The following is a 57091-nucleotide window of genomic DNA, read 5'->3' as shown; positions in this document are numbered from 1 at the left end:
CAGCAGAATCTGTTCGGCATGCATCACCGTATCCAGGCGATGGGCAATCACCAGCACGCTGCGGCCTTCGGCGAAGCGCGCCAGCGCCTTCTGCAAGGCCACCTCGCCCTCGGCATCCACGGCTGCGGTGGGCTCGTCGAGCACCAGCAGCGGCGGGTCGATCAGCACGGCGCGGGCGATGCTCAGGCGCTGTCGCTCGCCGCCCGAAAGCACCGCGTCATCGTCGATCACCGCGTCATAGCCGCGTGGCAATTGCAGGATGCGCTGGTGAATGTTCGCCACCTGCGCCGCGGCTTCGATGTCGGCCTGGCTGGCGTCGGGACGGCCGAGGGCGATGTTGTCGCGGATGCTGGCGCGCAGCAGGCGGACGTCCTGCAGAACGAAACCGATGTGGCCATACAGGGTGGCGCTGTCGATGTGCCGCAAGTCGACGCCGCCAAGGGTGATGCGGCCCTGACTGGGGTCGTGAAAGCGCAGCAGCAGGCGCGCCAGGGTCGACTTGCCCGAGCCGGACGGGCCGACCACCGCAGTGGTGGTGCCGGGGGTGAGGGTGAAGTCGATGCCGCTCAAGATCGGCTGTTGCACGTCATAGGCAAAGCCCAGGCCTTCGACGCGCAGCTCGTTGTCGCGTGGATACTGTGCGCGCACAGGTTGCGCCAGCACCGGCGTGTGCAACAGTTCCAGCACGCGCTGGGCTGCGGCTACCGCGTTGTGCAGATCGTGGGTGATGGCGTGCAGCAGTAACAAGGGGGCGCACAGCCCGGGGGTGACCAGCACGAACGGCAGTACCTGCAGCGGCGTCATCCAGCCCAGGGCGACCATCAGCACCGCGCCGATCAGCACCACACCGAGCACGGTTGCCGGCGCGATCAGCGCATTGGCCTTGGCCATCGCCACTACCAGAGGCCGGGTGAACTGGTCGAAGGCGTGCGCAAAGCCACTGACGGCGCGCTGGTAGCGCGGGTCGTGGCGATTGCCGAAGGCCTTGAGCACCGGCATGCCGTTGACGAATTCGACCACCGCGTTGTCCAGCTCGCCCATGCGTTCGCCCAGTGCGCCCATGTGCTGCGCGCTGGCGCTCATGGCCCGGCGCAGAAACAGCACAAAACCTGGGAAGGGCAGCAATGCCAGTAGCGCCAGGCGCCAGTCCATCAGCAGCAGGTAGCCGACCGCCGCGACCACGGCGCCCAGCACGCGCCCCAAGGTGGTGAAAAAATGCGCGACCAGGCTGTGCAGGGTGCCGATGTCATCCTGCAAAGCGCGCTTGACCGCGCTGGAGCTGCGCCCACCGAACCAGCCCAGCGGCACCTGCATCAGGTGCCGGGCCAGGGCCAGGCGCAGTTGCCCGGTGATGCGGTTGTCGGCCAGATGCGCCAGCAGTTCGGCCAGCACGCTGAACACGCCGCCGGCGAACAGGCAGGCGACACTGACGCCGATGATTGCGCCGCTGCTCCAGGGGCTGGCCTGCTCACTCAGCAGGTTGGCGCCAAGCTCTGCGACACCTGCCAGCGGCACCAGGCTCAGCACTGCACCCAGCGCCGCCAGCAGGGCGGCGACGATCAGTTGCCCGCGGATCGGCGCGAGCAGGGTGGAGAGGGGCCGGGAAGGGTGATCGGGGGCGTGGGCGTGGGTCATGGCGGCGGCTTCGAACGACCTCGGATTAATTAGTTGCATGACTATAAACTAATTTGCGAAATCCATACAAGACAGCTACAAGTCCACCTTCAACCGTGTCAGGAGTGCTTCATGGAATCGCCGCAACGCAGCGCAGGACGCGGGCGTCCCCGCACCATCACCCGCGAGCGCATCGCCGACGTCAGCGTTGAAATCGGCCTGGCCAACGTCACCGTGGTGGGCGTGGCTGCCGCGTTGGGGGTGAGCCACATGGCGCTGTACAAGCATGTCGCCAGCCTCGAGGCGCTCAAGACCCTGGCCGCCGAGGAAATCTTCCAGCGCTGGCAGATCCCCAAGGCCGGCGCATGTGGCGATGGCGAAGGCTTGCAGGCCTACCTCAGCGCGTTCGCAGGCTCGGTCGCCGCCTTCGTCAAGGCCCACCCCGGGGTGACGCCTTACGTCATCCGCCGTCTGGCCGCCACGGCGCCGATGATCGACAAGATCATCGCCCACCAGCAGCACATCGCCGAGGCCTACGGCCTGAGCCTGGAGCGCGCCCGCTGGGTGCTGGCCACGGTGGCCTTCCACGCCTTCGCCGCTGCCGACACGGTGTACTCGGTCGCCGCCTGCGAGCCCTTGCCAGGGGTCGACAGCCCGGAGCAACTGGCCGAGATGGAGGCCGAACTCGACCAGGGCTTGCAGGCGCTGGTCGTCGGTGTGCTCACCGTGGTTGACCACGACCAGGTCAACACGCAGCGTCGCGGGCCACTGCATGAGCCTGTTTGATGGCCTGTTCGGCGGCCGCTTCCAGCCGCCAGCGCCCGATGAGCCGCTGATCAGCGATGCCCAGGCGCAGTGTGGGCTGGCCACCGAGGCGCAGATCGGCCTGAGCCTCAGGTCTTTCTAAGCACGCCAGCGCGTGCGCCGCGCCCGATGAGCGGCGCACGTATCTACCCGCGTCGTGGGCTGTCGTGAATGCCTGCCACGGCGTCGCGGGCAGGACACGCCAGGACGGTATGGGAACGCGCAGCGGGTTGCCTGGGGCCGGATAATGCCGCCGCCTGTACCGCGGCCGATCAGGCCCGGGCAGGCAACCGAGTGAACGCCAGAACAACAACAAACCTGCCCATACCCACACGGGGGCCACTCCATGGCAACACCTGCCCAGTCCGAGCCGTTGGCGCTCGGCGTCACCGATCCGTCGAAAACCGAAGAAGCCCGTCAGGATCGTCATCTTGAAGGCACCCTCGACTGGGTCGTCTTCGGCATCACCAGCGTGTGCGCGGTCGCGTTCATCGCCTGGGGCTTCATCAACCAGGCCAGCCTCGCCGCCAGCGCGTCCAGCGCGCAGTCGTGGGTGATCGTCAACTTCGGCTGGTTCTTCGTGCTGACCTCGTCGATCTTCGTGGTCTTCGTGCTGTGGCTGGCGGCCAGCCGCTATGGGCGCATCCCGCTCGGCCGCGATGGCGAAGCGCCGGAATTTCGCACGGTGTCGTGGGTGGCGATGATGTTCAGCGCCGGCATGGGCATCGGCCTGATGTTCTTCGGCGTCGCCGAGCCGCTGTCGCACTACGTCAGCCCGCCACCGGGCAGCGCTGCGCCGCAGACCAGCGAAGCCATGCAGGTGGCAATGGCCACCACCTTGTTCCACTGGACCCTGCACCCCTGGGCGATGTACGCCATCGTCGGCCTGGTGATCGCCTACGGCACCTTCCGCCGTGGCCGTTCGCAACTGATTTCCACCGCCTTCCGGCCACTGATCGGCCGACACGCCAATGGCCCGCTGGGGCGCCTGATCGACATGATGGCGATTTTCGCCACGCTGTTCGGCTCGGCCGCCTCGCTGGGCTTGGGCGCGCTGCAGATCGCCGGTGGCCTTGAGTACAACGGCTGGATCGAACAGCCGAGCAAGCTGTTCTACATCGGCATCATCACCTTGCTGACCATCGCCTTCATCGCCTCGGCGGTCTCGGGCATCGGCAAAGGCATTCAATGGCTGTCCAACACCAATATGGTGCTTGCTCTGGCTCTGGCGCTGTTCGTCTTTTTGGTCGGGCCGACCTTGCTCATGCTCAACCTGCTGCCGACCTCGCTCGGCGTCTACCTCAAGCACCTGCCGGACATGATGGCCCGCACCAGTGCCAGCGGCGGCGAGCCGATGGACAACTGGCTGGCCGGCTGGACCGTGTTCTACTGGGCCTGGTGGATTTCCTGGACACCCTTCGTCGGCATGTTCATCGCCCGTATCAGCCGCGGCCGCAGCATTCGCCAGTTCGTCAGTGGCGTGCTGCTGGTGCCGAGCCTGGTCAGCCTGGTGTGGTTCACCATCTTCGGCGGCGCCAGCATCGACGCCTTGCAGCAGGGCGCCTTCACCCTGGTCGACGGCGCGGTGAACAGCAACCACGCCCTGTACCAGTTGCTCGACAGCTACCCGTGGGCTTCGGCCACCTCGGTGCTGGTGATGATTCTGGTGGGGATCTTCTTCGTCTCCGGCGCCGATGCCGCGTCGCTGGTGATGGGCACGCTGTCCGAGCACGGCACCACCGAACCGTCGCGGGCCACGGTGATCTTCTGGGGTGCACTGACCGGCACGGTGGCGGCGATCATGCTGGCCATCGGTGACCCGAGCAATCCTGGCGAGGCGCTGACCGGCCTGCAGAACCTGACCATCGTCGTCTCGCTGCCGTTCGTCATCGTCATGGTGCTGCTGTGCCTGGCGCTGTACCGCGACCTGCGCAAGGACCCGATGATGCTGCGCCACGTACGCGCCGGCGAGCTGATCGAAAAAGCCGTGCTGTATGGTGCGGTCAAGCATGGCGAGGAGTTCTACATCGTCGTGCAGGAGACAAAGCCCGCCAAGGCCGAGCGTGACGCCCAGCCGCACGAGGCCGAGGTGACGGGGCGCTGACCCAGGCCCGCCTTCACCCAGTCCGCGGCGCCAGGCCACAGCGCCGCGGACAAGACTTCCACGGGAAAAATCCGGATAATCGCCGCCACTCACGTTATGACGGTACCCGGTAAGCGCCCATGGAAATCAAAGTCAATTTTCTCGACAACCTGCGCCTTGAGGCCAAGTTCGACGACTTCACAGTGATCGCCGACCAGCCGATCCGCTACAAGGGCGACGGCTCGGCTCCCGGTCCGTTCGATTACTTCCTGGCCTCTTCGGCGCTGTGCGCGGCGTACTTCGTCAAGCTCTACTGCCAGACCCGCAACATTCCCACCGACAACATCCGTCTGTCGCAAAACAACATCGTCGACCCGGAAAACCGTTACCAGCAGGTGTTCAAGATCCAGGTCGAGCTGCCCGCCGACATCTCCGACAAAGACCGCCAGGGCATCCTGCGTTCGATCGACCGCTGCACCGTGAAGAAGGTGGTGCAGACCGGCCCCGAGTTCATCATCGAAGAGGTGGAAAACCTCGATGCCAGCGCCCAGGCGCTGCTGATGCCCGGTGCCCAGGGCGACAGCCGCACGCTGATCGCCGGCAAGGACCTGCCGCTGGAGCAGACCATCGCCAACATGTCGGCGATTCTCGAAGGTCTGGGCATGAAGATCGAGATCGCTTCGTGGCGCAACATCGTGCCCAACGTCTGGTCGCTGCACCTGCGCGATGCCCAGTCGCCGATGTGCTTCACCAACGGCAAGGGCGCCACCAAGGAAGCCGCGCTGGCCTCGGCGCTGGGCGAGTTCATCGAGCGACTGAACTGCAACTTCTTCTACAACGACCAGTTCTGGGGTGAAGAACTGGCCAACGCGCCGTTCGTGCATTACCCCGACGAGCGTTGGTTCCAGGCCGGTGCCGACGACAGCCTGCCCGAGGAGATCCTCGATGAGCACTGCCGCGCCATTTTCGATCCCGAGCACGAACTGCGTGCCTCGAACCTGATCGACACCAACTCCGGCAACGAAGCCCGCGGCGTGTGCTCGCTGCCGTTCGTGCGCCAGTCCGACGGCGAGGTGGTGTATTTCCCCTCCAACCTGATCGAAAACCTTTACCTGAGTAACGGCATGAGCGCCGGCAACACCTTGGCCGAGGCTCAGGTGCAGTGCCTGTCGGAGATCTTCGAGCGGGCGGTGAAGAAGCAGATTCTCGAAGAAGAACTGTGCCTGCCCGACGTGCCGGCCAGCGTGCTGGCCAAGTACCCGAGCATTCAGGCCGGTATCGAGGCGCTGGAAGCTCAGGGCTTCCCGGTGCTGGTCAAGGACGCCTCGCTCGGTGGGCAGTTCCCGGTCATGTGCGTGACCTTGATGAACCCGCGTACCGGCGGTGTATTCGCCTCCTTCGGCGCGCACCCAAGCCTTGAGGTGGCGCTGGAACGCAGCCTCACCGAACTGCTCCAGGGCCGCAGCTTCGAGGGCCTCAACGACCTGCCGGCGCCGACCTTCGACAGCCATGCGCTGACCGAGCCGAACAACTTCGTCGAGCACTTCATCGATTCCAGCGGCGTGGTGTCGTGGCGCTTCTTCGGTGCCAGGCCAGACCACGACTTCGTCGAGTGGGATTTCTCTGCCTCCGGCGAGCAGGCTACCGCCGCAGAGGCCGCCACCTTGCTGGCGATTCTCGAAGACCTCGGCCATGAGGTGTACATGGCGGTGTACACCCATCTGGGCGCCACCGCCTGCCGCATCCTGGTGCCGGGCTATTCGGAGATCTACCCGGTCGACGACCTGATCTGGGACAACACCAACAAGGCGCTGTACTTCCGCGAAGACATCCTCAACCTGCACCGCCTCGACAACCGCGCGCTCAAGGCGCTGCTGTCGCGCCTGGACAATAGCGAGCTGGACGAATACACCGAGATCAAGACGCTGATCGGTATCGAATTCGACGACAACACCGCCTGGGGCCAGCTCACCGTGATGGAGCTCAAGCTGCTGATCTGCGTGGCGCTCAAGCAGTGGGACGCGGCCAAGGAGTGGGTGGAGATGTTCCTGCAATACAACGACAACACCGTCGAACGTGGGCTGTTCTACCAGGCGCTGAACGTGGTGCTGGAAATCCAGCTGGACAGTGACCTGCACCTTGAGGACTACCAGGCCAACCTGCAACGCATGTTCGGTGAGGCGCGCATGCAGGCCGTGCTCGGTTCGATGGACGGCACGGTACGTTTCTACGGCTTGACCCCGACCAGCCTCAAACTCGAAGGCCTCGACCGCCACCTGCGCCTGCTCGACAGCTACAAGAAACTCCACGCCGCCCGTGCGCGCATGGCCCCGGCGCAGGGCTGAGACACAGGCCATGCGCGCCATCGAGCTGGTCTTGCGCTGTCACGCCGGCACCGAGGCGCAGCGTCTGGGCTACTTCGACCGGGTCGATGAGCCGCTGTGCCAGCCGCCGGCGATCGACCCAGCGCTGGCGGGCTGGCGCTGTTTACTGGCCCCGGAGTTGCGCGTGCGGCAGACCGCTGAAGGCCTGGGGCTCAGTGGCGAGGTAGTCGACGCTTTGCGCGATTGTGATCTCGGCGCATGGCAAGGCCTGTCGCTCAAGGCCTTGCAACGCGATGCTGGCGCTGCTTTGCAGCACTGGCTCGACGACCCGCTCGCCGCCCCCCACGGCGGCGAGTCGCTGCATCAGTTGCAACTGCGCGTTGGCCACTGGCTGGAGCATGGCCTCGGCCCCGGCCGCTGGCTGGCAATCACCCATCCCCACGTGATGCGCGCCGCCGCGCGGCACGTGCTCGACCTGTCGTTCCCTGCAAGCCAACGGCTCGATATCCGGCCGCTTGGAGCGCTGCATTTGAGTTGGTATGGGCGGTGGCGGGTGAGGGTGGTTGGGTAGGGGCGGGGTTGCGGGCCACTCCGGTCGTCACCCAGATCGATCACTCCTGAAAAAGGCGGGTCAACTACCTACCTCAGGTCGAACCGGGTGCTGGAATGGACTCTCTTCAGGGCAAAGGTCTGCCGCCGCGCAGTCAGGTGGTCCGGCAACTGATCGTGATGTTTGCAGTGCTGCTGGTACTGACCCTGACCATCGCCCTGGGCTCGCTATGGCGCATTGCCGCCGGGCTCGATCAGCGAGAAATCACGCAAAGCCGCTTCCATGCCAAGTCTGCGCTCGATCAACTGCACGCTCGCGAGCGCAGCTATGTGCTGGGCCACGGCTTCTGGCAAGCCGCCTACGACCACCTCAACGGCCCGGATGCGGCAGCCTGGGCGTTCGAACAGGACAACATCGGCCCGACCTTGTCGACCCAGGACGGCTACCACGCCGTGTATGTGCTGGAGCCGAACGCCAGCCGCTACGCCATGCTCGCCGGGCAGTTGAGCGAGCAGGGGCTGGCGGCGCACAGCGACAGTGCTGCGCGTATTCTTGTTCAGGGGCGCCAGGCAGGGCAGCGCGGTGAGGCGACTTCCGGCTACCTGTTGTTCGATGGCCAGCCTGCGCTGTTCGCTGCATCGCTGATTCGCCCGCCAGCACTGGCCCATCATCTGCCGGCACCGACCTCGGTACTGGTGTTCATTCGTCTGCTGGATGCGTCGGTGCTCGATGGCCTGGGGCGCAGCGCCGGGTTGACTGGCTTTGCCACCGCCACACTCGCCGCTGCCGATGACCAGCCCGATCAGCTACCGCTCGAAGGAAGCGGGCACGTGCTGACCTGGCGCACCCCGCAGCCCGGCGCCGAGCTGCTGCGCAGCGTGCTGCCGCCGCTGGCGCTGGCGGCGTTGATCATGGCGTTGATTCTGTCGATCAGCGCCCGCTATGCGATGCGCGCCAGCGCCAGCATCGACCGCAGCCAGCAGAAGATGCTGGCCTCACAGGCCGCCTTGCAGAGCAGCGAGGCGCGCTTCAAGGCGGTGGCCGAAGCCGCCTCTGACTGGATCTGGGAGACCGACGCCGAGCTGCACCTGACCTACCTCTCGGCACGCTTCGCCGAACTGACGCGGCACCGTGTGGAGGACTGGCTGGGGCGGCCGATCACCGCCTTGCTCGATTGCGACACCGGCGATGTGCGCCGCTGGCTGCAGGGCCTGGCTATTTCGCAGGCCGCGGGCAGCCTGCGCTGCCAGTATCACGACCGTCTGGAGCAGCGGCGGATCTGCCGCATCGCGGCGCGCGCCATCAGCGCGGACGGCCGCTGCCAAGGCTTTCGCGGTACCTGCAGCGACATCACCGATGAAGTAGCCGCCCATGCGCAGATCCAGCACCTGTCGCGGCACGATGCCCTCACCGGATTGCCCAATCGCAACCAGCTGATGCGCTTTCTCGAGCAGGACGGCAAAGGCAGCGGGCAGGTGCCGCTGGCGGTGCTGATGCTTGACCTGGACAACTTCAAGCCGGTCAACGACCGCCTCGGACACGCAGGCGGCGACGCGCTGCTGATCGAGCTGGCCGCGCGCCTGAGCCGGAGTGTGCGTGAATGCGACCTGGTGGCGCGTCTGGACGGCGACGAGTTCGTCCTGGTGCTGGTGCGACCTGGCGCGCGCAGCGAGCTGGAGCGCTTCTGTGAGCGGGTGATCAGCGCGCTGCAAGCACCGATCGACTTCGAAGGCCACCGCTTGCAGGTGGGGGTGAGCATCGGCATTGCCCTTTCGAGCCAGTACCCCGGCAGCCCCGCCGAGTTGATCCGCTGCGCAGACGTTGCGCTGTATCAGGCCAAGCGCGATGGCAAGCACACCTGGCGTTTCTTCTCGGCGGAAATGAACAGCGTCCTGACCGAGCGCCGCGTGCTCGAGCGCGACCTGCGCCAAGGCATCGGGCGCGGCGAACTGGTGCTGCATTTTCAGCCTCGCTACAAGGTCGACGGCCTGAGCATCGCTTCAGTCGAGGCGCTGGTGCGCTGGCAGCACCCCGAACAGGGCCTGCTGATGCCGGATCGGTTCATCGCTCTGGCCGAAGAATCCGACCTGATCGTGCTGCTGGGCAACTGGGTGCTGGCCCAGGCCTGTACCTGCGCGCTGCAATGGCCACTGCCGGTGACTGTCTCGGTGAACATGTCGCCGGCGCAGTTCAGCCGCAGCGACGTGGTCAGCGACGTGCGTCAGGCGCTGACCCACTCAGGCTTGCCGGCGCAGCGCCTGGAGCTGGAAATTACCGAGAACGTGATGCTCAACGACATCGAAGGCGCCCTGCAAACCATGAACGCGCTCAAGGAGCTGGGCGTACGCCTGAACATGGACGACTTCGGCACCGGCTATTCATCCCTGGGCTATCTGCGCACCTATCCGTTCGACAGCATCAAGATCGACAAGCGCTTCATTCAGTCACTGGCAAGCAGTGCCAGCGACCGCTGTGTGGTGCAAGCGATCATCAACCTGGGCCGGGCGATGAACATGACCGTGACCGCCGAAGGGGTGGAAACCGCCGAACAGCTGGCGGTGCTACGTGCCGACCAGTGCCATGAGGTGCAGGGTTACCTGCTCAGCCGGCCGCTGCCCGATCAGCGCCTGGTGCAATTGATGAGCGCAACGCCGCGCCAGCCGGCCTCGTGACCGGCTGCATCAGGACTGGTTGCTGCGTTCCACCTGCAACACGCTGCGCGCGGTACAGCACTGGCAGCGGATACTCACCTGTTGCGCCTCGACACGTGCCTGCACGGCACTGGAGCCGCAGTGGCTGCAATGCAGGCTGGCGGTGCTGATCTGCGCCGGTTCCAGGGGCTGGGGCAGGGCGTTGAGGTAGTCACTCAACGGCCGCTCGACGCCGCCGTCGTGATGGCCGAGCAACAGGCCATGCAGCACGCGACTGTAGGCCGAACGCGGTGCGCTGGCGCTGTGCCGCGAAGCCTCGAGCGGCCACTGCTCGTCGATGGCTCGCTGGCCCAGCGCCCAGAGCTTGCCGGGCAAGGTCTGCGCTGCATGCTGGGTGTTGACGTTGCAGCGTTCGGCGAACTGCACGGCGCTGCGCAGGGCGCTGTTGGCCAGGTACCAGACGCTGCACACTGGCAGGCGTTGCAGCAGTTGCGCAGCCAGTTCCCGGCTGCGCTCGACACCCCGCAGGCTCAGCCCGTGTTCGCTGCAGCGTTGTTCCAGGTGGCCAAGCACTTCCTCGACCGCCAACCGGCGCACCAGTGTGCTCAACTCGCGCTGCCATTGCGGTGCAGGGCCTCGGGCCAATTCCTGGTGCAGGCGTTGGTACACCTCGGTCAGCCGGGCTCGGCGCTGGCCGTCGAGGGTGATGTTGCCGATCCAGCGCACCCGCTCGAGCCTCGGCATGGCGGGGTTCAGGCTGAAGGCTTCGAGGTCGGAGTCAGGATCGAGCAGCAGCAGTTGCTGCTGGCGCAGGTCGTCGAACAACGCCCCGTCCATGCTTTGGCTCGGGCTCAGGCGCGGGCCGCAAGCGCTCGGCTCGACGGCTTCGATACGGTCACTGCGCGCGCTGCCGCGGGCTTCGATGATGGCCATCAGCGCCAGCTTCTGCGCAAGGCCCAGGCGCTCGTAGGGTATCGCTGGCTGGCCTTGCAGGCCCCAGTAGGCGTCGATCTCGCCACGCAGTTCGCTTTCCTGATGCTGCCTGGCCTCGACCCGACTGGCGGCGCAGGGCGCGCAGATGCAGTAGCGTTGCAGGCGGTTGTAGGCGGGGAAATAGTGCCGGTGCGGGCAGCTCAGGCAGAACGCTTCGTTGATGCTGTGCTCAGGTTCAGCCTTGCCGCGCCGCCGGATATGCAGCGGTTGCAGGCACCAGGGGCACTGCAAGTCGTCACAGGCTTTGGGCGGGAAAGCCTTGATCAGGCTATTGGGCCGCAGCACCACGGCGTAGCGCTCGAGCAGCGGGGCGATGCGTGCTCCGGTCAGGTACTCCTGGTACAGCGCTTCGATCTGCTCGGCACTGAGGTGGCCGAGTTTCTCCTGGTAGTCCGTCAATTCTGATTCTCCCTGTGTCAACTTGCCGCAGACGTGTGCGTCGAATGATGGGAGTGCGTAGGCAAAGGAGAAAGGGTTGGAACGAGGGACTTTTCCCAGTGAGCTGTAGGGGTTTTCCTAAACGTGGAGTCAAGCGCAAGGGCCGCTGGGGACGTTCGCTGTGCGGCGCTGATCGGCGTGCGCCGGGGCGATGTGCAGATGGCTGGGCGGGGCAGGGCTGGACATGACAAGGGGCTGCCCAGGCAGCCCCTTGTGCTTACAGCGCTAGGGTCGATCGACCTCAGCGCGCGGCGCGCTCATGCAGGGATCAGACCTGGGCATCCCAGGCGCGGTCGCCATGCTCGTCCTTGACCCGCGTCGGCAGGCCCATGACGTCCAGCGCCTTGAGGAACGGCTCGGCCGGCAGTTCTTCGACGTTGACCATGCGTTGCACGTCCCACTCGCCACGGGCGACCAGCAGCGCAGCGGCTACGGGCGGTACGCCGGCAGTGTAGGAAATGCCCTGGCTTTCGGTTTCGGCGAAGGCATCTTCGTGGTCGGCCACGTTATAGATGAACACTTCACGCGGCTCGCCGTCCTTGGTGCCTTTGACCAGGTCGCCGATGCAGGTCTTGCCGGTGTAGCCGGGAGCCAGCGAGGCCGGGTCGGGCAGCACCGCCTTGACCACTTTCAGGGGCACCACATCCAGGCCTTCAGCCGTACGTACCGGCTGCTCGGAGAGCAGGCCGAGGTTGTTGAGCACGGTGAAGACATTGATGTAGTGCTCGCCGAAGCTCATCCAGAAGCGCACGTTGGGCACGTCGAGGTTCTTCGACAGCGAGTGCACTTCGTCGTGGCCGGTCAGGTACAGGTTCTGTGCGCCGACCACTGGCAGGTCGTCGGTGCGCTTGACTTCGAACATGCGGTTGCTGGTCCACTGGGCGTTCTGCCAGCTCCAGACTTGCCCGGTGAATTCGCGGAAGTTGATTTCCGGATCGAAGTTGGTGGCGAAGTACTTGCCGTGGGAGCCGGCATTGACGTCGAGGATGTCGATCGAATCAATGCGGTCGAAGTATTGCTGCTGCGCGAGTTTCGCGTAGCTGTTGACCACACCCGGGTCGAAACCGACGCCGAGAATGGCCGTGATGTTCTTTTTCTGGCACTCGTCGGTGTGTTTCCACTCGTAGTTGCCATACCAGGGCGGCGTTTCGCAGATTTTGCCTGGCTCTTCGTGAATCGCGGTGTCCAGGTAGGCGACACCGGTATCGATGCAGGCACGCAGCACCGACATGTTGAGGAACGCGGAACCGACGTTGATGACGATCTGCGATTCGGTTTCGCGGATCAACGCCTTGGTCGCTTCGACATCGAGCGCATTGAGCGAGAAGGCCTGGATGTCTGCGGGCACCTTGAGGCTGCCCTTGGCCTTGACGCTGTCGATGATGGCCTGGCATTTGGAGATGTTCCGTGACGCAATCGCAATACGACCCAGCTCGTCGTTATGCTGTGCGCACTTGTGGGCCACCACCTTGGCGACACCTCCTGCACCAATGATAAGAACGTTCTTCTTCAATTTAGCTGTTGCTCCTTACTAAACGCCGTCTTACGACAGGCTGGAAACGTAGTCGTCGAAACCGAACTCGCGGACCACTTCGACACTGCCATCGAGCTGCTTGACCACGATGGCGGGCATTTTCAGACCATTGAACCAATTCTTCTTGACCATGGTGTAACCGGCCGCGTCGACGAACGACAGGCGATCACCGATGGCCAGCGGCTTGTCGAACTGATACTCACCGAAGATATCCCCGGCCAGGCACGACTTGCCGCAGATCATGTAACTATGCTCACCCTGGCTCGGCGCCAGCTTGGCGTTGAGGCGGTAGATCAGCAGGTCGAGCATGTGCGCCTCGATGGAGCTGTCGACCACCGCCAGGTGCTTGCCGTTGTACAGGGTGTCGAGCACGGTGACTTCCAGCGACGCGCTCTGGGTGATGGCCGCTTCGCCGGGCTCAAGGTACACCTGGACGCCGTAGGTTTGGGCGAACTGCTTGAGGCGCTGGCAGAAGGCATCGACATCGTAGCCTTCGCCGGTGAAGTGGATGCCGCCGCCGAGGCTGACCCACTGCACCTTGTGCAGCAGATGGCCGAAGCGCTGCTCGATATGGCTGAGCATCTGGTCGAACAGGTTGAAGTCACCGTTCTCGCAGTTGTTGTGGAACATGAAGCCTGAGATGTCGTCGATGACGGTAGCGATTTTCTCAGGGTCCCACTCACCGAGGCGGCTGAACGGACGGGCCGGGTCGGCCAGCAGGTAGTCCGAGCTGCTTACCTGCGGGTTGACGCGCAGGCCGCGGGTCTTGCCGGCCGACTGCTCGGCGTAGCGCTGCAGCTGGCCGATGGAGTTGAAGATGATCTTGTCGCAGTTGGCGAGCATCTCTTCGACTTCATCGTCGGCCCAGGCGACGCTGTAGGCGTGGGTTTCGCCGGCGAATTTCTGCCGACCGAGCTTGAGCTCGTAGAGCGAGGACGAGGTGGTGCCGTCCATGTATTGCTGCATCAGGTCGAATACCGACCAGGTGGCGAAGCACTTGAGCGCCAGCAGCGCCTTGGCGCCCGACTGCTCGCGCACATAGGCGATCTTCTGCATGTTGCTGAGCAGCTTGGTCTTGTCGATGAGGTAATACGGCGTCTTGATCATCTGAAGGCCTCCGGCCAGGCCGGCCAAAAAAAAGACACGCATTGTGCCTTCACTTGCCGCCGACCGAAAGGGCACGCGGCGCTTTTCGTCAGGCCAGTGCCGGGGGTGAGGCAGGGCTTTGACCGGGCAGAGTATTTCAGCCGATTGTGACGTCATGGTGGCAGGGGCGGTTGTGTGCCGTTTGAGCGCTTGATCACGACGCCAGCCAGGCTTTCGTACATCGATCGATCAGGCGCCACAGACCCCACCTACCTCGAAAGCGACGCGATCAAACCGTAGCCCGGACCAGTCCTACAACCGCCCCTGCAACGGATACTCCACCGCCAGACGCAACTGGTCACTGTCCAGCTCCGCCTGGGCGGTATTGCCGCGGTGGCTGTTGTAGCGCAGCGAGAACGTGGTGCCCTTGGCCTGGCCGGACTGCACCACGTAGCGCGCTTCCATGTCGCGTTCCCAGTGCTTGCCGCCGGTGCCGTAGCCCAGGTAGGCGTAGCCGCCGTTGCGGTCGACGTGGCTGCCGTCGATGTCGAAGCCGCGCACGTACAACGCGCTGAGGTTCAGGCCCGGTACCCCGTAGCCGGCCATGTCGAGGTCGTAGCGCACTTGCCAGGATTTCTCGTTGGGGGCATTGAAGTCGGACAGTTGCACCGCGTTGGCAATGTAGATGGCGCCGCGGCTCACGTAGTCGAACGGGGTATCGCCATGCACCTGTTGCCAACCGAGGCTGAAACCGTGCGGGCCGTGGTCGTAGCGCCCGACCAGGCTCCAGGTGGTGTTGTCGATCTGCCCCGACAGCGCCTTGCCGGTGTCGGTGGTGCGGTACAGGTTCAGGTCCAGGCTCAGGCTTCGCTGATCGTCCAGGGCGTGGCTGAGGGTGCTGCCCAGGTACTGCTGGTTCCAGGTGTCTTCATAGCGCGAGGTGTACAGGCTGGCGCTGAACTGCGCGCTGGGGTTCCACACCGCGCCGGCCAGATCTACAGCCTTGCCCTGGCGCGCATCGGAGTAGTTCACCGCGAATCCGCGGTTGTGGCTCGATGCGTTGCGGTCGGCGTTCTCGGTGAAGTGCCCGGCCACCAGGCGCAGGTGTTCGAACTCCTTGCTGTCGAGGAACCAGCCGGTGAAGGTTTCGGGCAGCAAGCGGCTGTCGGAGGCGCTGAACACCGGAGTCTTGATGCGCTGTTCGCCGAAGGACAACACGGTGTTCGAGCTGCGCAGCTTGAGCGCGGCGCCGGCACGGCCGTAGTCGCGCTTGGGATGGCCGTCGTTGTCCAGGCTGAGCAGGCGCGCCTTGCCGGCGCGACCGCCGCCGCTGTCCAGCTGCACGCCCAGGTAGCCATGGGCATCGACGCCCACGCCCACCGTGCCCTGGGTGAAACCCGAGCTTAAACTGCCCATCAGTCCGTAGCCCCATTCGGCGGCCTGGTCGCTGCGCGCCTCGCGTGGTTTGTAGGCGTTGCGGGCGCTGCCGTTGCGTCCACCATGGCGGTAGTCGCGGCGGTCATAGACGCTGCGGTTGAGCACGCTCCAGCGGCTGTCTTCGATGAAACCGTTGCTCTCGGACTGCGCTGATTCGGCCAGCGTCAGTGGTGCAACGCCCAATAGCGGCAACAGCACCGCACTGCGGACCACGTGTTTCATTGCCCGGCCTCCAGCTTGCTCAGCTGCGCTTGCAGGCGGCTCTTGGCCCGCGCCGGGAGGTTGTCCGGCAGGGCCGCCGGCGAGGCGCCGCGCTCGCCGACTTCGATCAGCATGACCATGCCCATGGCCAGGTGCGGGATGCACTGAATGCCATACAGGCCGGGTACTTCGAAAGTCTGTTCGGCAGGCTGGTTGAGCTTGCTCTTGAACCCTTCGGCACCCGCTGGCAACAGCCCGGGGAGTGTGGCGGCGTTGTGGCTGGCATGGGTGGGCACGAAGCGCACCGTGTCGCCTGGGGCGATGCGCAGGTGGTCGGGCTCGTAGACCATGGCGCCCTCGGCGCCGCGGTTGAGCATTTTCACTTCGAACACCTCGGCGGCAGCCACAGGCGTCAGCAACAGGCCGGCGAGCAGCACGGCGACGGGGGACAACGACATAACGGAACGTCCTGGTTCAGGGGGCGCGCACGCGCAGTACGCGGGCGCCGTCATAGGGATCGGTGAGGTAGTGGGCGTGCACACCGAAGGTGCTCAGCAGGCGCGCCGGGGTCAGCACCTCCAGCGGCGCGCCGAGGGCCACTAGGCGACCGCTTTCGAGCACCGCCAGGCGGTCGCAGGTCAGCGCCTGGTTGAGATCGTGCAGCGCCACCAGAGTGGTCACCGGCAGCGCCTGCACGCAGTGCAGCAGGCTCAGTTGGTGCTGGATGTCGAGGTGGTTGGTCGGCTCATCGAGCAGCAGCACCTGCGGGCGCTGGGCCAGGGCGCGGGCGATGTGCACGCGCTGGCGCTCGCCGCCAGACAACTCGCCCCACAGGCGCTGTTGCAAGTGCAGCGCATCGACGTCGCGCAGGGCTTGCTCGACGATGGCGCGGTCTTGGCCTGCGAACGGCGCCAGGGCCGACAGCCAGGGCGTGCGGCCCAGGGCGACCGCGTCATACACGCGGATCGCCTCATGGGTATCGGCCTGCTGTTCGACCAGCGCCAGACGTTGCGCCACGCGCCGGCGCGGCAGGCTGTCGAGCGGCTCGCCGAACAACTGCACGGCGCCGCTGCTGGGGGCACGCAGACCGGCCAGCAGCTTGAGCAGGGTGGATTTGCCCGAGCCATTGGGGCCGACGATGCCCAGGGTTTCGCCGGCCAGCACCTGCAAGTCGATGCCCTCCAGCAGCTGGTGGCCGCGCACGCGCAGGCCCAGATCGAGGCAGCGCAGCGGCGCCAGTTGCACGTCGCTGAGGTTGCTCATCGTGCCCCCCGACGGCTGATCAGAATCAGCGCGAATACCGGCGCGCCGATCAGCGCGGTGACCACGCCCACCGGAATCACCTGGCCGCTGATGAGGGTGCGCGACAACACATCGGCGCTGATCAGGAACAACGCCCCGCCCAGCGCACTGGCCGGCAGCAGGCGGCTGTGACCCGGGCCCAGCAGCAGACGCAGGGCGTGTGGAATCACCAGGCCGACGAAACCTATGGCACCGACGATCGACACCATCACCGCGGTGACCAGCGCCGCGCAGCTGATCAGCAGCAACTGCGTGCGGCGTACCGGCACCCCCAGCGAGGCCGCCGAATCGGCACCGAAGGTGAAGGCATCGAGGCTGCGCCGGTGCCACAGGCAGATCGCCAGGCCCAGCAGCGCCACCGGCAGCGCCAGGCTGACCGATGGCCAGCGCACGCCACTGAGATTGCCCAGCAGCCAGAACAGAATGCCCCGCGCCTGCTCGGCGGTGGCCGATTTGGTGATCAGAAAAGCGGTGATGGCATTGAACAGCTGCGAGCCGGCGATACCGGCCAGAATCACCTGGGCATTGTTGTGCGACGGTCCCGCCGCGCGGGCCAGCAGCAGCACCAGGGCGAAGGCGAACAGCGCCCCGATGAAGGCGCCCGCCGACAGCGACAGCGCCGCCCCGCCAATGCCCAGCAAGCCGACCGCCACCGCGCCGGTCGAGGCGCCGGCGGAAAGGCCCAGCAGGTAAGGCTCGGCCAGTGCGTTACGCAGCAGCGCCTGCAAAATCACCCCGCAGGTCGCAAGGCCCGCGCCGCACGCTGCGGCCACCAGCGTGCGCGGCAGACGGTAGTTCCAGACGATGCCGGCGTCGATCGGGTCGAGCGGGTAACCGGCCTGCCACAGCTGATTGGCCAGCACCTGATACACAAGCTCCAGAGCAATCGGCGTTTCGCCGATCGCGACTCCGGCCAGCAGCGCCGCCAGCAGGGCCAACAGCGCCAGCGCCACGGCCGGCAACAGGCGCACACTCACTGGGCGGGCTTACCGCTGGCGAAGGCGCTGGACAGCGTCTCCAGGCCCCGGAACAGGCGAATACCGGCCTGCATGGCCTCGGCGTCGAGGATGATGATGCGCCCAGCCTTGACCGCGTCGAGGTTCTTCGCCACCGGATCGCTGCGCAGAAATTCCAGCTTCTTCTGGTAGTCGTCGGCGGGGAAGCGGCGGCGGTCCATGCGCGCGATGATCAGCCAGGTCGGGTTGGCCTTGGCCAGGGTTTCCCAACCCACGGTCGGCCATTCTTCGTTGGATTGCACCACGTTGCGCACGCCCAGGGTCTGCAGCATGAAGTCGGCCACACCCTGGCGCCCGGCCACATAGGGGTCGATGTCCAGATCGGCGCTGGAGAACCAGAACAGCGCGGTGGTGGCCGACAGGTCCTTGCCCGCCAGGCGCTGCTTGGCCTGGGCCAGGCGTGCTTGCAGGTCGGCATTGAGGGCGGCGCCGCGGTCCTGCACGTCGAAGATCTCGGCCAGCTGGCTGACGCTCTTGTAGATGCTCTCGACCTGGAACTGCTGGGTGCGTGTGCCATCGGCGCCGGTGAGGTTGTCCTTGCCTTCGCAGTCCGAAGGCAGCAGGTAGGTGAGAATGTTCAGCTCATGGAACTGCTCGCGGGTGCCGACCACGCCCTGCGCGCCGACCATCCACTCGAACTGCGCGGTGACCAGTTGCGGGCGTTTGCCGACCACGGCCTCGAAGCTTGGGTCGTTGTCGGCCAGGCGCTCGACCTTGTCGTTGAGGGTCTTGAACTCGGGCAGTACGTCGTTGAACCACAGCGAGGTGCCGGCCAGCTTGTCGCCCAGGCCCAGCGCGTAGAGGATTTCCGTGCCGGCCTGGCCGATGGTCACCGCGCGCTGCGGGGCGTGGGCGAAGCTCAGCGGCTGGCCGCAGTTGTCGATATTGACCGGGTAGTGGGTGGCGGCTGCCTGGGCCAGGCCAGACAAACCCAGGCCCGCGAGCAGGGCGGCGAAACGTAGCATTGGGCGATCTCCTATCGAATGCAGCGGCGGGGGCTGCGGCACGGACAGGCATCGTCATGGCCGCTTGCGCAAAGGCAGGCGGCGCCACCCTGGAAAGGGTGCAGATGGCCGTCCCGGACACCCCGCCGGTCGGTAAATGTGTGCCGGCAGGTCTCCTGACTGGTGCGTCATGGCCCGGCTCCAGCCTTCCCGGGCACACGCCCAGTGGCATCGATGGAGCAGGCTCGGCACCTACAGTTGCGGGGGCAGTTCCGTTTGGCTCAGCCGTTGGCGAGCCACGGATTCCCTATTAATTCCTGGGTGGAAACCGGCGGCCGGCATGGTAGACCATCGGCCGCTGGCAGGGAACGGCTTTCACAGGTATTTGAGCCAGGCGATGTCGCGGCGGCGCGCCTTGAGCCGGGCGAAGGCACGCACCGGCGGGTACAGCGCCACGCTCAGCAGCACCGCGCACAGCCACACCGCGCCCATGCCGTCGAAGCCGAAGTAGTCGCCCTGGTTCAGGCCAAAGATCGCCACGCACAGTACATAGGCCACCTTCAGTACGTACAGGTGCAACAGGTAGAAGAACATCGGCGCTGCGCCTAGCACCGCCAGCACGCCGACCCAGCGCGCCTGCCCGGCGCGCTCGAAGCCGCGCAGCAGCAAAAGACCGCAGCCCAGGGTCAGGCACAGGAACAGCAGCGACGGCGGATACTTGGTGATGTTTAACAGGCTCATCAGCGTCTGCACCAGGCTTGGGTAGCTGCTCCACGGCGCCTCGCCGTAGCCGTTGACCAGGCGCAGTCCGACGAACCCTAGCAGCGCCACGGCCGCAGCCAGCGACAGACGCCGCTGGCGCGCTTGAGGGTTGGCGCTACGGGCGAACCACGGGCCCATGGCATAGCCCAGAGCGATCACCCCGATCCACGGCAGCAGCGGGTAGGAAGTGCGCAGGCGCATATGTTCGGAGACGTCGAGCCAGCCACGGTCGTGGAGGATCGCCCATGGCACGTGCATCAGCGAATCCGCGCCGAAGTGCAGGCCGTCGAGCAGGTTGTGCCCGGCGATAATCAGCACACCCAAGGCGATCAGCGCGGCGCGCGGCAGCCATACCAGCGCGGCGAGGGCGATCATGCTCAGGCCGATGGCCCAGATCACTTGCAGGTAGATCACGCTGGGCGGCAACTGGAAGGTCCAGGCGAAGTTGACCACGGTGAATTCCAGCAGCACCAGGAACAACCCGCGTTTGAACAGGAATGCCGAGACTGCCTGGCGGCTCTGCTGTTTTTCGCCATACAGCCAGGCCGAGAGGCCGGTGAGCAGGACGAACACCGGCGCACACAGGTGCGCCAGGGTCCGGCTGAAGAACAGCACAGGCTCGGTGCTGGCCACGGCCATGGGGTCACCGACCTGGTGATGCAGGAAGAAGGTCTCGCGAACGTGGTCGAGCAACATGAACAGAATCACCAGGCCGCGCAGAGCATCGATGCTCTGCAGGCGCTGGGTGAGCAGGGTAGGGGTGGCATTGGCACTTGTCATGGGTGATCGCAGGCAAGGGGTTGATGGCAAATGAAATGTTATCCTATATCGTTTGCTACACCAGCCACTACGCTTTTTTCGCCTGAGTGAAGAATTGTCCTACACAGGTCAAGCCTCACGACCCTGGTCATGCTAGGGTCGAGCACAGACTGCGCAACGCCTGGCCAGCGCTGAAACGGCGCGGAACGCCACAGCGCCTGAGCGACTCCAAGCCCCATCACCACGAGCCGAATCGAACACCATGTTGACCAACCTCGCCGTTTTTCTCATCACCCTGGCCGCCATGGAAGGGGTCGCCTGGCTGGCGCACAAGTACCTGATGCATGGCATTGGCTGGGGCTGGCACCGCTCGCACCATGAGCCGCGCCATGGCCTGTTCGAGAAGAACGACCTGTACGCGGTGGTGTTTGCCGTGCTGGCGATCATTCTGATCGCGTTGGGTACCGCTGGCTGGGCGCCGTTGCAGTGGATCGGCGCGGGGATGACGGCCTACGGCCTGCTGTACTTCATCGCCCACGACGGCTTGGTGCACCGACGCTGGCCGTTCCGTTTCGTGCCGCGCAGTGGCTACCTCAAGCGCTTGTACCAGGCGCACCTGATGCACCACGCGGTGCACGGGCGCGAAGGCTGCGTGTCGTTCGGTTTCCTGTATGCGCCATCGGTCGAGCGCCTCAAGGCGCAGTTGCGCGCCCATCATCAGGGCCCGTTGCGGGCGACGACGAAGGCCGCGTCCACAGCCGCGGATCACGCTGCGGATAGCGCCGCAGGCGCCGATTCAGGCTCGTCCACAGCCCCGCACTGAGGGCTGCGAGTTTTTCCCCCTTGCCGGTCGAGGTGCGCGTGTCCCAGGCCTGCGGCCCGGCGGCACGCACCTTGATGCCAATGCGCCGATACACCGCGCCGGCGCTGGCCACCGCCCACGCCGATCGCCAGGGCAAGGCCGCCAGCCCGGCCTCGGCGCTGGCGTAGTAGGGCTCGGCGTGATCCACCAGGCGCCGGGCCATCTGCGCCACTGCCGCGCGGTGCTGAGGTTGCGCGAGGGTGGCGGGAGTCAGGCCGAATTCATCCAGCCATTGCCGCGGCAGGTAGCAGCGCCCCACCTTGGCGTCGTCGATGATGTCGCGGGCGATGTTGGTCAGTTGCATGGCCAGGCCCAGGTCGCAGGCGCGGTGCAGCACCTGCGGCTGTTGGGTGCCCATGATGCGCGCCATCATCAACCCGACCACCCCGGCGACGTGGTAGCAGTACTGCAGGGTGTCTTCAAGGGTCTGGTACTGGCGCTCGTCGACATCCATGGCAAAGCCCTCGAGCAGATCGAGCGCCTCCTGGCGGTGGATGCCGTGGCGCTGCTGCACATCCTGCAAGGCGGCGAAGGCCGGCTCCTGGGCGGGGGCGCCGAGGTAGGCATCGTGGGTCTGCGCACGCAGCTCGGCCAGGCGCTGCCGGGCTTCGGCCGGGGTCAGCGGCACCGCATCATGGCCGGCCTGCTGGCCGTCGATGACGTCGTCGCAGTGCCGGCACCAGGCATACAGCAGCACCGCGCTGCGGCGGGTGTGCGGGTCGAACAGCCGCGAAGCGCTGGCAAAGCTCTTCGAACCCACGGCGATGCTGTTCAGGGCGTGCGCCAGCAACGGGTCGGCGGCAGGTGCATTCATGCGTGCAGGTCCTCGAGCATCAGCCCGGCGGTGGCCTTGGCCGAAGCGATCACCCCCGGCACGCCCGCACCGGGGTGGGTGCCGGCGCCGACCAGGTACAGGTTGTTGACCTGCTGATCACGGTTGTGCGGGCGGAACCAGGCGCTTTGCGTCAGCACCGGTTCGAGCGAGAACGCCGAACCCAGGTGAGCATTGAGCTGATCGCGGAAATCCACCGGGGTGAAGCTGCGGCAGGTCACCAGATCGTCGCGCAGGCCGGGCATGTAACGCTGTTCCAGGTAACGGAGAATGCGCTCGCGGTAGCGCGGCTCTTCGACTTCCCAATCGGTGTCGGCGTTGCCCAGGTGCGGCACCGGCGCCAGCACGTAATGGCTCGAACAGCCGGGCGGTGCCAGGCTCGGGTCGGTGGCGCAAGGGGTGTGCAGGTACAGCGAAAAATCATCCGGCAGGCGCGGGCCGTTGAAGATTTCCTTGATCAGCGGCTGATAGCGCGCGCCGAAGCACACGGTGTGGTGCTGCAACTGCGGCTGTTCGCGCTTGAGGCCGAAATGCACGACGAACAGCGAGTTGCTGAAGCGCTTGCCCTTGAGCCGCTCGCCTTCGCGCTGGCCGCGTGGATGCTGGCCGAGCAGCTCGCCATAGGTGTGCACCACATCGGCGTTGGAGGCCACCACGTCGGCCGGCCAGCGCTGGCCGTCAGCGGTGCGCGCGGCGACGATGCGATCGCCTTCGGTGTCCAGTGCGGTGACATCGGCATTCAATACCAGGCGCCCGCCGAGGTCTTCGAACAGCTTGGCCAGGCCCTGCACCAGGGCGCCGGTGCCGCCGCGCGGGAACCACACCCCCCATTGCCGTTCCAGGGCGTGGATCAAGGTGTAGATCGACGAGGTCGAGAACGGGTTGCCGCCCACCAGCAGGGCATGGAACGAGAACGCCTGGCGCAGCTTTTCGTTGCGCACGAACTTCGCCACCATGCCGTAGACGCTGCGCCAGGCTTGCAGACGGGCCAGTTGCGGGCCGGCCTGGAGCATGTCCTTGAACGACAGGAACGGCACTGCGCCAAGCTTGATATAGCCCTCGGCTAGCACGGCCTTGGAATACTGCAGAAAGCGCCGGTAGCCTTCGACGTCGGCCGGCTCCATGGCGTGGATCTGCCGTTCCAGTTCGGCCTGGTCGTTGCCGTAGTCGAAGAACGTGCCGTCTTCCCAGCACAGCCGGTAGAACGGCGCCACCGGCAGCAGTTCGACGTAGTCGCGCATCGGCTTGCCGGCCGCCTCGAACAGCGCTTCGATGGCCGAAGGGTCGGTGATGACCGTCGGGCCTGCGTCGAAGGTGAAGCCCTGATCCTTGTACACATAGGCGCGGCCACCGGGCAGGTCGCGGCGCTCGAGCAGGGTGGTGGCGACGCCGGCGGCTTGCAGGCGAATGGCCACGGCCAGGCCACCGAGGCCAGCGCCGATGACGACGGCGGTTTTACCAGGGGTCATGAATGTTCCTCGAAATGACGGGGGGAGTGACGCAGCGCAGCGCGCAACGCCTGACCAACAGGCACCGGCGGCTTGCCGGTGAGAATCCGAACACGGTCACCCAGGCTGCTGCGCCCGGCGTAGAAGCGGGCGATCAGCGGCTCGGGCAGCCGATAGAAACGTTGCATGACCTGCCAGCGCTGCCCGGCATCACCGGCCAGGAACAGCATGCGATTGAGCAGGCGATAGAAGCCTTGCTGCTGCCAGCGCTGGCGCTGGTAGGCGGCAAATGCCGGGGCCAGGTGCGCGTGGTCCAGTTGCGTCTGGGCCGCCAGCCAGTCGGCCAGGCGCACGGCTTCAGGCAGCGAGTAACCGGTGGTGCAGTGGAACAGGTTGCCGCGCAGGCCAGCCTGCACTGCGTTGCCTTGCGCGGCCTGCCAGGCGGGAAAATCGCCGGCCAGGGTGATCGGCAGCACGCCGCGCTCTTCACGCAGCACGCGTTGCACCTGCCAACCGTGCTGGCACAGGTACTGGGCGATGTGCTCGCGCAGTTGCTCGGTGCTTGGGGGTGAGTGTTCGACGTAGTGGGTGTCTTCGATGAGCAAGGTGTCGGCGCTGAACGGCAGCATATAGACGAAGCGGTAGCCGTCGCCTTGCGCCACCCGCGCATCCATCACGATAGGCGCCGCCAGGCCATGGGGCTGGCGCAGTTGCAGCTCCTGGCCAAGAAACGCCTGCTGACCGAGCACCATGTGTTGGCTGGGTTGGGCGCCGCGGCCATCGATCACCGTGGCGGCGCTCAGGCGCAGGCCACTGTCGAGCTGCACGGCGTGCGGGTCGAGCTGCACGATGCGGCTGTTGCAGCGCAGCGCTTGGCCAAGGTCGTTGCCCACGACCTCGGCGAAACGTTCACTGCTGATGCTCGCGTAGCCACTGCCCAGGCGCCGCGACAGGCCGGGGAAATGCACCTGATAGCTCGGCCAGCGATGGCTGACCAGCGGCGCCAGCCAGCGCTGTTGCGACGCGCTCAGGTCGGCATCGTGGAACGACCAGGTATGGTTGCCGCCCAAGCGCTCGGCACGCTCCAGGCACAGCACGCGCAGCTCGGGGCGTACCTGGCGCAGGCGCCAGGCGATCAGGCCGTTGGCCAGGCCGCCACCGGCAAGAATCAGGTCAAAGTCGTTCAAGGTCATGACTCACTGGCAGGCGGTCGCTGGCGACCGCAGATTCGATAAGCTCGGCGGCGCGCTGTGCCCCACCGGCCTGGCCCAAGGCCTGGTCAAGCGTGCCTGCCCCTGCGCAGGGGCCAGCCAGCAACGGGCGTAGCGCTGCTGCGATGCGCCGGCTGCTGGCCCAGCGCGGCAACACTGCACCGAGCTGATGATAGGCCACGCGCGCGGCCACCCCGGGCTGGTCGAAGGCAATCGGCAGCACCAGCAGCGGGGTGTGCGCAGCCACGGCGTCGAGCACCGTGTTCAGGCCGCCATGGCTGATCACCACCTGCGCCGCCTGCACCGCCCACTGCTGCGGGGCGAAGTCGGTCACCCAAGTGGCGCCGTTGTTGCGCAATTGCGCTTGCTGATCGGCATCCAGGGCGCCGCAGTGGGCCAGCAGCAACTGCACGTTCAGGGTGCGGCAGGCACGCACGATGCGCATGAACAGGCCGAAACGGTGGCCCTGTAAGGTGCCCAGGCTTGCGAACACCAAGGGCCGTTGATCGCTCAATACCCACTCGGCACCCGCCGCAGTGCTGCGCCGCCAGGGGCCAGTGGCATGGCAGTACGCGGGTAAGTGCTGACGTGGAAAATCGAAGGCCGCAAGCGTCTGGCTGATCTGCGCCAACGGCGACAGGCAGCCGTGCAAGCCTTGCCGGCCTGGTAGCTGGTGACGCTGACAGACCTCATCGATGACCTGCTGCAACGGCGTCATCAGCCAGTCGTGCACCTGCTCGGTGCCGCGGTACAGGCGCAGGTCGTGTCCGGGGCCGAACGGCATCACCGGCAGCGGCAGGCCCGCCTCGCGGTTGACCGGCAGCGCGCAGGCCATGGAAATACGCGGCAGGCCGAGGGCTTCGCCGATCAGGCTGCCGGCCACCTCCATCTGATCGCACAGCACGGCGTCGACCTTGGCCGCACGCAGGGCATCGGGCAGTTCCCGGCAGAGCATGGCGCTGGTTTCGGCCAACTGCCGGATCAGCCGGCGCAGGCGCAGCGGCCCATGCGGCCGCGCCGCCAGGTGCAAGGCCTGCTGCAGGCTGCCGGGCGGATGGCTGCTGGCGCCGAGCGCGCAAAAGCCGATGCGCGGATCGTCCAGCCACTGCCGCGCATCGGCCTGATGAAAGAACGTCACCTGATGACCGCGCTCCAGCAACTGCCCGGCCACCGCTTGCAGCGCCTGGTAGTGACTGGGGTAGGGTGGCGCGATGACGGCGAAGTGGCTCATCCGTGGGTCGCTTGCAGGCGCGCACTGCGCAGGGCATCGAGGTTGCGCGAAGCGGTGCAGAAGCAGGCGATGCGCAGTTGCCGAAGCAGCACATCGAAATGCGCCAGCACCGCTTCGGTCGACTGCAACGCGGCGGGCAGCACGCTGGCGGCCTGGCCGACCAGTTGCGCACCGAGGCGAATGGCCTTGGCCGCCTGTACCCCGTCGGCAATTCCGCCCGAGGCGATCAGTGCCGTGCCGGGCAGGGCGCGGCGCACGCTGAGCAGGCATTGGGCGGTGGGCATGCCCCAGTCGGCGAAGGCCATGGCCACGGCGCGGTCGCCCGGCTCACTGGCGCGCTCGCCTTCGACCGCCGCCCAACTGGTGCCACCGCTGCCTGCGACATCGATCACCTGCACCCCGGCATTGGCCAGGCTCATGGCCACCGACGCGCTGATGCCGGCACCGACCTCCTTGGCGATCACTGGCACCGGCAGGCGTTGGCATAGCTGTTCGATGCGCGCCAGCACGCCGCGCCAGTCGCGGTCGCCTTCGGGCTGAACGGCTTCCTGCAAGGGGTTGAGGTGCACGATCAGCGCGTCGGCCTGCAAACTGTCGACCGCGCGCTGGGCCAGGTCGAAGCCGTCGGCTTCCAGCAACTGCACGGCGCCCAGATTAGCCAGCAACGGCACATCGGGGGCCAGGCGGCGCAGCGTGGTGGTCAGGCCTTGGTCGGCACCCTCGCGCAGGCTGACCCGTTGCGATCCCACGCCCATGGCGATGCCCAACTGCTGCGCGGCCTCGGCCAGGTGGTAGTTGATGCGTTCGGCACGCGCCGCACCACCGGTCATCGAGCTGATCAGCAGCGGCGCACGCAGTGCGATGCCGAGAAACGAAGTGCTCAGATCGATCCGATCGAGACTAAGCTCGGGGAGGGCGCAGTGCTCGAACTGCACCGCTGCCCAGCCATCGTGGTGACCGACAGTGGCGCGTTGCGGATCGAGCACGATGTCCAGATGGTCGTCCTTGCGTTGGCTTAGCGTGTTTTTCTTCATGCCGGGTTCCATGAGCCGGTGAATCATTTGTCTGCAACTGTGGTCAGTGCATGAGGATAGTTGTACAACATGCATCCCTTTGTACAGCTAAGCTCTGAGTTATTGCATCAGGCAACGGCGTGTTCCAGTCGTTCCTTGCTCCACCGGTAAAGCTGCACCACAACAATGATGAGGCCAGGATGACGATCACAGCACCCACGCCGCTGCCCGCCGATGGCGACGTTGCGCACCCCCTAGAGCCGTTGCGCGAAGCCTTCGAGGCGCGCCTCGAGGCCGTGCTGCCGGTGGCCGGCAACGCCCGTGAACTGGTCACCGCGGCCATGCGCGACTGCACCCTGGCCCCGGGCAAACGCTTGCGTCCGATGCTGCTGATGCTCATCGCCGAAGGGCTGGGAGCGCCGCGTGCGGCCAGCCTCGACCTTGCCTGCGCAGTGGAACTGGTGCATGCCGCCTCGCTGGTGCTGGACGACCTGCCGTGCATGGACAACGCCCAGTTGCGCCGTGGCCGCGCCACCGTGCACCTGGCCTTTGGTGAAGACGTTGCGGTGCTAGCCGCCGTGGCCTTGCTCAGCCATGCTTTTGGCCTGGTGGCGGTGATCGATGGCGTGCGCCCCGAGGTGCGCAACCGTCTGGTGGCGACCCTGGCCCAGGCCATCGGTGTGCAGGGCCTGGTCAAGGGCCAGTTGCAAGACCTGCGTGAAGGCGGTAGCGCCCGCAGTGCCGGTGAGATCGCCCAGACCAACCAGCTCAAGACCGGCGTGCTGTTCGCCGCGATCATCGACATGGCCTGCGACCTCGGCGATGCCCCTGCCAGCGTGCGCAGCCCTTTGCAGGCTTTCGCCGTCGAGCTTGGGCATGCCTTCCAGTTGCGTGACGATCTGCGTGACCGCGACCCGGACAGCGGCAAGGATCAGGGCAAGGACGACGGCAAGTCGACCCTGGTTGCATTGTGTGGCGAAACCCAAGTCAAGCGCCGACTGCAAGGCCACGTGGCCGCCGCCCAGGCCCAGCTCGACCAGGCCTTCCACGGCGAACAGAACATCAGCCTGCTGCTGCACCGCCTGTTCGCCTGCTGACCCCGCCAGGCCCTAACGGGCGCCGTTCAGGCGCCTGTAATCCTCATTCTCGCTTGCCGATCTGCTTGCCCTGCTGGCGCGCCACCTCCGGCGCCTGGCCGTCGCGCTGCTTGCCGTGGCGGGCCTGGCCCACCAACTGTGGAATCAGCATGCCCTCGGGCAGATGGCGCCAGAATCGCCCGGGCATGTGCTGGCGCAGCACATCGGGGTTGAGCCGCGCCGGATTGAAGATGTGCCGATAGTAGGTGCGCCACAGCTCGGCGCCGGGGTCGTCGGCATGCTGCGCCCATTGCTGCCACTGCGCCGGGCACTGGCGCTGGTAGTCCATCTGTTCGCCATCGAAGCGCACGCCATCGCGCGGCGTGGCGATCAACCAGCGCTGGCGACCGAGACGTTCGGCGAAATGGCCGCTGGCGCTGGCCAGAATGTCGTGGGCCGGGTCGTGCCAGGCCACCAGATCGAGCTGCAATTGCTCGGCCAATGGCGCCGGCAACGGCACGAAGCGGGCGAAGGCATGCAGGTGATGGGCTTCGCGGCGCACCTGTTTGATGCGCCGCTGCAATTCGCTGCCCAGGCGATCACCGGCCATCATCGCCGTGCGGTCGCCATGGGCCACCCGCCAGAGCACTTCATAAAGCAAGTTCCAGCGCTGCTCGCCGTGGTAGCGCGCGGCCTGTTCGAGCTGTTCGAGCAAGGCCGCGGGCACCTTGCCCTGGAACGGCCCGGGCGCCTCGGGCAACGGCGCCGGTATGGCCAGCAGGTCATCGGTGGGGCCTTGTGCCCAAGTCACCTGGGCCGGGTCGATGCCATGGCTGAGCAGCCTGCGCGCTTGAGCGCGCCAGGTGCCGAACAGGTCATCGCAATCGAGCGCGATCATCCCCACAAGCCCATCTGCACCGGCGCCTGCGGCTCACGCAGTCGCGCCCGCAGCATGCCGCTGCGCTGCTCGGCGTCGGCTGGGCGATAGTCGCTGGTGACGATGAACGGCCGCGCCTTGTCGAGCACGCAGCGCAGCTGGATCAGGTCGTCGTAGCGAATGCGTCGTTCGCGACGCAATGCCACCAGGCGCTGCACACTGCGCAGGCCGATGCCGGGAATCCGCGCCATCAGCGTCGGTTCCGCGCGGTTGAGGTCCATCGGGAAGACCTCGCGATTCTCCAGCGCCCAGGCGAGCTTGGGGTCGATATCCAACGCAAGGCTTGTGGACTTCTTGAACAGCTCGCCGGCGTTGTAGCCGTAGCCACGCAACAGAAAATCTGCCTGATACAGGCGGTGTTCGCGCAGCAAGGGGGGAGCGGCCAGAGGCACGCTATTGGGGCTGTCGGGAATTGGGCTGAACGCTGAGTAGTACACCCGCTTGAGGCCAAAGCCCTGGTATAGCGATTCGGCATTACGCAATAGCGTGCTGTCGTCGGTGGCGTCGGCGCCGACGATCACCTGGGTGCTTTGCCCGGCGGGCGTGAAGCGCGGCGCCCTGGGCTGATCGGCCACCGCCTGCTGGCCGCGATGAATCACGCCCATGGCCTGGCGAATGGTGCTGCCCTGTTTCTCGGGGGCCAGGCGTTGCAGGCTTTCATCGGTGGGCAGCTCGATGTTGACGCTCAGCCGGTCAGCCAGACGCCCGGCTTCTTCGATCAGCATCGGGTCGGCATCGGGAATGGTCTTGAGATGAATGTAGCCACGGAAGTTGTGTTCTTCGCGCAGCAGCCGCGCCACGCGAATCAATTGCTCCATGGTGTAGTCGGCCGAACGGATGATGCCGGAACTCAGAAACAGCCCGCTGATGCAGTTGCGCCGGTAGAAGTCCAGGGTCAGGCGCACTACCTCTTCAGGGCTGAAGCGTGCGCGTGGCACGTTGCTCGAGCGGCGGTTGACGCAGTACTGGCAGTCATACAGGCAGAAGTTGGTGAGCAGAATCTTCAGCAGCGACACACAGCGCCCATCGGGGGTGTAACTGTGGCAGATGCCCATGCCATTGGTCGCGCCCAGGCCGTCGCGCCCGCGTGAGCTGCGCTTAGGCGCACCGCTGCTGGCGCAGGATGCGTCGTACTTGGCGGCATCGGCGAGGATGCCCAGCTTGGCGATCAACTCCATCGGACTACTCTCTGTACTGAATATTCATACAGTATTGGCAGAATGCCCCACTGGCAAGTGCTGGTGGTCGGACGAGCTGATTCGTCTGTTCCATGGGTACGCAGGCCAGTAGTAGATGCCGCTGGGGTAATAGCCCAGCACTACGCTGGGGAACTACTGCCTGCCTGCGGGCCTCAACAGCACACGTCGCGGGTCGGCGGGCGTTCGCTCGCCCAGGCTTGCGCGCCATTGCCAGGAGGTTGTGGCGGCTGTCATGCATGGGTTGCATGCAGGCAGCGGCGCGTGAATGGGGTTAAACATGGTAGATCGGGACGCTGTCGTTCCCGAGGGAGAAAACATGAAGGTCAGGAACATCAGGCATGGCGCGCTGGCAGGGCTAGCGTTGGCGATCGCCGCAGGCAATGCCCAGGCGGCCGAAACCAAGCAGGTGGATGTGCTGCTGATCGGTGGCGGCATCATGAGTTCGACCCTGGCGGTGTGGCTCAACGAGCTGCAGCCAGACTGGTCGATGGAGATGGTCGAGCGCCTGGACAAGGTCGCCGAGGAAAGCTCCAACGGCTGGAACAACGCCGGCACCGGTCACTCGGCCCTGGCCGAGCTGAACTACACCCCGGAAAAAGACGGCAAGATCGACATCACCAAGGCGGTGGAGATCAACGAGTCGTTCCAGATCACCCGGCAATTTCTCGCCTGGCAGGTCAAGCAGGGCGTGCTGAAGAACCCGCGCTCGTTCATCAACTCGACGCCGCACATGAGCTTCGTCTGGGGCGATGACAACATTCGCTTCCTCAAGAAGCGCTATGAGGCGTTGCAGGCCAGCCCGCTGTTCCGCCCGATGCAATATTCCGAAGACCACGCGCAGATCGCCAAGTGGGTGCCGCTGATGATGGAAGGGCGTGACCCGAACCAGAAGCTGGCCGTGACCTGGACGCCGATCGGCACCGACGTCAACTTCGGCGAAATCACCCGCCAGTACGTCAGCTACCTGCAAAGCCGACCGAACTTCGACCTCAAGGTCTCCACCGAGGTGCAGGACATCTCACGCAACGACGACGGCACCTGGCGGGTGGAGTACAAGAACCTCAAGGACGGCAGCAAGGGCGCGACCGATACCAAGTTCCTGTTCATCGGCGCCGGTGGCAAGGCGTTGACCCTGCTGCAGAAATCCGGCATCCCGGAAGCCAAGGACTACGCCGGCTTCCCGGTCGGTGGCTCGTTCCTGGTTACCGACAAACAGGACATCGCCATGCAGCACATGGCCAAGGCCTACGGCATCGCTGCCTCCGGCGCGCCGCCCATGTCGGTGCCGCACCTCGACACCCGGGTGCTGGACGGCAAGCGGGTGATCCTGTTCGGCCCCTTCGCCACCTTCTCGACCAAGTTCCTCAAGGAAGGCTCGCTGCTCGATCTGTTCGGCAGCATGTCGCTGCACAACACCTGGCCGATGGTGCGCGTCGGGGTGCGTGAGTTCGACCTGGTCAAGTACCTGGTCAGCCAGGTGATGCAGTCTGACGATGACCGCTTCAATGCCCTGCAAACCTACTTCCCGCATGCCAAGAAAGAAGACTGGCGCCTGTGGCAGGCCGGGCAGCGCGTGCAGATCATCAAGAAAGACCCAGAGCTGGGCGGCGTACTAAAGCTCGGTACCGAAGTGGTGGCATCTAAGGACGGCAGCATTGCCGGCCTGCTCGGCGCCTCGCCAGGTGCCTCGACCGCGCCGCCGATCATGCTCGACGTGCTGCAGCGGGTGTTCAAGGAGCGTCTCGCTTCGCCTGAATGGCAGGGCAAGGTCAAGCAGATCGTGCCGTCCTATGGCACCCACCTCAACGACGACCCGGTCAAGGTCCAGGAGGAGTGGGAATACACCAGCGAGGTTCTACAACTGACCCCGCCGCCGCAGATCGACAAGCGTCAGGACCCGGCCAATCCCGAGCACATCGACCCGCTCAAGCAGAAGAATGTCGATGCCGATGCCGACCTGAATCTGTAACCGTCACCGCCCGCTCTCACTCTGTGGGGGCGGGCTCACCCGCCAACGCCCTTCTTGCAAGTGACTCAACCCTCAGAAAAAGCTGCGCTGGGCCTTCAGCGTGACCATGCTGTCGCAGGTGTTGTTGATGCCTGAATAGGCATCGCAGCCGCTGCCCGAGAGGTTGGAGTTGCTCCAGGTGAGGTTGAGGTCGACACCCCGCCAGGGGCGCGAGAACTTCAGCGACCAGTCACTGAAGCCATCGACCCGGCTGCCGTCACCGATGGTGTAGGGCGTGCTGAACTGATGGTGGGCGACTTTCACGCTGAGATCGACACCGAACAGCGGCAGCCGCCCGAGGTTGGCGAACAGCGTGCCGGTGCGGTTGCTCGGTTTGTCATTGAACGCCCCGCCGATCCGCCGACCCAGCAACGACAGACCGCCATACAGGGCGTAGCTATTGTTCGCCGCCAGGGTCGGGTAGCTGTAGTGAATCACTCCCACCTCATAACCCAGATCACCGCTCAGCGGTTGCTTGTAGCCGAAGTAGTTGTCGAGCTTGAGGGTCGAGGACTTGGTCAGGCCCATGCTCGGTGCGTACTGGCCGAAGTACAGGCCATTGGCGTGGCTCAGGTCGACGCCGCCATGGAAGGTGCCCACCGCGCTCGGCGAGATCAGCCCTTCGGCCATGCTGCGGGTCGGGGTGGTGGCGAGCTTGAAATCGAAGTCGCCCAGTTCGCGCTGGATTTGCTGGGCCTGCACCAGCGGGCTCAGCAGCAAGGCTGCGCCGAGCAGCCAGAAAGGCCGTAAAACGATCATCGGGGAAGCGGCTCCTTTGCGGGAGTGGCCTAGGATAACGGCCCATCGGCGATAGGCAAACCCTTGAGCTTGAGCGGTCGGCGATTTTTGGACGAAATGCGGGGGAGGAGGTCGCGCTGGTGTTGGAGTCGGCGCTCAGCGTTGATCCGGCGGGATTGGGACTGCTGCGCAGTCCATGGGCCGCAGGGCGGCCCGTGGTCAACGCTGCGGATCAGTCGATACGCGGGTGCTGCTGCGCCAGGGTGGCGCGCTTGGCTTCGAGCTCGGCGATCTGCTCGTCGATGTCCTCGATCTTCTGCTCGATGGTGTCGTGGTGCTCTTGCAGCAGCTCGCGGGCTTCCTCGATGTCCGAGGCGGCCGGTGCAGCGCCACGCAGCGGCTTGTTGGCGGTTTCCTTCATGGTCACGGCGGTGATGAAGCCGATCACGGCGATGGTCATCAGGTAGTAGGCCGGCATGAACAGGTTGTTGGTGGTTTCCACCAGCCAGGCGGCGACGGTTGGGGTGACACCGGCGATCAGCACCGAGATGTTGAAGGCACTGGCCAAGGCGCTGTAGCGAATGTGCGTCGGGAACATGGCCGGCAAGGTCGAGGCCATTACGCCGATGAAGAAGTTCAGCAGGATGGCCAGCATCAGCAAACCGGCAAAGATCAGCCCGGTGCTGCCGCTGGTGATCATGTGGAAGGCCGGAATGGCCAGCACGAACAGGCCGATGCTGCCGGTCAGAATGAACGGACGACGGCCAAACTTATCGCTGAGGAAACCGATCACCGGCTGCACGAAGAGCATGCCGACCATGATCGCGATGATGATCAGCACCCCATTGCTTTCGCTGTATTGCAGGTTGTGGGTGAGGTAGCTGGGCATGTAGGTGAGCAGCATGTAGTAGGTGACGTTGGTCGCGATGACCACACCGATACAGGTCAGCAGGCTACGCCAGTGCTTGGTGGCGATCTCTTTGAACGACACTTTCGGGCCAGATGCCAGGCCGTCACGGTCGCCCTGTTCCAGGCTCTCGACATGCTGCTGGAAAGCCGGGGTTTCTTCGGCGGCATGTCGCAGGTACAGGCCGATCACACCCAGTGGCAGGGCCAGCAGGAACGGCAGGCGCCAGCCCCATTCGAAGAACTGCTCTTCGGTCACCACGCTCTGGATCAGCACCACCAGGCCTGCGCCCATCACGAAGCCGGCAATCGAACCAAAGTCCAGCCAGCTACCCAGGAAGCCGCGGCGGCGGTCCGGAGCGTACTCGGCGACGAAGATCGAGGCGCCGGTGTATTCGCCGCCGACCGAGAAGCCCTGGGCCATCTTCGCCAGCAACAGCAGGATCGGCGCCCAGATGCCTATCGATTCATACGAGGGGATGATGCCGATGGCGAAGGTGCTCAGCGACATGATGATGATGGTCGCGGCCAGCACTTTCTGTCGTCCGAGGCGGTCGCCGATGGCGCCGAATACCACCCCGCCCAGCGGGCGCAGCAGGAACGGCACGGAGAAGGTGGCCAGCGCTGCGATCATCTGCACGCTGGGGTCGGCGTTGGGGAAGAACACCTTGCCGAGGACGAAGGCGACGAAGCCATAGACGCCGAAGTCGAACCATTCCATGGCGTTGCCCAGCGCCGCGGCGGAGATGGCTTTGCGCATCTTCACATCGTCGACGATGGTGATGTCCTTGAGCCCGATCGGGCTGACCTTCTTCTTGCGTGATTTCATACCGTTCTCTTCCTTTTACGTGCCGGGCTCGATCGAGCAGCGACTACCAGATGTGCTGGCCAGAGGCCCGGGTCTAAGGGGTGAGATACAATTGGACACTAAATAATTCAGCGGTTTGTCGATTTTTTTCCACGCCAGGCGCGCAGCACCGCTCGCCCGAGCAAGTTATTCCCCGCTGTGAGAGGATGGGCGTCCATCCAGACATGGCCGCCCGGACAGGCCCCTATAAGCAGAGCTGATGAAGACGCCAAAACGAATTGAACCGCTGATCGAGGACGGCCTGGTCGACGAGGTCCTGCGCCCGTTGATGAGTGGAAAGGAAGCTGCCGTGTATGTCGTGCGCTGCGGCAATCAGGTGCGCTGCGCCAAGGTCTACAAGGAGGCCAGCAAACGCAGCTTCCGCCAGGCCGCGCAGTATCAGGAAGGCCGCAAGGTGCGCAACAGTCGCCAGGCCAGGGCCATGAGCAATGGCTCCAAGTACGGCCGCCGCGAGGCCGAGCAAGCCTGGCAGAACGCTGAAGTGGCGGCGCTGTTCCGCCTGGCCAGTGCCGGGGTCCGGGTGCCCAAGCCCTACGACTTTCTCGATGGCGTGTTGCTCATGGAGCTGGTGGTCGATGGCAACGGCGACGCCGCGCCACGGCTCAACGACGTTCATCTTGAGGCCGACCAGGCCCGTGACTATCACGCCTTCGTCATCCAGCAGATCGTGCTGATGCTCTGCGCAGGCCTGGTCCACGGCGACCTGTCCGAGTTCAACGTGCTGCTGGGGCCCGATGGCCCGGTGATCATCGACTTGCCGCAGGCGGTGGATGCTGCCGGCAACAACCATGCCTTCAGCATGCTCGAGCGTGATGTCGGCAATATGCGTGATTACTTCGCCCAGTTCGCCCCGGAGCTCAAGGCCACGCGCTACGCCCGCGAGATGTGGGCGTTGTACCAGGCCGGCGAGTTGCGTCCTGATTCTGCGCTGACCGGGCAGTTCGCCGATGACGACCACGACGCCGATGTAGACGGGGTGCTGCGCGAAATCGACGCTGCCCGCGCCGACGACGCGCGGCGCCGCGCCGCCCGCGAAGAAGCCGAAAACGGCCCGAGCAAGGGCGAAGAGCCGCCACCACCGTGGTTGCAGTGACCGCGCAGGCGCACAGGTTGGCCCGCGCCCTGCGATAAAGATGGAACCCGCTTGCCAGGCGCATTGCCAACTGTCTCGTGAATGCATTTTTTGATCGCGAACAGGAGGCACGCATGCCCAGTGCAGATGGCAAGATCCGCTACGGCGTAGTCGGCGGGGGCTCGATTTCCCAGGGGGCGTTCATGCCCGGCGTCGCTCAGACCGACAACTCGGTGATGACCGCGTTGGTCACCGGTGATCCGCAAAAAGCCGACCAGCTCGCCCAGCGCTACGGCCTCAAGGCCTATGCCTACGAGCAGTTCGACGAGCTGCTGGCGGCCGATGTGGTCGATGCGCTGTATGTGGCGACGCCCAACTTCCGCCACCGCGAGTTCGTCGTGCCGGCGCTCGAAGCCGGCATCCACGTGCTGTTGGAAAAACCCATGGCCAGCACCGAAGAGGACTGCCAGGCCATGCTCGAGGCGGCGCGCCGCTCCGGCGCCAAGCTGATGATCGCTTACCGCCTGCACAGCGAGCCGGGCACCCTGGACATGATCGAGCGTGTCCAGGCTGGCGATTTCGGCGATCCACGGCTGTTCACCTCGACCTTCACCCAGACCGTCAAACCGAGCAACCACCGCGCCCAGGACGGCTTCGCCGCAGGCCCGGTACTGGACATGGGGCCGTATCCGCTGAACATGGTGCGGCAACTGTTCAACGCCGAGCCCATCGAGGTGATGGCCATGGGCGTGCGCAGCCCGGACAGCGCCATCAATACCTGGGACACCGTGACCGTCAGCCTGCGTTTCGCCGATGAGCGCCTGGCCCAGTTCACCGTCAGCTACACATTGCCCGACGCCGAGCGCTTCACCTTGCTGGGTAGCGAAGGGCTGATCGATGCCTCACCGTGCTTTGGCTATGGCGAAGGTGTGGCGATCAAGTATCACGCGGAACTGGAAGGCGACAACCGCGTGCATGTCAGCCCGGTGGTCGATCAGTTCGCTGGCGAGACCGCGTACTTTTCCGACTGCATCCTGCGCAACCAGGCGCCGGAGCCCGATGGCGAGGAGGGCTGGCGCGACGTGCGGGTGATCATGGCCATCGAGCGCGCACTCGAGACCGGCACGGCGCAAACCCTCGAGCCGCTGCCAGCACGTGCGCATGCCAAGCGCGAGCAGCGCCGCGCCTTCACCCTGGCGCCACGCCCGGCGTACATCAACACCGAATCGCCGACGCAATGAAGCGCTGATGCAGTCAACGTTCCCCTGAACACAGCAAAGGCTGAGGAGGCACCATGCCCAACCCCACACCAGACGATCAACGCACAGGCTGCGGCTCCGACACCTCCGGTGAACAGCCCCGCGACAACGATGCCCAGCGTCCGGATCATGCGCGCGACGGCGAGCATGAGTCGACCGCGCAAGACACCGGTCGCCGTCAGGGGCGCGTCAATTCCGAAAGCCTGGGCCACTGAACAGCCGCTATCTGCCTTGCTCCTTGGCGGTAGGGCAGTACCGCTGGTGACATGTAACTGAATCTTTGCGGACCGACCGGCTCTACCGCTCGTCAAACCATGTAGACGCAGGTCCGACCTGCAGGAGCCGAGTCGTGTCCCAGATCATCACGCCTTCTACCCCCGAGCACGAGATAGAAGCGCGCAACGCCCAGATGTTCGGCAATCTCAAGGAGCGGCTGGACTTCTACCGCAATGAAATCCAGTACGAAACCAGCATCCTTGCCAACCGTACCGATGCGTACTTGGCCGCGCAGTCGTTTCTGGTGATTGCCTTCGTCTCGGCCATGGGCAACCTCAACCCCGAGTGGGGCAAGATGTTCACCATGATCGTGCCGGCCTTCCTGGCCCTGCTCGGCGTACTCAGCTCGCTCAACGCCTGGCCAGGCATCCGCGCGGCTTACAAGATCATCGATCACTGGCAGCTCAAGCAAAGCCACCTGCTGCGCGGCCAGCCGATGATGGGCCTGATGTACGACGAGGCGCCGCTGTTCAGCGAAGCGGAAACCTCGCGCGCCGGGCACAAGAAGTCGTTGCTGTTCTCACTGCGTACACCGTGGATCTTCCTGGGGTTCTGGGTGCTGCTGGGCGCCTATGCCGTGTACATCCAGGTGGCGTGAAGCGCAGGGCGGACCAGCGGGTCCGAGAAAAGCTGAACCCTGCCGACGCGCGTTCAGTCACAACGAGTGCTACTTCACTCAATGGAACGACGCCCAAGGAGTTACACCATGAACAGCAAATTGAAAGCCGGTATCTGCGGTGTACTGTTCGCCTTCGCCAGCCATGCAGCATTCGCCGCCGAGCCTGCCGACTTCGTCGATGAGGCCTCTGCCAAGGGCATTGCAGAGATCGAAGCGGGCAAGCTGGCGCTGCAGAAAAGCCAGTCGGCAGACGTCAAGAGCTTCGCCCAGATGATGATCGACGATCACACCAAGGCCAACCAGACGCTCAGGGGCATCGCCCAGCAGAAAGGCCTGAAAGTGGCCACCGATGCCGAGTTGCTGGACAAGGCCAAGAAGCTGATTCTCGACATCCGTGAAGAATCGTTCGATCGCTCGTACGCCAACAATCAGGTCAACGCCCACGAGAAAACCATCGAGCTGTTCAACGAAGAGGTCAAGGATGGCAAGGATGCCGAGCTGAAGGCGTTTGCCAGCGAAACTCTGCCAAAGCTTGAAAAACACCTGGAAGAAGCGCGCAAACTGGCCGCTGCCCATGGTGGTGATGCCAAGCAGTGAGGGCTGAGCGGTAAGCTGCGAGCGGTCAGCAGTGAGCAGTTCTGAAGAAACGCCGGTGGCGCATGGCCCCGGCGTTTTTCATGGCTCCAGCGAGCGGACAGTGAATACCGTGATGGAATGTTCAGCTGCCAGCGTATGACCTCCCTACACGTTACCCGTTATCCGCCCAGCCGCTCGACAATCCAGTCTACGAATACACGGACACGCGCATTCAACTGCTTGTTCGATGGGTAGATGACTGAAATGGGGACCGTTGAGCAGGTGTGTTTTTCAAGTATCGGCACGAGCGCACCAGACTCAAAAAGCCGAGCTGCCACACAAGCGAACGTCTGTCCTATTCCCGCTCCATTCGAGATCATATTGATATGGCTGGCACTGTCATTCGAGGCGATATCAAAGCGGGAGATGAGTTGCTCACCCCCTCGCTTGCGAAAGCGCAATGGCCACACCTCACCATTCGAGGCACTGAAATACCCTACGATCTGGTGGCGATCGAGATCAGCCGGCGATGAAGGTGTACCGTGTTGCATCAAGTACTCAGGGCTTGCACACGTCATCAATCTGTCGATGAACAGTGTCTTTGCAACTAAAGAAGAATCCGCCAACTGTCCAGCGCGTATTACGCAGTCGACGCCCTCTTCGATCAGATTGACAGGGCGGTCGCTGACTCCCAGTGCTACCTGGATATGGGGATGACGTGCTCTGAACTCTTTCAGCACCGGTATCAGGAGCAGTTGTGCCAGTGACGAGTGCAGGTCGACCCGTAGCCTGCCGCGCGAGGCTGCGCCCATGTCTCTTAGTTCAGCCTCGGCCTCGTCCAGCCGAGCAACCAACTGCGTAACCTTGCGGTAATACTCGGCGCCCTCCGTGGTGAGGGCAACGGTGCGTGTCGTTCGCTGCAGCAGTTTCGTACCGAGGTGCTGTTCCAGCTCCTGTACGGCCTTGCTGACGGATGAACGAGGCATACCCAAGTGGGCAGCCGCTTTGGTGAACGACCGCGTCTCAACGATCCGTTGGAAGGTGCGAATTGCTGTCAGGTGATCCATTCGGTGATTCTAACCGGGCGTGATTCATTGTCCACGGCTGTGGATTATGTAGCCGCATTCTGCGGGATTATCTTTGTCACGCGGGACGTTAGTCTTCGGTCAACTTTCAGGAGATTTCAGATGACAGAGCTGACCCGCGCACAGGCTTACCTTCTTCTCGAGCGGTACGGTAATCAGGTGAAACCTGAAAAGCTCATCATGACGCCAACGGTCGAAGCGATGCTTCGCCACAAGTCTGTCCGTACATTCTTATCCCAAGCGCTGCCTGACGGAGCGATCGAGACGATGGTCGCAGTTGCACAGTCGGCGTCCACATCCTCGGCTCTGAATCAATGGAGTGTGGTGGCTGTCACGGATGAGGCCTTGAAGACAGAGATCCACGACACAGTCGCTCGGGAGGTGAAGGTCGATCGTATCCCATGGATGTTGGAAGCTCCCGCACTTCTGTTATGGGTGGCAGATACCTCACGTTCGGCAGCCATGACTCGCGACCAAGGTGGCGACCCATTCGTCCTGAATTATCTGGACTCTTTTTTGATGGCGTCCGTGGACGCCACCCTGGCTGCTCAAAATGCCGCACTCGCGGCTGAGTCGATAGGGTTGGGTATTGTCTATCTGGGAGTCATGCGAAACATTGCCAAAGAGCTGGCCGGCATCATCAACCTGCCTGAATATGCTTTCGTCACCTTTGGCATGGTTGTTGGGCATCCTGACCCAAACCGCACAAGTGCCATACGTCCTCGTCCTGCACAGCCGGTAGTGCTACATCACAATCGCTACGACCGAGATGGCTACCGCGACTACGTAGAAGGCTATGAAGAGGCCTGCCAGGATTTCCGTAACCAACAGAACATGTCGCCCAAGACCTGGAAGGGTGCGCTTCATCATTCAATGACAAGCATGGAGTACATGGGAGGGCGTAAAAGTCTGCGTGCGATGGTGCAGGAAAAAGGCTTCGAACTGCTTTAAGCGATGGCTGTTGTTCGCGCGACGGCGCGATGACGACTCAGCGAATGCGCACGCAGGTGCAACCCTCGTGCATGCGCAGGATGACGCTAACAAGGCGCTGCTCGTCGTACTGCCCCGCGACCGGTTTTGCTGCACGACGTGCAGGCCTGCGTACCGTTCAGCGTCGGCAGCGACTCAGCGCGACACCTGTCGCCACACCGACCAGTAGCGCCGCGCCGGCTGCGGCCAGCACTTGGACGGTGGTGGAGGCCGGGCAGGGGTGGGATTTGGCCTGGTCTTGTTGCTGGGCGGACGCCTGGTCAGGTTCTGGCTGCGTTGGCTGTTCTGCGTCTTCGTCACTGGCTAAGCCTGCGGCTTGCGCGGGGGCAGGGTCCTGGGCTGTATCCTCGCCGGCAGGCTCGTCGTCGGCCTTGACCGCCACCTCGACCTCCAGCGGCGTCAGTTTCAGCAGCGTGCCGTCTACCAGCGTCAGCCTCAGTTCGCTGATGTCACCGGCATGGCGCTCGGCGAACTCTGGCTCGCCGCTGGCCTGTACCCGGTCGTAGATAAAGCGCTGGCCCTCCAGCCAGCCGACGGCGGTGAGCAGATCGGCCTCGAGAAAGTACTTGCCATCGAGGAAGAAACCGTCGAAGGCATGCGCGCCCTCGCGTTGCTCGATCTGGTAGCGCTCGCCAGGCTTCATGCCCGTGGCGGGGTCGATCAGGCTGTGGCTTTGTGGTGTTTCAGGCGTATTCATGGTCGGCTCCCAATGTGCCCGCGGCGGCCCCTGGTACCAGGATCACCTTGCGGCAGTCGTCTTGTTTTTTGTCGAACAGCTGGTAACCCAGTGGCGCTTCTTCCAGGGCCAGGCGGTGGGTGATGATCAGCTCCGGTTGCAGGCGCCCGGCCTCGATGTGTTCGAGCAGTTCAGGCAGGAAGCGCTGTACGTGGGTCTGGCCCATCTTGAAGGTCAGGCCTTTGTCGAAGGCATCGCCGAAGAGAAAACCGTGGATGAACCCGGCATAGACCCCCGGCACACTGACCACGCCGCCGCGGCGCACGGCGGCGATGCACTGGCGCAGGGCCTTGCCGCTGCTGCTTTCCAGCTTCAGCGCGGTGAGCACGGTTTCGGTGGTGCTGCCCTTGGCTTCGAAGCCCACGGCATCGACCACGGCATCGACGCCGCGCATGCCGGGGGTGTGGCGGATGATGGTGTCGGCCGGGTCATCATCCTGCTCGAAGTTGATCGGCATCACGTCATAGGCCTGGCGGGCGTAGGCCAGGCGATAGTCGTTGTCATCGACCATGAAGATGCGCTCGGCGCCAAGCATGCGGGCACAGGCCGCAGTGAGCAGGCCCACCGGCCCGGCGCCGTAGATGGCAAGGCTCGAGCCCTTGCCGATCTCGGCGTTGCGCACCGCTTGCCAGGCCGTGGGCAGAATGTCGGAAAGAAACAGCACTTTGTCATCGGTCAGCGTGCCCGGCACCTTGAACGGCCCGACATTGGCCTTGGGCACGCGCACGTAATCGGCCTGGCCGCCGGGGATGCCGCCGTACAGGTGGCTGTAGCCGAACAGCGCCGCACCAGGCGGAATGCCCTTCTTGTTCAGCAGTGCGCCGCGCCCGGTGTTGGTGGTTTCGCAGGCTGCGAACTGGTCGAGGGCGCAGAAAAAGCAACTGCCGCAGGCGATGACGAAAGGAATCACCACGCGGTCGCCGACCGCCACCTCGCTGACCTCGCGACCGACCTCTTCAACCACGCCCATGAATTCATGGCCGAAGATGTCGCCGCTTTCGGTCTGTGGAATCTTGCCGTGGTAAAGGTGCAGGTCCGAGCCGCAGATCGCCGTGGCGGTGACCCGCAGGATGATGTCGTCAGGTGCTTCGAGGATCGGATCAGGGACGGTATCGACCCTGACATCGGTGGCGCCGTGGTAGGTCAGTGCTCGCATAGGGCGTGATTCCTGCTAAGGCGGTCGGAAGTGACCTCTTAGCAGAGGAAGCCATGCAAGCCCTCAAAGTTCAGGTGAAATGGGCCAGCGGTGCAGTTGCAGCGCTCAATCGCGACCACCCTTGGCGATCCAGGCGCGGTAGTCGGCAACCAGGGTATCGGGCAGCGCCGGCAGCTGGCCCTCGGCGTGCTCGAGTTCGGCCTCGCTGCGCAGGCGCTCGGCGAGCCAGGTCACCAGCAGCAGGCGTGAGGTGGGGCAGGGAGTGATGGCATCGAGTGCATCGGCCACGCGGCCTAGCCGCTCGATGCTCTGTTCGAGCTGGGTGATCGGGTTCATGGCGCCAGAGCCTCGCTGGGGGCGGTCGATGGGAGTGCGGGCAGGCGCAGGGTGAAGGTGGTACCGGCTGCCTCGCTGGAGTCCACGGTGATCTCGCCACCGTGGGCGTTGACGATTTCCTTGACGATGAACAGGCCCAGGCCAACCGAGCGCACGCCGGCGCTGCGTTCGCTGGCGCGGGTCATGGGTTCGAACAGGCGCGGAATCACCGGCGCCGGAATGGCGCTGCCGTGGTTGTGCACGGTGAACGTGGTGAACGCTGCGCTGACGTCGCTGGTGAGGGTGATCGGGTGGCGCAGGTCGCCGTAGGTTGCGCCATTGGCCACCAGGTTGCCCAGCGCCTGATAAAGGCGATCCGGGTCGAGAATGACCGTGCCGCGGTTGCGCCCAAGGTAGCGCACGTGCGCCTGGGGAAAGGCCACGCGCCACTCGGCCACACTGTCGGCGACCAGGTCGTGAAGGATCACCGGGCGCCGGCGGATGCTGATGCCATGGCCGATGCGCACCGAGGCGAGATCGAGCAGGTCGGCGATCATGCGCTGCGCGCGCTCGCACGAAACCTGGATGTTGTCCACCAGTTGCTGCTCGCGGGCACTGCGTTCGCCGCGCGCCAGCAGGCCGCTGGCCATCTTGATGGCGGTCAGCGGATTCTTCAGGTCGTGACTGGCGATGGCCACCATCTGTTCGGCGAACGATGCCCGGCGCTGGGCCTGACGGTAGGCGACGGCAAGCTCGGCCTTGGCCTGTTGCAAGGCCAGTTCGGCGCTGCTGCGTTCGGCCAGCAGCTGCTCGGCACGCTTGCGCGCGGCGAGCAGTTCGCGTTCGTAGCGATCGCGCTCGACCAGACCGAACAGGGCCAGCTCGTAGCACACGCCTTGCTCATGCTCGCGGCGAATGCCGTTGAGCAGCAAAGTCAGCAGGCGCCCGTCGCGGTGCAGCAGATCGAGCTTGACCTCGGCGACCGAGCCTTGCATGCGCATCAGCGGCGCCCAGTGGGTCTGGTGGAAGATCCGCCCGCCCATGGTCAGCAGGTTCTGGAAGCGCTGGCCGATCAGGCTCTGCGCCTGATGACCGATCCACTCGGCGAAGGTCTGGTTACTGCGAAGGATGGTGCCGTCTTCCTGGGTCACCACCAGGCCGCAGGGCGCCCGCTCGAACAGCGCTTCGGCGCCCGGCAGCAGCTCAAGGCTGTGCATGCTGGCCCAGGCGTTCGCCGAGGAAGGCGTCGATCGCCTCGGTACAGGCGCTGGGCGCACTCATGTGCGGACAGTGGCCGATGTTGGGCACCAGGCTCAGCTGGCTGTTGGGCATGTGCTGCTTGAGGTACTCGCCCACGGCCAGTGGCGCGATCAGATCGTCGCTCGATTGCAGGATCAGGGTAGGGGTCTGTAACCCGGCGACGTCCTCGCGATTGTCGGAGAGGAAGGTGACGCGGGCGAACTGGCGGGCGATCTCCGGGTCGGTGCGGCAGAAGCTGTTGGTCAGCTCTTCACTCAGTTCCGGCTCGCCGGGAGCGCCCATGATCACCGGGGCCATGGTGCTCGACCAGCCCAGGTAGTTGCTGTCCAGGGTATCGAGCAGCGACTGGATATCGGCTTCCTTGAAGCCGCCGACATAGCCTTGGGCATCGTCGATGTAGCAGGGCGAGGGGCCGATCATCACCTGCGCCGCGATGCGCCCGCTGCACTGGCGGTCGGCGAGCACGCCGATCATCGCACTGACCGAATGGCCGATCAGCACCACAGGGCCTTGGCCGTAGTGGTCGATCAACTGGTTGAGGTCGCTGGCGTAGCCCGACAAGGTGTCGTACTTGTCGCGGTCATAGGCGCTCAGGTCAGAGGCACCGGCGCCTACCAGGTCGTAACTGATGGTGCGCCAGCGCTGTTCGAAGTGCGGCAGGAGAAACCGCCACATCGACTGGTCGCAACCAAAGCCATGGGAAAAGATCAGGGTGCACGCGCCGTTGCCGCGCACTCGCACGTTGTTACGCCGTTGTAAATCCATGTGGATTCCAAAACGCAAATGGATTGAAGGGCACTACAGACTCGGGCGAGCCTGCCTCAAATCACCACCGTTGGGAACTGCCGCGCAGCAATCTCGTTCAGGCCGCCGGACGGTAGGCCGCACGACGCGCCAGCTGCAACTCGATGACCTCGTAGAACTGATCCATCGACCACGGCTTGGGCAGAAACAGCGCACCCTCCGGCAACGGCGCGTTCAGACCGCCATGGTAGCCACTCATCACCACCAGGCCCATGTCCGGCGCGCGCGCCTGGGCGCGCCAGGCCAGTTGCAGGCCGTCGAGCTCACCGGGGGTCTGCACGTCTGTCAGCAGCAGCGACCAGGGCGCCAGCTCGAGTGCTGCCAGGCCTTCATCGGCGGTTTCCACTGCCTTGACAGTGGCGCCGAGATCTTCCAGGGCGAACACGATCAGATCACGAATCATCTGTTCGTCTTCGACCAGCAGAATGTGCGGCGCGTAGGCAGGGGAGGTGGGTTCGGTCATCGCTGGGACTCTTGGTGCGGTTACATGCGGAAGGTCCGAGACGCGCCTGGCGTTTGGACACCTCCTCCGATTTCGCTGTGACATCACGCTATTGCAGGAATTCCATCGTCCCGCGGCGCGGCACCGGTAACAGGTGCCACGCGCGCAGGTGAATCACGCCAGGGCCTCGGCGATCGCCTGGTTGAACGCCGGCAGGTCATCCGGGGTACGCGAGGTGATCAGGTGCCAGCCGTTGGCCTTGCATTCCTTGACCTCGGCGTCTACCCACTGACCCTTGGCGTTGACCAGGTCGGTCTTGACGCTGGGGTAGGAGGTCAGGGTCTTGCCTTCGATCACGCCGGCATCGATCAACGCCCATGGCCCGTGGCAAATCGCCGCAACCACCTTGCCCGCGTCGGCGAAGGCCTTGATCAGGCGCAGGGCATCGGCGTCCTGGCGCAGGTTGTCGGCGTTGACCGTGCCGCCGGGAATGACCAGCGCCTGGTAGTCGTCGGCCTTGACCTCGGACAGCTTGGCGTTGGCGGTGACGGTGCGGTCTTTTTCAGTGTCTTGCAGGAAGGTCTGCACCTCGGCGCCCTTGATCGAGGCGTGGGTAACGCTGGCGCCGTGTTCGGCCAGAGCCTTGAGTGGGGAAAGCAACTCGTCGCGTTCGATGCCGGTGTCCGAGGTGATGATCAGAACGCGTTTGCCTGTCAGTGATGAGCTCATGGTTTCTCCAGTAACAGTGGATCATGAAGCCGCCTGTGCTCGATGGTTGTGAGGCAGGGGCAATGACGTGCCCTGTGGTTGATCAGCCCAGGCGGCGAAAGGTTTAAATTTCTTTACCCGAAGCGTGCATCGGGCAGCCACCGCGTGGTTCATGAATGGGGCAGCCGTTGTGCTCGCTACGGAAGTTGGCGGACATTTCATAGGCCGGCTTGCGCGAGCGCATCACCCCGCCCAACGGACGGTGGGCGGCCAGGCCATGCCAGGGGCTGAAGGCCATGCCGTCGTCGATCTGCCGCACCTTGTCGTCCGACCAGCTGAGCTGCACCGGCACTTCCAGGCGGGCCACGGTGACGTAGGGGCTAAGGTCTTCCGGCCACTCTACCGAGGCATCCTCGATGGGCATTTTTTCCAGGTCGGTGGCCAGCTGCACGCGGATTTCCCAAGTGCCGCTCTGCTGCTGGAAGAAGTCGCTGACCGCGACGCGCAGACCGTCAGGGTTGCCCTCGAAGTCAAGGTGCTGGTCGGTGAGTTCGGTGAGCTGCGGCGCCACCGGCACCACCGCCACCTTGGCGTAGTACGAGCCGTACAGCACCGGCACCACGGTGGAGAAGCTTTCGCCCAGCAGGTGGGTCTGCGGGTGGCCACCCAAGCTCTTGATCGTGCCGCTTTCGATACCGACCGCTTCGAGCGTGGCTTCGACACCGCGCAGCACGGCCGACATGACCTTCTTGCTGCCAGGCGCCTTGTCGGTGGTCTTGGCCAGCAGCTTGAGAGTCTTGAGAAAGTCCTTGGGCGTCGCTGCGGTGAAGGCCTTGGCGTTCTGCATGACGAAGTCCTGGGTCTGCTCGCCCTCGCTGCCGGGCAGGCGCGGGCCTTCCACGCCGACTATCTTCAGCGCCAGGCCGCGCGGGGTCGAGACCTTGTCATCGAGAATGTCGCCGGGGTTGGTCGACAGGCGCAGGTAGGCCGGGTAGCGCCCAGGGCGGGCGAACGCACCTTGGGCCAGGGCCGGCGGCAGGTTGTCGAGGACGATGACTTCGCCTTGCAACAGGCCGTGGCCCTTGGCATGCACGCTGCGATCAGAGTGACCACGGTGCTCGTAGGTGGTCTGCATGATCGAGCGCAGGGTTTCGACCAGCTCCTGGCTGGTCTGGGCCTCGTCGTCAGGAACCTGTTCGAAACTCGACTGGAAGGGCAAGGGGGTACGGCTTGGTTGGTCGCTCATGGGCTATCTCCGCTCGGCTGGGTGCTCGCAGGCACGGTCCGGGCCGTGCTTCTTTGGGTGCGAGTAAATAGATGAGCTGAGCGCGCAGACCGAGGTTCAGGGCGCCGCGTGCAACTGCCGACCGGCGGCGGCAGTGGGCGCATGGACGGCGCTTCGTGGCGCTCAGCGCGCTTGAACTTTCGCGCCTGGCGGTGCTTCGAACCTTGCATACCCCGTGATCCGTCGCCCAGGTGCAGTCCATGTCGCTCATTCATCCCCATCCGCACTACAAGCCCTATCAATCGGCCGCAGGCGGCTGGGGATCGGCCCGCTCGGTGATGCACATTCTCTGGCATGAGCAGGCGCTGACCAGCGCCACGCCCGCGCTGTTCAAGCAGAACAAGCCCAAGGGCTTTGCCTGTGTCAGCTGCGCCTGGGCCAAGCCCGGCAACCCCCATGCGCTGGAATTCTGTGAAAACGGCGCCAAGGCCACGGCTTGGGAAGTTACCCGGCTGCGCACCGGCCCTGAGTTCTTCGCCCGGCACAGCCTCAGCGAGCTGCGCGGCTGGACCGACAACGCGCTGGAGCAGCACGGAAGGCTGACCCACCCGCTGCGTTATGACCCTGCCAGCGACCGCTACCATGAGACCACCTGGGCCGAGGCGTATGCCGGCATCGCTCGGCAGCTCAAGGCGCTGGCGCCTGAGCAGGTGGTGTTCTACGCCTCGGGGCGAGCGTCGCTGGAGGCGTCGTTCATGTACCAGCTGTTCGCCCGCGCCTATGGCAACAACAACCTGCCGGACAGCTCCAACATGTGCCACGAGAGCACTTCGGTGGGCTTGCAGGAAAGCATCGGCGTGCCGGTCGGCACCGTGACCCTGGAAGACTTCGAACACACCGACTGTATTTTTTTCTTCGGCCAGAACGTGGGCAGCAATAGCCCACGCATGCTTCATCCGTTGCAGGAGGCGCGCAAGCGTCAGGTGCCGATCATCACCTTCAACCCGCTGCGTGAACGTGGCCTTGAGCGCTTCGTCAACCCGCAGTCGCCGGTGGAGATGATTGGCCCGGAGTCGACGGTGATCAGCACCCAGTATCACCAGGTGAAGATCGGCGGCGACCTGGCAGCGGTCACCGGCATCATCAAGGCGGTGCTGGCGCTGGAAGCACAGCGCGGGGAGGTGCTCGACCACGGCTTCATCGCCGAGCACACCGACGGCATCGACAGCCTGCGTGCGCTGGTCGACAGCCAGTCGTGGGACAGCCTGGAGCGCCACAGTGGCCTTACCCGCAGCGCTCTCGAAGCTGCCGCCACGGTGTATGCGCGAAGCCAGCGGGTGATGGTGATCTTCGGCATGGGCATCACTCAGCACCGCAAGGGCGTGGACGCCGTGCAGATGCTGGTCAACCTGCTGCTGCTGCGCGGCAACATCGGCCGGCCAGGGGCGGGCATCTGCCCGGTACGTGGCCACTCTAACGTGCAGGGCCAGCGCACCGTGGGCATTACCGAAGACCCGGCCAAGGTGCCGGCCGACAAGCTGCTGGAGCTGTTCAACATCCGCGTGCCCGAGCGCAAGGGGCTGGCCACGGTGGACACCTGCGAAGGCATTCTCGACGGTTCGGTCAAGGCCTTCATCGGCATGGGCGGCAATTTTCTGCGAGCGATTCCCGACACCGACCGCATGGAACCGGCCTGGGCCGGCCTGGCGCTGAACGTTCAGGTGGCGACCAAGCTCAACCGCACGCACCTGGTGCCGGGCCAGCACACCTGGCTGCTGCCGTGCCTGGGGCATATCGAGATCGACCGCCAGGAGGGCGTCGAGCAGGTCTACAGCACCGAAGACAGCACCGGCGTGATGCGTGCCTGGCAGGGCACCACCGAGCCTGCCAGTGAGCATTTGCGCTCGGAGGTGGCGATCATCGCGGGGCTGGCCGAGCACACCCTGGGCAGCGAGTGCCAGGTGCCGTGGGACGCCTGGCGTCATGACTACGCACTGATTCGCGCCGCCATCAGCGCCACCTACCCTGAGATCTTCCATGACATGGAAACCCGCATGTGGCAGCACGGCGGTTTCCACCGCCCGCTCGGCGCCAGCCAGCGGCAATGGCACACCGACACCGGCAAGGCGCGCTTCATTGCCCCGCACAGCCTCGAAGAAGACCCGGACAGTCGTGTCGACCCAAGCCGGCGCGACGTGCTGAACCTGATGACGCTGCGCAGCAACGACCAGTTCAACACCACCATCTATGGCTATGAAGACCGTTTTCGCGGGGTCAGCGGCACCCGCAGCGTGCTGTTTCTCAACCGCAATGACGTGCTGCGTCTGGGCTTCGCCGCGGGCGACTGGGTCAGCGTACGCACCGCCATCGAGCCTGAGGTGCGCCGCGAGGTCGGCCCGTTGCAGATCCTGGTCTACGACATTCCTGAGGGCTGCGCGGCCGGCTATTACCCTGAGTGCAACCCGCTGGTGCCGCTGTGGCACCACGCCGAGCGCAGCAAGGTGCCAGCGGCCAAGTCGATCCCGGTGACCTTGCACCGCGCCGAACCTAGCCGGGAAGATCTGGCCTATGCCCTGGATGAGGCGGATCAGGTGCGTTGAGCGGTCGATGCAGGTTTCGCGGCAAGGCTGTTCGCGGCTTCAGCCGCGAAAAACCCTCCAGGGGACTGATCGAAACCGGCAATAAATATACCCACTACCCCCCAGAACGTTCCTCCAGGACCCCGGGTCTATCCTGAAAATCACCCCCTGGATGCCCACCCATCATGCAGCAGCGCGATCAGCGTTCCCTCGATTGGCTCAACTTCTTTTTGGCCGACGTGCGCGACGGTCTCGGCCCGTATTTGGCCATCTACCTGTTGGCGGTGCACAAGTGGGAACCGGCCAGCATTGGTTTGGTAATGAGTCTGGCCGGCATCACCGCGCTGCTGACCCAGACGCCCGCCGGCGCGCTGATCGACCGCACCACCGCCAAGCGCGCCGTGGTGGTGATCGCCGCGCTATTGGTCACCGGCAGTTGCCTGCTGTTGCCGTGGCTGACCTCGTTCACCTGGGTGGCGGTGACGCAAACCGTCAGCGCCGTGGCAGGCTCGGTGTTCGCGCCCGCGATTGCCGCCATTTCCCTGGGCATCACCGGGCCCAAGGCCTTCACCCGGCGCACCGGGCGCAATGAAACCTTCAACCATGCCGGCAACGCCTTCTCGGCGCTGCTCGCAGGTGGCCTGGCCTGGCTGTACGGCCCGGTAGTGGTGTTCTACCTGATGGCGGCGATGACCATCGGCAGTATCGTCGCGGTGAGCCTGGTGCGCAGCCAAGCCATCGACCACGACGTCGCCCGCGGCTTCACCCCGAGCGCAGGCGACCATGCCCAGGCCTCGGGCCTGCGCGTACTGCTCGGCAACCGACCGCTGCTGATTTTCGCGGTGTGCTGCGCCCTGTTTCACCTGGCCAACGCGGCAATGCTGCCGCTGGTGAGCCAGAAGCTTTCGCAGGTCAACCTGCAACTGGCCACCCCGCTGACCTCGGCCTGCATCGTTGCGGCGCAGTTGGTGATGGTGCCGGTGGCGATGCTGGTGGGGCTTAAGGCCGATGTGTGGGGACGCAAGCCGCTGCTGCTGGTGGGCTTTTTGATTCTGCCGCTGCGTGGCGCGCTGTACGTGCTGTCGGACAACCCGTTCTGGCTGGTGGGCGTGCAACTGCTCGACGGCATCGGCGCCGGGGTGATCGGCGCGATGTTCCCGGTGGTGGTCAAGGACCTCACCCAAGGCACCGGCCGCTTCAATGTCAGCCTGGGCGCCTTGTCGACCGCATTCGGCCTGGGCGCTGCGCTGAGTCCCGGCCTGGCCGGGCTGGTGGTGCAGAGCGAAGGCTACAACGCCGCCTTCCTGACCCTGGCGGCGATTGCCGCGGCGGCGTTCTGCCTGCTCTGGCTGGGCATGCCGGAAACCCGCAACTACACCGGCGATCTGGACGATAAACCGGCAGCCTCGATGGCTCCGGCGCAGTAGCCGCAGTGACTCAGCCGCCTGCGAGCGCGCGGCGGCTCAACAGGCATAGCAGCGAAAGCCCCGCCGCCAGCGCCCAGAAGGCGCTGTGCAGCGAGGTCAGCTCGGCCAGATGACCGATGAACCCCGGCCCCAGCAGTACCCCCAGATAGCCCAGGGTCGCCACCGCGCTCAGGCTGCTGGCAGCGGCCATGCGCGTTTGCCTGAGCGCGGCGCGAAACAGCACCGGCACGGCGTTGGCAAGGCCCAGCCCTGCCAGGGCAAAGCCCAGCAGTGCGCCGTTCAATGGCAAGCATTGCGCCAGCACCAGCCCCAGCAGCGCCAGCAGGCCACCGCCCAGCAGCAGGGCCAGGTCGCCCAAGTGGCGCGCCAGGCGGTCGCCCAGTAGCCGCGCCGCGGCCATGCTCAGGGTGAACAGGCTGTAGGCGATGCCCGCCGAGGCCAGGCTGACTTTGTGGGCGTCGTGTAGGTACAGCGCGCTCCAGTCGAGCATCGCGCCTTCGACCAACAGACAGACGAATGCCAGCAGGGCGATGATCGCCACCACCCCCCGCGGCCATCTGAACGCCGCATCGTCGAGGGTTTCCAGCTCACGCAACTGATGCCGGTAAGCCAGCGCCAGCAGCGTCAGCGCCAGTACCGCTGCGGTGCTGGCAGCCTGCAACGGCGAGGCGCCCTGGCGCAGCAACAGCGTCACTCCGGCGGCGCCGGCAAAGGCGCCGACGCTGAACAGCCCGTGGAAACCCGACATCAAGGGCCGTTCGGCGGCTTTCTCGACGATGGCTGCTTGCAGGTTCATGCAAATATCGCCGACCCCCAGGCACGCTCCGAACACCAGCAGCGCGACGCCGAACGCAACGGGCGAATCGAGCACCGCCAGCAGCACCAGCGTGGCGCTGAAGCACAATCCGGCCAACTGCATCACTCGGCGCAGGCCCAGCGCACGTGCCAGGCGCCCGGCGAAGGGCATGCTCAGCAGCGAACCGAGGCCGATGCATAGCAGCATACTGCCAAAGGCGCCGTCGCCCAGTTGCAGGCGCTGCTTGGCATAGGCCACCAGCGGAGCCCAGGCCGCCATGGTCAGGCCGAGGGTGAAGAAGGTCAGGCGCGTGGCGCGCAGGTAAGGCTTGGAGCCATAGGCGGTGGGCATGGGCAGTCGGTCTGTCGATGGGGTAGGGCTATGACCGACTGGCGCCAGCGGGGTTCGCGTGGCGGCGATCCCCGCTTCAAGCCTGGGCGCAGCGCCTCGGCTCACTCAGCGCCGAGCACGCGGAAGCCGTGGGTGCCATCGCGGCGCAACTGTTCGACCAGGCCGAACTCCCAGTCCAGGTACCCCTGCATCGCTGCGTGGGCGTTGTCGGTGCCCTCGTAGGGGCGCCGGTAGCGGTCGCTGCGCGGCACGGCCAACTGGCGCTCGCCGCTGTCCAGCGGGCGCTGCTCGGCGATCCACGCAGCTGTGCCGCCTTGCAGCACGTGTACCGGGGTGCGCGTCAGGGCTTGCAGGTCGCGGCTGGCGAAGCGCGCCAACAGGCTGCTGCCGCAGGTCAGCACGTAGCGTTCGGCTACAGGCAGGCGCTCCAGCGCTTGCGCCAGTTGCGCGCGAATCACCCAGTGCGCGCCGGGGATATGGCGTTTCACGTAGTTGGCGCTGGTGGTGAAGTCGAGCAGTACGGTGCCGGGGCGCTGCAGCCACTGCGCCAGCTGCGCAGGGTCGAGGTAGTCCACCTGCGGTTGTGCCGGCAGTGGCGGCTGCCAGTCGCCGGTCTGGCTGAAATCAGCGGCGGTGATGCCCTCGAGCACCGCCACTTGCCAGCCCATCTGCGCCAGCCACGAGGCGCTCATGTTGGCGCGCACGCCGTCGTCGTCGATCAGCACGATGCGCGCGCCGCGTACGCTGGCGACGTGGTCGGTCTCCTGCACCAACTGCCCGCCTGGCACGCTGCGGCTGTGCGGCCAGTGCCCGGCGGCGTACTCCTCTGGGGTGCGCACATCGAACACATAGGTGGTGCGGCGCGGGTCGGCCTGCCACTCGGCCAGCACCTCGCGCTGCACGCGCAGCACCCCGGCGCGCTCGGCCACCTGCCGGGCGCGGGCTGCGGCGGCGCTGCGGGTCGCCGCGCTGACCTCGCTGAACCGCTGCGCCTGGCCATGGGCGAGGGTCTGTCCGGCCAGGGTCCAGCCGATGGTGCCGTTGCGCAGCGCCGCCACCGGGTTGGCGATGCCGGCATTGATCAGCGATTGCGTGCCGATGATGCTGCGCGTGCGTCCGGCGCAGTTGACGATCACCTGGGTGCGCGGGTCGGGCGCCAGCTCCGCGACCCGCAGCACCAGTTCGGCGCCGGGCACGCTGATGCCGCCAGGAATGCTCATGGTTTGGTATTCGTCGAAACGCCGGGCGTCGAGCACCACCACATTGGCCTTGTCATCGAGCAACTGCTTGACCTGTTCAGCGGCCAGTGAAGGGGTGTGGCGCGCGCTTTCCACCAGCTCACCAAAGGCCTTGCTGGGCACGTTGACGTCGCGGAACAGCTCGCCACCGGCCTCGCGCCAGCCGGCAAGGCCCTTTTGCAGCAGCGCGACATCGATATAGCCAAGCGCCTGCAAACGCTCGGCAGCGAGCTGAGCCAGGCCTTCGCCATCGTCGTAGACGGTAATCGCGGTGTCACGCCGTGGCACCCGCGCATAGACCTCGATTTCCAGCTTCGACAAAGGAATGTTGGCAGCGAACAGCGGGTGTTCCTGAGCGTACGGATCTTCTTCACGGACATCGATCAAGGCCAGCTCTTCGCCGGCCAGCAGCGCCTGGCGGATGTCGTGGAAGCTGCGGTGGGCAGTGGCAGTCATGGGGCAGAGCTCTCTTTGGACAGGTCCCAGATATTGGGCAGATGGGCGTTGGAATAACCGGAGATGAACGGCTTCTCGCTGCCGTCGGCGGTGAACACGGCGCGTTTGACCGCGCCGATGTTGCCGCCATAGACATGGATGCTGATCGACACGCGATCAGCGAAGGCATTGCTGACCTGATGCACGTCGCCAATGCGCGGCGACACCGCCTCGACCTGACCCGGCTGCAACAGCACGGCGCTGCCCTCGGGGCGCAGCGCACCATGCGCGTCGCGACTGAAGCCTTGCGCGTGTTCGGCGCCGCGCAACATGCCGATCAGGCCCCAGACGCGGTGGTCGTGAATCGGGGTGCGCTGGCCTGGCCCCCAGACGAAACTCACCACCGAGAAGCGCTGGCGTGAATCGCAATGCAGCAGAAACTGCTGGTACCGCTCAGGGTCAGGCTGCGCCAGCTCATCAGGCAGCCAGTCATCATGGGCGACCAGTTCGCCGAGCAAGCGCTGGCCCTGGTCGAGAATGGCCGCTTCATCGGATTGCTGGTCGAGCAGCTCGGCGAAGCCGGTGATGAACCGGCGCAGGCGTTCTGGATGGCTATAGGTACTCATGGGCAGGCTCTTGAAGACATTTCAGGGCCACCCTAGCAAGCGCTTTAATATTCTCAAAATGCAAAATAGTACTAAGCTAATATGCCTATTAAGCATCAATAGGCCGTCGGTGGGAGCATGAGCTTATGCATACAAGGAATTTCACAGCGTTTTTTAGGCGCGTTAACTTATAAGCAACCCGGTAGTTACAGACACCACGCTCGGCTGCGCGTCGCCTCGTTCAGGTCCGCAGCCGGGCTGCGCTCGAGACCGCACGCGCGGATCGGCCCGACTTGCCCAATGGGCATCTGGAGATCCCCGTGCGTTATCTCAAACACCTGGCCGGAAAACTGGCCGTCACTGTGCTCGCCACCACCCTCAGCGTCACCGCTGCCGCGCAAACCCTGGTCGTCGGTGACCAGAGCTTCAACACCCGCGCAGTGATGGAAGCGGCCGGTGTGCTGGATGACCTGCCCTACACCCTGGAATGGAAACAGTTCACCGCGGGCTCGCCGGTGGCCGAGGCGCTGAACGTCGGCAGCCTCGATGTCGGCCTGCTCGGCGACGCGCCGCCGTTGTTCCTCGGCGCCCTGGGCGCGCCGATCAAGGTGATCGCCGTGAGCCGGCAAAACCTCGGTGGCGTGGCGATTCTGGCGCGCAAGGATTCCGACATCCATAGCCTGCAAGACCTTCGCGGCAAGCGCGCAGCGGTGTGGAAGGGCTCGTGGAGTCAGCAGCTGTTGTTCACTGCGCTGGACCAGGCCGGCGTCCCGCGTGACGCGCTGGAGTTGCGCTACCTCAGCGCCCTGGACGCCTCCCACGCCCTCGATGGCGGCTCGGTCGATGTCATCGCCACCTGGGAGCCCTACGTTACTCAGCAGGAGCGCCAAGGGGCACGGGTGCTGGCCACCGCCGAGGGGTTGATTCCGGCGCAGAGTTTCGTGGTCGCCAACGCCAAGGCGGTGGACGCCAAACGGGCGCAGATCAGCGATTTCCTGCAACGGCTGAAACAGGCCCGGGAATGGACGGTCTCCGACCCCAGCCACACCGAGGCCTACGCCGACGCCTGGGCCAAGCGCACCCGCGCCGACCGCGACATCGCCCGCGCTTGGTTCGCCCGCGCCCGTACTGACGTCGGCCCACTGAGCCCGCAGGTCATCACCGATGCCCAGAAAACCGTGGATTTCTTCGCAGGACTCGGCCTGATAAAGGCGTATCCTGCCGCCAGCCTGTTCGATGAGTCGTTCGCCGCCGCTTTGCAACCGAACACCGCCCAGGGGGTGCGCGCACCATGAGCACACGGCAGATCAAACTCGGCGCCCTGACCATGGGCAGCGGTGGCCCCGGGCGGCACAACCTGTGGCTCGACCCGCAGTTGCCGGCCAATGCCAGCGTCGACATCGATTGGTACATCGATATCGCCCGCCAGGCCGAAGCGGCGCTGTTCGACCTGATCTTCATCGTCGACAGCCAGTTCATCACCCAAGGCTCGCCGTCGCATTACCTGAGCCGCCTGGAACCGCTGACGCTGCTTTCGGCGCTGGCGGTCAGTACCCAGCGGCTGGGCCTGGTCGGCACCCTGACCACCTCGTACAACGCGCCGTACAACGTCGCCCGCCGCCTGGCTTCGCTGGACCTGATCAGCAAGGGCCGCGCGGGCTGGAACGTGGTCACCAGCGGCGATGCCGGCACCGCCGGCAATTACGGGCGCGATGAACACTACGACTACGACACCCGCTACGCGCGGGCCAAGGAACACGTCGAGGTGGTGCAAGGGCTGTGGCAGTCGTACGAAGAACAGGCGCTGCCGCGCAACCGCCAGACCGGACAGTTTCTCGACCCTGCCAGGCTGCATGCCTTGCATCATCGCGGCGAGCATTTCCAGGTGGTCGGCCCGCTCAACATCGAGCGCTCGCCACAGGGCCAGCCGGTGATCTTCCAGGCCGGCGACTCCGAACAAGGCCGCGAACTGGGCGCCGCGACCGCCGATGTGATCTTCACCCATGCCGCCAGCATTGAGCAGGGCCAGGCCTTCTACCGCGACGTCAAGACACGCGCCGCGCGCCTGGGGCGCGACCCCGAGCAACTGCTGGTGCTGCCGGGTGCGGAAATCTACGTCGGCGACACCGACGAGCACGCCCGCGAGATCGAACGGCATTACCACCAGGCCGACCACAGCTTCGAGCTGGCGCTCAAGGAGTTCGGACGCAATTTCGGCTGGCACGACTTCAGTCAGTACGACCTCGACGCGCCATTCCCCCAGCAAAGCCTGGAATACGCCCGCAGCAGCTTTTTCACCAATGCCCGGCG

Annotated in this window: 49 protein-coding genes, 1 pseudogene and 1 riboswitch (2 of these 51 only partly in view); of the genes and pseudogenes, 19 read left to right on the top strand and 31 right to left on the bottom strand. The window is 65.1% G+C overall.

Translation table 11 applies throughout. The features are described 5' to 3' along the window. A protein-coding gene (locus H618_RS21360) for an ABC transporter ATP-binding protein (RefSeq protein WP_033727520.1) crosses the window boundary here: on the bottom strand, positions 1 to 1635 show its 5' portion. Its footprint begins 153 nt before the window's first position; 1635 of the gene's 1788 nt are visible here — the first part of the coding sequence; it begins with the start codon at positions 1633 to 1635; its stop codon lies beyond the left edge, outside the window. Between the two features lie 111 nt (positions 1636 to 1746). Here H618_RS21360 and H618_RS0106515 point away from each other — a divergent pair, with 111 nt between their 5' ends. The 6 genes from H618_RS0106515 (at position 1747) to H618_RS0106490 (ending at position 10047) form a co-directional block, all read left to right on the top strand. After that, positions 1747 to 2400, top strand: coding sequence for a TetR/AcrR family transcriptional regulator (locus tag H618_RS0106515; RefSeq protein WP_028694309.1), 654 nt, complete (start codon positions 1747 to 1749; stop codon positions 2398 to 2400). After that, positions 2387 to 2521 (top strand): hypothetical protein, encoded by a 135-nt coding sequence (locus tag H618_RS23260; protein ID WP_281169465.1) that lies wholly within the window; start codon positions 2387 to 2389, stop codon positions 2519 to 2521. Before H618_RS0106515 ends, H618_RS23260 begins: the two co-directional genes overlap by 14 nt. A 243-nt stretch (positions 2522 to 2764) precedes the next feature. Continuing rightward, positions 2765 to 4522 carry a BCCT family transporter gene (locus H618_RS0106505; RefSeq protein ID WP_028694308.1) on the top strand — a complete coding sequence of 586 codons (1758 nt, stop codon included), beginning with the start codon at positions 2765 to 2767 and terminating at the stop codon, positions 4520 to 4522. 119 nt (positions 4523 to 4641) lie between these two features. Continuing rightward, positions 4642 to 6846, top strand: a complete 2205-nt coding sequence (locus tag H618_RS0106500; protein ID WP_028694307.1) for an OsmC domain/YcaO domain-containing protein — start codon at positions 4642 to 4644, stop codon at positions 6844 to 6846. A gap of 10 nt (positions 6847 to 6856) precedes the next feature. Continuing rightward, positions 6857 to 7396, top strand: a complete 540-nt coding sequence (locus H618_RS0106495; protein WP_028694306.1) for a histidine phosphatase family protein — start codon at positions 6857 to 6859, stop codon at positions 7394 to 7396. A 95-nt stretch (positions 7397 to 7491) separates the two neighbouring features. Next, entirely contained in the window at positions 7492 to 10047 is a 2556-nt protein-coding gene (locus tag H618_RS0106490; protein WP_028694305.1) for a bifunctional diguanylate cyclase/phosphodiesterase, read from the top strand. Positions 10048 to 10056: 9 nt separating this feature from the next. Here the strand turns inward: H618_RS0106490 and H618_RS21355 are convergent, their stop codons facing one another. From H618_RS21355 to H618_RS0106445, 9 genes are all read right to left on the bottom strand, one after another. After that, on the bottom strand, positions 10057 to 11418 hold the full coding sequence (locus H618_RS21355) for a hypothetical protein (RefSeq protein WP_050577227.1): 1362 nt from the start codon (positions 11416 to 11418) through the stop codon (positions 10057 to 10059). Positions 11419 to 11725: 307 nt separating this feature from the next. After that, complete coding sequence (locus H618_RS0106480) at positions 11726 to 12970, bottom strand: saccharopine dehydrogenase family protein (protein WP_028694304.1); 1245 nt, start codon at positions 12968 to 12970, stop codon at positions 11726 to 11728. 30 nt (positions 12971 to 13000) lie between these two features. Then, positions 13001 to 14098: a carboxynorspermidine decarboxylase gene (gene nspC, locus H618_RS0106475; protein WP_028694303.1), complete on the bottom strand. Its 1098-nt coding sequence runs from the start codon at positions 14096 to 14098 to the stop codon at positions 13001 to 13003. Between the two features lie 291 nt (positions 14099 to 14389). Continuing rightward, the gene (locus H618_RS0106470; protein ID WP_033727519.1) at positions 14390 to 15736 is read right to left on the bottom strand and encodes an OprD family porin; all 1347 of its coding nucleotides are present in this window, start codon (positions 15734 to 15736) and stop codon (positions 14390 to 14392) included. Next, positions 15733 to 16173, bottom strand: a complete 441-nt coding sequence (locus tag H618_RS0106465) for a pseudoazurin (RefSeq protein ID WP_028694301.1) — start codon at positions 16171 to 16173, stop codon at positions 15733 to 15735. Before H618_RS0106465 ends, H618_RS0106470 begins: the two co-directional genes overlap by 4 nt. Before the next feature lie 16 nt (positions 16174 to 16189). Further along, the gene (locus tag H618_RS0106460; RefSeq protein ID WP_028694300.1) at positions 16190 to 16978 is read right to left on the bottom strand and encodes an ABC transporter ATP-binding protein; all 789 of its coding nucleotides are present in this window, start codon (positions 16976 to 16978) and stop codon (positions 16190 to 16192) included. After that, positions 16975 to 17994, bottom strand: a complete 1020-nt coding sequence (locus tag H618_RS0106455) for a FecCD family ABC transporter permease (RefSeq protein WP_033727518.1) — start codon at positions 17992 to 17994, stop codon at positions 16975 to 16977. The genes H618_RS0106460 and H618_RS0106455 overlap by 4 nt, the downstream gene beginning before the upstream one ends. After that, positions 17991 to 18998 (bottom strand): ABC transporter substrate-binding protein, encoded by a 1008-nt coding sequence (locus H618_RS0106450; protein ID WP_028694298.1) that lies wholly within the window; start codon positions 18996 to 18998, stop codon positions 17991 to 17993. Before H618_RS0106450 ends, H618_RS0106455 begins: the two co-directional genes overlap by 4 nt. 128 nt (positions 18999 to 19126) lie before the next feature. Then, positions 19127 to 19325: riboswitch (cobalamin riboswitch) on the bottom strand. A gap of 27 nt (positions 19326 to 19352) precedes the next feature. Further along, entirely contained in the window at positions 19353 to 20519 is a 1167-nt protein-coding gene (locus H618_RS0106445; RefSeq protein WP_028694297.1) for an acetyltransferase domain-containing protein, read from the bottom strand. Positions 20520 to 20760: 241 nt separating this feature from the next. Here H618_RS0106445 and H618_RS22320 point away from each other — a divergent pair, with 241 nt between their 5' ends. Further along, positions 20761 to 21321, top strand: a complete 561-nt coding sequence (locus H618_RS22320; RefSeq protein ID WP_081673720.1) for a sterol desaturase family protein — start codon at positions 20761 to 20763, stop codon at positions 21319 to 21321. Here H618_RS22320 and H618_RS21350 read toward each other — a convergent pair. From H618_RS21350 to fni, 5 genes and pseudogenes are all read right to left on the bottom strand, one after another. Continuing rightward, a pseudogene (locus tag H618_RS21350) lies at positions 21242 to 22174 on the bottom strand (phytoene/squalene synthase family protein); the annotation flags it as partial. The gene H618_RS22320 and the pseudogene H618_RS21350 overlap by 80 nt on opposite strands. Next, complete coding sequence (locus H618_RS0106430) at positions 22171 to 23661, bottom strand: phytoene desaturase (protein ID WP_028694295.1); 1491 nt, start codon at positions 23659 to 23661, stop codon at positions 22171 to 22173. The gene H618_RS0106430 and the pseudogene H618_RS21350, both read right to left, overlap by 4 nt. Further along, positions 23658 to 24827 carry a lycopene beta-cyclase CrtY gene (gene crtY, locus H618_RS0106425; RefSeq protein WP_425414170.1) on the bottom strand — a complete coding sequence of 390 codons (1170 nt, stop codon included), beginning with the start codon at positions 24825 to 24827 and terminating at the stop codon, positions 23658 to 23660. The genes H618_RS0106430 and crtY overlap by 4 nt, the downstream gene beginning before the upstream one ends. After that, complete coding sequence (locus H618_RS0106420; RefSeq protein ID WP_028694293.1) at positions 24814 to 26082, bottom strand: glycosyltransferase; 1269 nt, start codon at positions 26080 to 26082, stop codon at positions 24814 to 24816. The genes crtY and H618_RS0106420 overlap by 14 nt, the downstream gene beginning before the upstream one ends. Next, entirely contained in the window at positions 26079 to 27116 is a 1038-nt protein-coding gene (fni, locus tag H618_RS0106415) for a type 2 isopentenyl-diphosphate Delta-isomerase (protein ID WP_028694292.1), read from the bottom strand. The genes H618_RS0106420 and fni overlap by 4 nt, the downstream gene beginning before the upstream one ends. Positions 27117 to 27295: 179 nt before the next feature. Here fni and H618_RS21345 point away from each other — a divergent pair, with 179 nt between their 5' ends. Further along, positions 27296 to 28192 (top strand): polyprenyl synthetase family protein, encoded by an 897-nt coding sequence (locus H618_RS21345; protein WP_081673719.1) that lies wholly within the window; start codon positions 27296 to 27298, stop codon positions 28190 to 28192. A gap of 43 nt (positions 28193 to 28235) precedes the next feature. Here the strand turns inward: H618_RS21345 and H618_RS0106405 are convergent, their stop codons facing one another. Further along, positions 28236 to 29075 carry a TIGR03915 family putative DNA repair protein gene (locus H618_RS0106405; RefSeq protein WP_028694291.1) on the bottom strand — a complete coding sequence of 280 codons (840 nt, stop codon included), beginning with the start codon at positions 29073 to 29075 and terminating at the stop codon, positions 28236 to 28238. Continuing rightward, complete coding sequence (locus H618_RS0106400; protein WP_028694290.1) at positions 29066 to 30286, bottom strand: putative DNA modification/repair radical SAM protein; 1221 nt, start codon at positions 30284 to 30286, stop codon at positions 29066 to 29068. The genes H618_RS0106405 and H618_RS0106400 overlap by 10 nt, the downstream gene beginning before the upstream one ends. A 337-nt stretch (positions 30287 to 30623) precedes the next feature. On the opposite strand from H618_RS0106400, the gene mqo reads away from it, so the two are divergent. Continuing rightward, positions 30624 to 32276 (top strand): malate dehydrogenase (quinone), encoded by a 1653-nt coding sequence (mqo, locus tag H618_RS0106395; protein WP_028694289.1) that lies wholly within the window; start codon positions 30624 to 30626, stop codon positions 32274 to 32276. Positions 32277 to 32348: 72 nt separating this feature from the next. On the opposite strand, the gene H618_RS0106390 is transcribed toward mqo, so the two are convergent. Together H618_RS0106390 and proP are read right to left on the bottom strand one after the other, a co-directional pair. Further along, positions 32349 to 33074, bottom strand: coding sequence for a TorF family putative porin (locus H618_RS0106390; protein ID WP_033727515.1), 726 nt, complete (start codon positions 33072 to 33074; stop codon positions 32349 to 32351). Positions 33075 to 33285: 211 nt separating this feature from the next. Then, entirely contained in the window at positions 33286 to 34788 is a 1503-nt protein-coding gene (gene proP, locus H618_RS0106385; RefSeq protein WP_028694287.1) for a glycine betaine/L-proline transporter ProP, read from the bottom strand. Between the two features lie 238 nt (positions 34789 to 35026). Here proP and H618_RS0106380 point away from each other — a divergent pair, with 238 nt between their 5' ends. The 5 genes from H618_RS0106380 (at position 35027) to H618_RS0106360 (ending at position 38650) form a co-directional block, all read left to right on the top strand. Continuing rightward, complete coding sequence (locus H618_RS0106380) at positions 35027 to 35920, top strand: PA4780 family RIO1-like protein kinase (protein WP_028694286.1); 894 nt, start codon at positions 35027 to 35029, stop codon at positions 35918 to 35920. Positions 35921 to 36033: 113 nt separating this feature from the next. After that, positions 36034 to 37140 (top strand): Gfo/Idh/MocA family protein, encoded by a 1107-nt coding sequence (locus tag H618_RS0106375; protein WP_028694285.1) that lies wholly within the window; start codon positions 36034 to 36036, stop codon positions 37138 to 37140. 53 nt (positions 37141 to 37193) lie between these two features. Next, complete coding sequence (locus H618_RS21340; RefSeq protein WP_033727514.1) at positions 37194 to 37373, top strand: hypothetical protein; 180 nt, start codon at positions 37194 to 37196, stop codon at positions 37371 to 37373. A 134-nt stretch (positions 37374 to 37507) separates the two neighbouring features. Continuing rightward, positions 37508 to 38032 (top strand): hypothetical protein, encoded by a 525-nt coding sequence (locus tag H618_RS0106365; RefSeq protein ID WP_028694284.1) that lies wholly within the window; start codon positions 37508 to 37510, stop codon positions 38030 to 38032. A 108-nt stretch (positions 38033 to 38140) separates the two neighbouring features. Next, entirely contained in the window at positions 38141 to 38650 is a 510-nt protein-coding gene (locus H618_RS0106360) for a DUF4142 domain-containing protein (RefSeq protein WP_028694283.1), read from the top strand. 158 nt (positions 38651 to 38808) lie between these two features. On the opposite strand, the gene H618_RS0106355 is transcribed toward H618_RS0106360, so the two are convergent. Beyond that, positions 38809 to 39696: a LysR family transcriptional regulator gene (locus tag H618_RS0106355; protein ID WP_028694282.1), complete on the bottom strand. Its 888-nt coding sequence runs from the start codon at positions 39694 to 39696 to the stop codon at positions 38809 to 38811. Between the two features lie 120 nt (positions 39697 to 39816). Here H618_RS0106355 and H618_RS0106350 point away from each other — a divergent pair, with 120 nt between their 5' ends. Continuing rightward, complete coding sequence (locus H618_RS0106350; protein ID WP_028694281.1) at positions 39817 to 40665, top strand: nitroreductase family protein; 849 nt, start codon at positions 39817 to 39819, stop codon at positions 40663 to 40665. Between the two features lie 157 nt (positions 40666 to 40822). Here H618_RS0106350 and H618_RS0106345 read toward each other — a convergent pair whose 3' ends face one another. The 8 genes from H618_RS0106345 to H618_RS21330 all read right to left on the bottom strand — a co-directional run bounded on the left by H618_RS0106345 (position 40823) and on the right by H618_RS21330 (position 47371). After that, positions 40823 to 41401, bottom strand: coding sequence for a hypothetical protein (locus H618_RS0106345; protein WP_050577226.1), 579 nt, complete (start codon positions 41399 to 41401; stop codon positions 40823 to 40825). Continuing rightward, entirely contained in the window at positions 41388 to 42596 is a 1209-nt protein-coding gene (locus tag H618_RS0106340; protein ID WP_028694279.1) for a zinc-dependent alcohol dehydrogenase, read from the bottom strand. Before H618_RS0106340 ends, H618_RS0106345 begins: the two co-directional genes overlap by 14 nt. Positions 42597 to 42701: 105 nt before the next feature. Further along, positions 42702 to 42932, bottom strand: coding sequence for a hypothetical protein (locus tag H618_RS0106335; RefSeq protein ID WP_028694278.1), 231 nt, complete (start codon positions 42930 to 42932; stop codon positions 42702 to 42704). Further along, positions 42929 to 44128, bottom strand: coding sequence for a PAS domain-containing sensor histidine kinase (locus H618_RS21335; RefSeq protein ID WP_050577225.1), 1200 nt, complete (start codon positions 44126 to 44128; stop codon positions 42929 to 42931). The genes H618_RS0106335 and H618_RS21335 overlap by 4 nt, the downstream gene beginning before the upstream one ends. Then, on the bottom strand, positions 44115 to 44936 hold the full coding sequence (locus tag H618_RS0106325) for an alpha/beta fold hydrolase (protein ID WP_028694277.1): 822 nt from the start codon (positions 44934 to 44936) through the stop codon (positions 44115 to 44117). The genes H618_RS21335 and H618_RS0106325 overlap by 14 nt, the downstream gene beginning before the upstream one ends. 97 nt (positions 44937 to 45033) lie before the next feature. Next, positions 45034 to 45438: a response regulator gene (locus H618_RS0106320; protein ID WP_028694276.1), complete on the bottom strand. Its 405-nt coding sequence runs from the start codon at positions 45436 to 45438 to the stop codon at positions 45034 to 45036. 153 nt (positions 45439 to 45591) lie between these two features. Continuing rightward, positions 45592 to 46146 carry a type 1 glutamine amidotransferase domain-containing protein gene (locus H618_RS0106315; protein ID WP_028694275.1) on the bottom strand — a complete coding sequence of 185 codons (555 nt, stop codon included), beginning with the start codon at positions 46144 to 46146 and terminating at the stop codon, positions 45592 to 45594. A gap of 103 nt (positions 46147 to 46249) precedes the next feature. Next, the gene (locus H618_RS21330; RefSeq protein WP_050577224.1) at positions 46250 to 47371 is read right to left on the bottom strand and encodes a catalase family protein; all 1122 of its coding nucleotides are present in this window, start codon (positions 47369 to 47371) and stop codon (positions 46250 to 46252) included. A 239-nt stretch (positions 47372 to 47610) separates the two neighbouring features. On the opposite strand from H618_RS21330, the gene H618_RS0106305 reads away from it, so the two are divergent. Both H618_RS0106305 and H618_RS21325 read left to right on the top strand, forming a co-directional pair. Continuing rightward, positions 47611 to 49950: an FdhF/YdeP family oxidoreductase gene (locus H618_RS0106305; RefSeq protein ID WP_028694274.1), complete on the top strand. Its 2340-nt coding sequence runs from the start codon at positions 47611 to 47613 to the stop codon at positions 49948 to 49950. A gap of 164 nt (positions 49951 to 50114) precedes the next feature. Continuing rightward, positions 50115 to 51356, top strand: a complete 1242-nt coding sequence (locus H618_RS21325; RefSeq protein WP_050577223.1) for an MFS transporter — start codon at positions 50115 to 50117, stop codon at positions 51354 to 51356. Positions 51357 to 51366: 10 nt separating this feature from the next. Here H618_RS21325 and H618_RS0106295 read toward each other — a convergent pair whose 3' ends face one another. From H618_RS0106295 to H618_RS0106285, 3 genes are all read right to left on the bottom strand, one after another. Next, complete coding sequence (locus H618_RS0106295; RefSeq protein ID WP_028694273.1) at positions 51367 to 52503, bottom strand: MFS transporter; 1137 nt, start codon at positions 52501 to 52503, stop codon at positions 51367 to 51369. Positions 52504 to 52604: 101 nt separating this feature from the next. After that, positions 52605 to 54197: a rhodanese-related sulfurtransferase gene (locus H618_RS0106290; RefSeq protein WP_028694272.1), complete on the bottom strand. Its 1593-nt coding sequence runs from the start codon at positions 54195 to 54197 to the stop codon at positions 52605 to 52607. Further along, positions 54194 to 54802: a cysteine dioxygenase family protein gene (locus tag H618_RS0106285; protein ID WP_028694271.1), complete on the bottom strand. Its 609-nt coding sequence runs from the start codon at positions 54800 to 54802 to the stop codon at positions 54194 to 54196. The genes H618_RS0106290 and H618_RS0106285 overlap by 4 nt, the downstream gene beginning before the upstream one ends. A gap of 299 nt (positions 54803 to 55101) precedes the next feature. Here H618_RS0106285 and H618_RS0106280 point away from each other — a divergent pair, with 299 nt between their 5' ends. Beyond that, complete coding sequence (locus H618_RS0106280; RefSeq protein WP_028694270.1) at positions 55102 to 56076, top strand: ABC transporter substrate-binding protein; 975 nt, start codon at positions 55102 to 55104, stop codon at positions 56074 to 56076. After that, positions 56073 to 57091 carry the 5' portion of an LLM class flavin-dependent oxidoreductase gene (locus tag H618_RS0106275; RefSeq protein ID WP_028694269.1) on the top strand. It continues 307 nt past the right edge of the window, so only the first 1019 of its 1326 coding nucleotides appear in the window; its start codon is at positions 56073 to 56075; the stop codon falls past the right edge of the window. Before H618_RS0106280 ends, H618_RS0106275 begins: the two co-directional genes overlap by 4 nt.

It is taken from the genome of Pseudomonas cremoricolorata DSM 17059 = NBRC 16634, from assembly GCF_000425745.1.
In the GTDB taxonomy this organism is placed as follows: domain Bacteria; phylum Pseudomonadota; class Gammaproteobacteria; order Pseudomonadales; family Pseudomonadaceae; genus Aquipseudomonas; species Aquipseudomonas cremoricolorata.
This window is presented reverse-complemented; position numbering and strand designations above follow the sequence as displayed.

Excerpts from the sequence above, each read along its gene's own strand:
- H618_RS21345 (WP_081673719.1), top strand. The coding sequence starts at position 27,296 with ATGACGATCACAGCACCCACGCCGCTGCCCGCCGATGGCGACGTTGCG.
- H618_RS0106290 (WP_028694272.1), bottom strand. The coding sequence starts at position 54,197 with ATGACTGCCACTGCCCACCGCAGCTTCCACGACATCCGCCAGGCGCTG.
- H618_RS0106390 (WP_033727515.1), bottom strand. The coding sequence starts at position 33,074 with ATGATCGTTTTACGGCCTTTCTGGCTGCTCGGCGCAGCCTTGCTGCTG.
- fni (WP_028694292.1), bottom strand. The coding sequence starts at position 27,116 with ATGAAGAAAAACACGCTAAGCCAACGCAAGGACGACCATCTGGACATC.
- H618_RS22320 (WP_081673720.1), top strand. The coding sequence starts at position 20,761 with ATGTTGACCAACCTCGCCGTTTTTCTCATCACCCTGGCCGCCATGGAA.
- H618_RS0106345 (WP_050577226.1), bottom strand. The coding sequence starts at position 41,401 with ATGAATACGCCTGAAACACCACAAAGCCACAGCCTGATCGACCCCGCC.
- H618_RS0106340 (WP_028694279.1), bottom strand. The coding sequence starts at position 42,596 with ATGCGAGCACTGACCTACCACGGCGCCACCGATGTCAGGGTCGATACC.
- H618_RS0106450 (WP_028694298.1), bottom strand. The coding sequence starts at position 18,998 with ATGCTACGTTTCGCCGCCCTGCTCGCGGGCCTGGGTTTGTCTGGCCTG.
- H618_RS0106515 (WP_028694309.1), top strand. The coding sequence starts at position 1,747 with ATGGAATCGCCGCAACGCAGCGCAGGACGCGGGCGTCCCCGCACCATC.
- nspC (WP_028694303.1), bottom strand. The coding sequence starts at position 14,098 with ATGATCAAGACGCCGTATTACCTCATCGACAAGACCAAGCTGCTCAGC.
- H618_RS0106355 (WP_028694282.1), bottom strand. The coding sequence starts at position 39,696 with ATGGATCACCTGACAGCAATTCGCACCTTCCAACGGATCGTTGAGACG.
- H618_RS21335 (WP_050577225.1), bottom strand. The coding sequence starts at position 44,128 with ATGCACAGCCTTGAGCTGCTGCCGGGCGCCGAAGCGCTGTTCGAGCGG.
- H618_RS0106295 (WP_028694273.1), bottom strand. The coding sequence starts at position 52,503 with ATGCCCACCGCCTATGGCTCCAAGCCTTACCTGCGCGCCACGCGCCTG.
- H618_RS0106360 (WP_028694283.1), top strand. The coding sequence starts at position 38,141 with ATGAACAGCAAATTGAAAGCCGGTATCTGCGGTGTACTGTTCGCCTTC.
- H618_RS0106320 (WP_028694276.1), bottom strand. The coding sequence starts at position 45,438 with ATGACCGAACCCACCTCCCCTGCCTACGCGCCGCACATTCTGCTGGTC.
- H618_RS0106430 (WP_028694295.1), bottom strand. The coding sequence starts at position 23,661 with ATGACCCCTGGTAAAACCGCCGTCGTCATCGGCGCTGGCCTCGGTGGC.
- H618_RS0106325 (WP_028694277.1), bottom strand. The coding sequence starts at position 44,936 with ATGGATTTACAACGGCGTAACAACGTGCGAGTGCGCGGCAACGGCGCG.
- proP (WP_028694287.1), bottom strand. The coding sequence starts at position 34,788 with ATGAAATCACGCAAGAAGAAGGTCAGCCCGATCGGGCTCAAGGACATC.
- H618_RS0106305 (WP_028694274.1), top strand. The coding sequence starts at position 47,611 with ATGTCGCTCATTCATCCCCATCCGCACTACAAGCCCTATCAATCGGCC.
- H618_RS0106465 (WP_028694301.1), bottom strand. The coding sequence starts at position 16,173 with ATGTCGTTGTCCCCCGTCGCCGTGCTGCTCGCCGGCCTGTTGCTGACG.
- H618_RS23260 (WP_281169465.1), top strand. The coding sequence starts at position 2,387 with ATGAGCCTGTTTGATGGCCTGTTCGGCGGCCGCTTCCAGCCGCCAGCG.
- H618_RS0106335 (WP_028694278.1), bottom strand. The coding sequence starts at position 42,932 with ATGAACCCGATCACCCAGCTCGAACAGAGCATCGAGCGGCTAGGCCGC.
- H618_RS0106445 (WP_028694297.1), bottom strand. The coding sequence starts at position 20,519 with ATGACAAGTGCCAATGCCACCCCTACCCTGCTCACCCAGCGCCTGCAG.
- H618_RS0106375 (WP_028694285.1), top strand. The coding sequence starts at position 36,034 with ATGCCCAGTGCAGATGGCAAGATCCGCTACGGCGTAGTCGGCGGGGGC.
- H618_RS0106380 (WP_028694286.1), top strand. The coding sequence starts at position 35,027 with ATGAAGACGCCAAAACGAATTGAACCGCTGATCGAGGACGGCCTGGTC.
- H618_RS0106285 (WP_028694271.1), bottom strand. The coding sequence starts at position 54,802 with ATGAGTACCTATAGCCATCCAGAACGCCTGCGCCGGTTCATCACCGGC.
- mqo (WP_028694289.1), top strand. The coding sequence starts at position 30,624 with ATGAAGGTCAGGAACATCAGGCATGGCGCGCTGGCAGGGCTAGCGTTG.
- H618_RS0106420 (WP_028694293.1), bottom strand. The coding sequence starts at position 26,082 with ATGAGCCACTTCGCCGTCATCGCGCCACCCTACCCCAGTCACTACCAG.
- H618_RS0106500 (WP_028694307.1), top strand. The coding sequence starts at position 4,642 with ATGGAAATCAAAGTCAATTTTCTCGACAACCTGCGCCTTGAGGCCAAG.
- H618_RS0106470 (WP_033727519.1), bottom strand. The coding sequence starts at position 15,736 with ATGAAACACGTGGTCCGCAGTGCGGTGCTGTTGCCGCTATTGGGCGTT.
- H618_RS0106400 (WP_028694290.1), bottom strand. The coding sequence starts at position 30,286 with ATGGAGTTGATCGCCAAGCTGGGCATCCTCGCCGATGCCGCCAAGTAC.
- H618_RS21330 (WP_050577224.1), bottom strand. The coding sequence starts at position 47,371 with ATGAGCGACCAACCAAGCCGTACCCCCTTGCCCTTCCAGTCGAGTTTC.
- H618_RS21340 (WP_033727514.1), top strand. The coding sequence starts at position 37,194 with ATGCCCAACCCCACACCAGACGATCAACGCACAGGCTGCGGCTCCGAC.
- H618_RS0106460 (WP_028694300.1), bottom strand. The coding sequence starts at position 16,978 with ATGAGCAACCTCAGCGACGTGCAACTGGCGCCGCTGCGCTGCCTCGAT.
- H618_RS0106495 (WP_028694306.1), top strand. The coding sequence starts at position 6,857 with ATGCGCGCCATCGAGCTGGTCTTGCGCTGTCACGCCGGCACCGAGGCG.
- H618_RS0106505 (WP_028694308.1), top strand. The coding sequence starts at position 2,765 with ATGGCAACACCTGCCCAGTCCGAGCCGTTGGCGCTCGGCGTCACCGAT.
- H618_RS21325 (WP_050577223.1), top strand. The coding sequence starts at position 50,115 with ATGCAGCAGCGCGATCAGCGTTCCCTCGATTGGCTCAACTTCTTTTTG.
- H618_RS0106315 (WP_028694275.1), bottom strand. The coding sequence starts at position 46,146 with ATGAGCTCATCACTGACAGGCAAACGCGTTCTGATCATCACCTCGGAC.
- H618_RS0106350 (WP_028694281.1), top strand. The coding sequence starts at position 39,817 with ATGACAGAGCTGACCCGCGCACAGGCTTACCTTCTTCTCGAGCGGTAC.
- H618_RS0106490 (WP_028694305.1), top strand. The coding sequence starts at position 7,492 with ATGGACTCTCTTCAGGGCAAAGGTCTGCCGCCGCGCAGTCAGGTGGTC.